General features: G+C 67.4%; 54 protein-coding genes and 1 pseudogene (1 of these 55 running past the window's edge). 23 read left to right on the top strand and 32 right to left on the bottom strand.

Features of this window, described 5'->3' with window-relative positions:
• On the bottom strand, nucleotides 1–259 hold the 5' portion of the coding sequence (locus AC1DKV_RS25435) for a hypothetical protein (RefSeq protein ID WP_477138276.1). The gene continues 224 nt to the left of window position 1, outside the view; the window shows 259 of its 483 coding nt (coding positions 1–259); the start codon lies at nucleotides 257–259; its stop codon lies beyond the left edge, outside the window.
• A 102-nt stretch (nucleotides 260–361) separates the two neighbouring features.
• The gene (locus tag AC1DKV_RS25430; protein WP_477138281.1) at nucleotides 362–1237 is read right to left on the bottom strand and encodes a class I SAM-dependent methyltransferase; all 876 of its coding nucleotides are present in this window, start codon (nucleotides 1235–1237) and stop codon (nucleotides 362–364) included.
• A gap of 91 nt (nucleotides 1238–1328) precedes the next feature.
• Between AC1DKV_RS25430 and AC1DKV_RS25425 the strand changes: the two genes are divergently transcribed.
• Nucleotides 1329–1802 (top strand): helix-turn-helix domain-containing protein, encoded by a 474-nt coding sequence (locus AC1DKV_RS25425; protein ID WP_477138275.1) that lies wholly within the window; start codon nucleotides 1329–1331, stop codon nucleotides 1800–1802.
• Here AC1DKV_RS25425 and AC1DKV_RS25420 read toward each other — a convergent pair.
• Complete coding sequence (locus AC1DKV_RS25420; RefSeq protein WP_477138274.1) at nucleotides 1780–2679, bottom strand: LysR substrate-binding domain-containing protein; 900 nt, start codon at nucleotides 2677–2679, stop codon at nucleotides 1780–1782. The two genes, AC1DKV_RS25425 and AC1DKV_RS25420, sit on opposite strands and share 23 nt — an antisense overlap.
• A 118-nt stretch (nucleotides 2680–2797) precedes the next feature.
• Between AC1DKV_RS25420 and AC1DKV_RS25415 the strand changes: the two genes are divergently transcribed.
• Nucleotides 2798–4087, top strand: coding sequence for an MFS transporter (locus tag AC1DKV_RS25415; protein ID WP_477138273.1), 1290 nt, complete (start codon nucleotides 2798–2800; stop codon nucleotides 4085–4087).
• Nucleotides 4088–4093: 6 nt separating this feature from the next.
• Here the strand turns inward: AC1DKV_RS25415 and AC1DKV_RS25410 are convergent, their stop codons facing one another.
• Nucleotides 4094–4519, bottom strand: coding sequence for a GNAT family N-acetyltransferase (locus tag AC1DKV_RS25410; RefSeq protein ID WP_441615531.1), 426 nt, complete (start codon nucleotides 4517–4519; stop codon nucleotides 4094–4096).
• 224 nt (nucleotides 4520–4743) lie between these two features.
• On the opposite strand from AC1DKV_RS25410, the gene AC1DKV_RS25405 reads away from it, so the two are divergent.
• The 7 genes from AC1DKV_RS25405 to denD all read left to right on the top strand — a co-directional run bounded on the left by AC1DKV_RS25405 (nucleotide 4744) and on the right by denD (nucleotide 11896).
• Nucleotides 4744–5496 carry a FadR/GntR family transcriptional regulator gene (locus AC1DKV_RS25405; RefSeq protein ID WP_477138272.1) on the top strand — a complete coding sequence of 251 codons (753 nt, stop codon included), beginning with the start codon at nucleotides 4744–4746 and terminating at the stop codon, nucleotides 5494–5496.
• On the top strand, nucleotides 5480–6421 hold the full coding sequence (gene ltnD, locus AC1DKV_RS25400; RefSeq protein ID WP_441615527.1) for an L-threonate dehydrogenase: 942 nt from the start codon (nucleotides 5480–5482) through the stop codon (nucleotides 6419–6421). Before AC1DKV_RS25405 ends, ltnD begins: the two co-directional genes overlap by 17 nt.
• 119 nt (nucleotides 6422–6540) lie before the next feature.
• Nucleotides 6541–7842 (top strand): 3-oxo-tetronate kinase, encoded by a 1302-nt coding sequence (otnK, locus tag AC1DKV_RS25395; RefSeq protein WP_477138271.1) that lies wholly within the window; start codon nucleotides 6541–6543, stop codon nucleotides 7840–7842.
• Entirely contained in the window at nucleotides 7839–8477 is a 639-nt protein-coding gene (otnC, locus tag AC1DKV_RS25390) for a 3-oxo-tetronate 4-phosphate decarboxylase (RefSeq protein ID WP_441615523.1), read from the top strand. Before otnK ends, otnC begins: the two co-directional genes overlap by 4 nt.
• 195 nt (nucleotides 8478–8672) lie before the next feature.
• Nucleotides 8673–9992 (top strand): MFS transporter, encoded by a 1320-nt coding sequence (locus AC1DKV_RS25385; protein WP_477138280.1) that lies wholly within the window; start codon nucleotides 8673–8675, stop codon nucleotides 9990–9992.
• Nucleotides 9993–10050: 58 nt separating this feature from the next.
• Nucleotides 10051–10833, top strand: coding sequence for a 2-oxo-tetronate isomerase (gene otnI, locus AC1DKV_RS25380; RefSeq protein WP_441615519.1), 783 nt, complete (start codon nucleotides 10051–10053; stop codon nucleotides 10831–10833).
• 76 nt (nucleotides 10834–10909) lie between these two features.
• The gene (gene denD, locus AC1DKV_RS25375) at nucleotides 10910–11896 is read left to right on the top strand and encodes a D-erythronate dehydrogenase (protein ID WP_477138270.1); all 987 of its coding nucleotides are present in this window, start codon (nucleotides 10910–10912) and stop codon (nucleotides 11894–11896) included.
• A gap of 99 nt (nucleotides 11897–11995) precedes the next feature.
• Here denD and AC1DKV_RS25370 read toward each other — a convergent pair whose 3' ends face one another.
• The 3 genes from AC1DKV_RS25370 to AC1DKV_RS25360 form a co-directional block, all read right to left on the bottom strand.
• Nucleotides 11996–12433: a YbgC/FadM family acyl-CoA thioesterase gene (locus AC1DKV_RS25370; RefSeq protein WP_477138269.1), complete on the bottom strand. Its 438-nt coding sequence runs from the start codon at nucleotides 12431–12433 to the stop codon at nucleotides 11996–11998.
• Between the two features lie 125 nt (nucleotides 12434–12558).
• On the bottom strand, nucleotides 12559–13545 hold the full coding sequence (locus AC1DKV_RS25365; RefSeq protein WP_441615513.1) for a tripartite tricarboxylate transporter substrate binding protein: 987 nt from the start codon (nucleotides 13543–13545) through the stop codon (nucleotides 12559–12561).
• 183 nt (nucleotides 13546–13728) lie between these two features.
• On the bottom strand, nucleotides 13729–14757 hold the full coding sequence (locus tag AC1DKV_RS25360) for an alpha/beta hydrolase (RefSeq protein WP_441615511.1): 1029 nt from the start codon (nucleotides 14755–14757) through the stop codon (nucleotides 13729–13731).
• Nucleotides 14758–14989: 232 nt separating this feature from the next.
• Here AC1DKV_RS25360 and AC1DKV_RS25355 point away from each other — a divergent pair, with 232 nt between their 5' ends.
• Together AC1DKV_RS25355 and AC1DKV_RS25350 are read left to right on the top strand one after the other, a co-directional pair.
• Nucleotides 14990–16138 carry an iron-containing alcohol dehydrogenase gene (locus AC1DKV_RS25355; RefSeq protein WP_477138268.1) on the top strand — a complete coding sequence of 383 codons (1149 nt, stop codon included), beginning with the start codon at nucleotides 14990–14992 and terminating at the stop codon, nucleotides 16136–16138.
• A 100-nt stretch (nucleotides 16139–16238) separates the two neighbouring features.
• Nucleotides 16239–16760 (top strand): O-acetyl-ADP-ribose deacetylase, encoded by a 522-nt coding sequence (locus AC1DKV_RS25350; RefSeq protein ID WP_441615508.1) that lies wholly within the window; start codon nucleotides 16239–16241, stop codon nucleotides 16758–16760.
• A gap of 41 nt (nucleotides 16761–16801) precedes the next feature.
• Here AC1DKV_RS25350 and AC1DKV_RS25345 read toward each other — a convergent pair whose 3' ends face one another.
• From AC1DKV_RS25345 to AC1DKV_RS25275, 15 genes are all read right to left on the bottom strand, one after another.
• Nucleotides 16802–17509, bottom strand: a complete 708-nt coding sequence (locus AC1DKV_RS25345) for an aspartate/glutamate racemase family protein (RefSeq protein WP_441615506.1) — start codon at nucleotides 17507–17509, stop codon at nucleotides 16802–16804.
• Nucleotides 17510–17640: 131 nt separating this feature from the next.
• Nucleotides 17641–18561 carry an alpha/beta fold hydrolase gene (locus tag AC1DKV_RS25340; RefSeq protein WP_441615504.1) on the bottom strand — a complete coding sequence of 307 codons (921 nt, stop codon included), beginning with the start codon at nucleotides 18559–18561 and terminating at the stop codon, nucleotides 17641–17643.
• 106 nt (nucleotides 18562–18667) lie between these two features.
• The gene (locus AC1DKV_RS25335; protein WP_477138267.1) at nucleotides 18668–19570 is read right to left on the bottom strand and encodes an SDR family oxidoreductase; all 903 of its coding nucleotides are present in this window, start codon (nucleotides 19568–19570) and stop codon (nucleotides 18668–18670) included.
• 70 nt (nucleotides 19571–19640) lie between these two features.
• Entirely contained in the window at nucleotides 19641–20582 is a 942-nt protein-coding gene (locus AC1DKV_RS25330; RefSeq protein WP_477138266.1) for a glutathione S-transferase family protein, read from the bottom strand.
• A gap of 79 nt (nucleotides 20583–20661) precedes the next feature.
• A complete protein-coding gene (locus AC1DKV_RS25325) occupies nucleotides 20662–21483 on the bottom strand; it encodes an SDR family oxidoreductase (RefSeq protein ID WP_477138265.1) in 822 nt (273 codons plus the stop codon).
• A gap of 4 nt (nucleotides 21484–21487) precedes the next feature.
• Nucleotides 21488–22342, bottom strand: coding sequence for a class II aldolase/adducin family protein (locus AC1DKV_RS25320; RefSeq protein ID WP_441615498.1), 855 nt, complete (start codon nucleotides 22340–22342; stop codon nucleotides 21488–21490).
• A 71-nt stretch (nucleotides 22343–22413) separates the two neighbouring features.
• A complete protein-coding gene (locus AC1DKV_RS25315) occupies nucleotides 22414–23424 on the bottom strand; it encodes an NADP-dependent oxidoreductase (protein ID WP_477138264.1) in 1011 nt (336 codons plus the stop codon).
• 90 nt (nucleotides 23425–23514) lie between these two features.
• Nucleotides 23515–24822 (bottom strand): serine hydrolase domain-containing protein, encoded by a 1308-nt coding sequence (locus AC1DKV_RS25310; protein WP_477138279.1) that lies wholly within the window; start codon nucleotides 24820–24822, stop codon nucleotides 23515–23517.
• Between the two features lie 188 nt (nucleotides 24823–25010).
• A complete protein-coding gene (locus AC1DKV_RS25305; protein WP_441615494.1) occupies nucleotides 25011–25454 on the bottom strand; it encodes a PaaI family thioesterase in 444 nt (147 codons plus the stop codon).
• A 93-nt stretch (nucleotides 25455–25547) separates the two neighbouring features.
• On the bottom strand, nucleotides 25548–26330 hold the full coding sequence (locus AC1DKV_RS25300) for an SDR family oxidoreductase (protein ID WP_441615492.1): 783 nt from the start codon (nucleotides 26328–26330) through the stop codon (nucleotides 25548–25550).
• A 73-nt stretch (nucleotides 26331–26403) separates the two neighbouring features.
• The gene (locus AC1DKV_RS25295; protein ID WP_477138263.1) at nucleotides 26404–28254 is read right to left on the bottom strand and encodes an acyl-CoA dehydrogenase; all 1851 of its coding nucleotides are present in this window, start codon (nucleotides 28252–28254) and stop codon (nucleotides 26404–26406) included.
• Nucleotides 28255–28471: 217 nt separating this feature from the next.
• On the bottom strand, nucleotides 28472–28900 hold the full coding sequence (locus tag AC1DKV_RS25290) for a PaaI family thioesterase (RefSeq protein WP_441615489.1): 429 nt from the start codon (nucleotides 28898–28900) through the stop codon (nucleotides 28472–28474).
• A 16-nt stretch (nucleotides 28901–28916) separates the two neighbouring features.
• Nucleotides 28917–30095, bottom strand: a complete 1179-nt coding sequence (locus AC1DKV_RS25285) for an acetyl-CoA C-acyltransferase (protein WP_477138262.1) — start codon at nucleotides 30093–30095, stop codon at nucleotides 28917–28919.
• Nucleotides 30096–30155: 60 nt separating this feature from the next.
• Nucleotides 30156–30809: a bifunctional nicotinamidase/pyrazinamidase gene (gene pncA, locus AC1DKV_RS25280; RefSeq protein ID WP_477138261.1), complete on the bottom strand. Its 654-nt coding sequence runs from the start codon at nucleotides 30807–30809 to the stop codon at nucleotides 30156–30158.
• A 36-nt stretch (nucleotides 30810–30845) separates the two neighbouring features.
• Complete coding sequence (locus AC1DKV_RS25275) at nucleotides 30846–32927, bottom strand: 3-hydroxyacyl-CoA dehydrogenase NAD-binding domain-containing protein (RefSeq protein WP_477138260.1); 2082 nt, start codon at nucleotides 32925–32927, stop codon at nucleotides 30846–30848.
• Between the two features lie 487 nt (nucleotides 32928–33414).
• Here AC1DKV_RS25275 and AC1DKV_RS25270 point away from each other — a divergent pair, with 487 nt between their 5' ends.
• The 3 genes from AC1DKV_RS25270 (at nucleotide 33415) to AC1DKV_RS25260 (ending at nucleotide 37458) form a co-directional block, all read left to right on the top strand.
• Complete coding sequence (locus tag AC1DKV_RS25270; protein WP_477138259.1) at nucleotides 33415–34920, top strand: amino acid permease; 1506 nt, start codon at nucleotides 33415–33417, stop codon at nucleotides 34918–34920.
• A 180-nt stretch (nucleotides 34921–35100) separates the two neighbouring features.
• Complete coding sequence (locus AC1DKV_RS25265) at nucleotides 35101–36474, top strand: esterase-like activity of phytase family protein (protein ID WP_477138258.1); 1374 nt, start codon at nucleotides 35101–35103, stop codon at nucleotides 36472–36474.
• Between the two features lie 414 nt (nucleotides 36475–36888).
• Entirely contained in the window at nucleotides 36889–37458 is a 570-nt protein-coding gene (locus AC1DKV_RS25260) for a hypothetical protein (protein ID WP_477138257.1), read from the top strand.
• Between the two features lie 13 nt (nucleotides 37459–37471).
• On the opposite strand, the pseudogene AC1DKV_RS25255 reads toward AC1DKV_RS25260, so the two are convergent.
• From AC1DKV_RS25255 to AC1DKV_RS25225, 7 genes and pseudogenes are all read right to left on the bottom strand, one after another.
• Nucleotides 37472–37945, bottom strand: a pseudogene (locus AC1DKV_RS25255) (POTRA domain-containing protein); the annotation flags it as partial.
• Between the two features lie 308 nt (nucleotides 37946–38253).
• Complete coding sequence (locus AC1DKV_RS25250) at nucleotides 38254–38967, bottom strand: ABC transporter ATP-binding protein (protein WP_441615475.1); 714 nt, start codon at nucleotides 38965–38967, stop codon at nucleotides 38254–38256.
• Nucleotides 38967–39740, bottom strand: a complete 774-nt coding sequence (locus AC1DKV_RS25245) for an ABC transporter ATP-binding protein (protein ID WP_477138256.1) — start codon at nucleotides 39738–39740, stop codon at nucleotides 38967–38969. Before AC1DKV_RS25245 ends, AC1DKV_RS25250 begins: the two co-directional genes overlap by 1 nt.
• A complete protein-coding gene (locus AC1DKV_RS25240) occupies nucleotides 39737–41056 on the bottom strand; it encodes a branched-chain amino acid ABC transporter permease (RefSeq protein ID WP_477138255.1) in 1320 nt (439 codons plus the stop codon). Before AC1DKV_RS25240 ends, AC1DKV_RS25245 begins: the two co-directional genes overlap by 4 nt.
• A gap of 4 nt (nucleotides 41057–41060) precedes the next feature.
• A complete protein-coding gene (locus AC1DKV_RS25235) occupies nucleotides 41061–42008 on the bottom strand; it encodes a branched-chain amino acid ABC transporter permease (protein ID WP_441615469.1) in 948 nt (315 codons plus the stop codon).
• A gap of 179 nt (nucleotides 42009–42187) precedes the next feature.
• The gene (locus AC1DKV_RS25230; RefSeq protein ID WP_477138254.1) at nucleotides 42188–43426 is read right to left on the bottom strand and encodes a branched-chain amino acid ABC transporter substrate-binding protein; all 1239 of its coding nucleotides are present in this window, start codon (nucleotides 43424–43426) and stop codon (nucleotides 42188–42190) included.
• 148 nt (nucleotides 43427–43574) lie between these two features.
• Nucleotides 43575–45200 (bottom strand): 3-(methylthio)propionyl-CoA ligase, encoded by a 1626-nt coding sequence (locus tag AC1DKV_RS25225; RefSeq protein ID WP_477138253.1) that lies wholly within the window; start codon nucleotides 45198–45200, stop codon nucleotides 43575–43577.
• A 408-nt stretch (nucleotides 45201–45608) separates the two neighbouring features.
• Between AC1DKV_RS25225 and AC1DKV_RS25220 the strand changes: the two genes are divergently transcribed.
• The 5 genes from AC1DKV_RS25220 (at nucleotide 45609) to AC1DKV_RS25200 (ending at nucleotide 49620) form a co-directional block, all read left to right on the top strand.
• Nucleotides 45609–47165, top strand: coding sequence for a protein adenylyltransferase SelO (locus tag AC1DKV_RS25220; RefSeq protein WP_477138252.1), 1557 nt, complete (start codon nucleotides 45609–45611; stop codon nucleotides 47163–47165).
• 166 nt (nucleotides 47166–47331) lie between these two features.
• Complete coding sequence (msrB, locus tag AC1DKV_RS25215; RefSeq protein ID WP_477138251.1) at nucleotides 47332–47778, top strand: peptide-methionine (R)-S-oxide reductase MsrB; 447 nt, start codon at nucleotides 47332–47334, stop codon at nucleotides 47776–47778.
• A 70-nt stretch (nucleotides 47779–47848) separates the two neighbouring features.
• Nucleotides 47849–48388 carry a septation protein A gene (locus AC1DKV_RS25210; protein ID WP_477138250.1) on the top strand — a complete coding sequence of 180 codons (540 nt, stop codon included), beginning with the start codon at nucleotides 47849–47851 and terminating at the stop codon, nucleotides 48386–48388.
• Nucleotides 48389–48506: 118 nt separating this feature from the next.
• On the top strand, nucleotides 48507–48821 hold the full coding sequence (locus tag AC1DKV_RS25205; RefSeq protein WP_441615459.1) for a BolA family protein: 315 nt from the start codon (nucleotides 48507–48509) through the stop codon (nucleotides 48819–48821).
• Nucleotides 48822–48825: 4 nt separating this feature from the next.
• Nucleotides 48826–49620, top strand: a complete 795-nt coding sequence (locus AC1DKV_RS25200; protein WP_477138249.1) for a peptidylprolyl isomerase — start codon at nucleotides 48826–48828, stop codon at nucleotides 49618–49620.
• 146 nt (nucleotides 49621–49766) lie between these two features.
• Here AC1DKV_RS25200 and AC1DKV_RS25195 read toward each other — a convergent pair whose 3' ends face one another.
• The gene (locus AC1DKV_RS25195) at nucleotides 49767–50450 is read right to left on the bottom strand and encodes a TetR/AcrR family transcriptional regulator (RefSeq protein WP_441615455.1); all 684 of its coding nucleotides are present in this window, start codon (nucleotides 50448–50450) and stop codon (nucleotides 49767–49769) included.
• A 117-nt stretch (nucleotides 50451–50567) separates the two neighbouring features.
• On the opposite strand from AC1DKV_RS25195, the gene AC1DKV_RS25190 reads away from it, so the two are divergent.
• Complete coding sequence (locus AC1DKV_RS25190) at nucleotides 50568–52208, top strand: acyl-CoA dehydrogenase family protein (protein ID WP_477138248.1); 1641 nt, start codon at nucleotides 50568–50570, stop codon at nucleotides 52206–52208.
• Nucleotides 52209–52245: 37 nt separating this feature from the next.
• Here the strand turns inward: AC1DKV_RS25190 and AC1DKV_RS25185 are convergent, their stop codons facing one another.
• Nucleotides 52246–53469, bottom strand: a complete 1224-nt coding sequence (locus AC1DKV_RS25185; protein WP_441615452.1) for a cyclic di-GMP phosphodiesterase — start codon at nucleotides 53467–53469, stop codon at nucleotides 52246–52248.
• Nucleotides 53470–53816: 347 nt separating this feature from the next.
• Between AC1DKV_RS25185 and AC1DKV_RS25180 the strand changes: the two genes are divergently transcribed.
• Nucleotides 53817–54110 carry a putative quinol monooxygenase gene (locus AC1DKV_RS25180; RefSeq protein ID WP_477138247.1) on the top strand — a complete coding sequence of 98 codons (294 nt, stop codon included), beginning with the start codon at nucleotides 53817–53819 and terminating at the stop codon, nucleotides 54108–54110.
• A gap of 30 nt (nucleotides 54111–54140) precedes the next feature.
• On the opposite strand, the gene prpR is transcribed toward AC1DKV_RS25180, so the two are convergent.
• Entirely contained in the window at nucleotides 54141–56153 is a 2013-nt protein-coding gene (prpR, locus tag AC1DKV_RS25175) for a propionate catabolism operon regulatory protein PrpR (protein ID WP_477138246.1), read from the bottom strand.
• 296 nt (nucleotides 56154–56449) lie between these two features.
• On the opposite strand from prpR, the gene prpB reads away from it, so the two are divergent.
• Together prpB and AC1DKV_RS25165 are read left to right on the top strand one after the other, a co-directional pair.
• Nucleotides 56450–57358, top strand: coding sequence for a methylisocitrate lyase (prpB, locus tag AC1DKV_RS25170; protein ID WP_477138245.1), 909 nt, complete (start codon nucleotides 56450–56452; stop codon nucleotides 57356–57358).
• Between the two features lie 86 nt (nucleotides 57359–57444).
• A partial coding sequence (locus AC1DKV_RS25165; protein WP_441615444.1) for a citrate/2-methylcitrate synthase occupies nucleotides 57445–57671 on the top strand: 227 nt, incomplete at its 3' end.

Here is a 57671-nt window from a genome sequence, read left to right as displayed (position 1 = left end):
CGTCGTAGAGATCGTCGACATCGATGGCGCGCACGCCGGCAGCGCGCAGCACCGCGAGCGCGGCCACGACCTGGGCGCCATGCGTGCTGAACTCGCGCCAGTCCACCTGCGCCAGGCAATGTCCCGCCAGCCAGGGATGGAGCCAGGCTGACAACAGGGCCTCGCCGGCCGGCGGATCGCCGACTGGCGCCGCGGCGGATTCGAGGGCGGGAATGRCATCGGCGAGGGCCTGGAGCAGGCGGGAACGGTTCTCTGGCATGGCGTGGACGGAAGCGGGCGCCACCGCAAGGCGGGCGGCAAGAAATCAAAGACCGCGATGATACCGCCCCGCGCGCCGCCGCTTCGTAGCTGGTACCAGGTACTAGGCGCCAGCAACGGCCGCTGGCGCGGACGGCGCGCGGGCACCGACCATCCAGCAGGCAGCGGTAAAGCGGACTTCGGCGCCATGCACATAAGGCGCGAAGGCGGCGCGGACGGTTTCGATGACCTGCGTGCGGGTGCGTTGGTCCGCCTCTTGCAGGATCAGGCCAACGGGACCGAGCCGGGTCAGGTAGCCGACCAGCTCGTTCTCGGGCAGGGTGCAGGCCACATCGATCGGACGGACATCGATCCCGGCCCAGCCGCTCTGCGCCAGGATGGCGCAGATCCGGTGCTGGTCGGCGAAGGCGAACTGTCCCGGCGCGCCCGGCCGGCGGGCGGGAAGGTTCGGCAAAAGCGGTGCCGCGGCGCGCTCGGCCGTCGTCATGAACGGATTCTCCGCGGCGCTCCGCCAGGCGACGAACCGCAGCCCGGCGTCGTCCCGCGCGGCTCGCCGCAGGTTGGCAAAGGCCCGGACCGCGTCATCGAAGAACATGACGCCGAAGCGCGAAATGATCATGTCGAAGCTTGCCGGCTCGAAGGCGTGGACCTGCGCGTTGGCGCAGATGAAGCTTGCCGGCATGCCTTCCCGTGCGGCGCGGGCCCGCGCGGCGGCGATCATCGGCTGCGAAATGTCGATGCCGGTGCAGCGGGCCGTTGCGCCGCGCAGCCGCGCAACGGCGAGCGTCGTGCTGCCCGTGCCGCAGCCCACGTCGAGCACCCGGCCTGCGGTTCCGGCCGAGGCGGCTTCTTCGACGAGCAGGTCTTCKAACGGCCTGAACATAGCGTCCAGCGATGCCTGCGCCTCGACCCAGGCGCGCCCGGCGTGACCGTTCCAGAGCCTTCCCTGCTCATCATCAGCCTGCTGCATGACTTCCATGATCATCMCCCCTTTGCTTGCCTTCAAGTAGCGGAGGTTGCACTATACAAATTCAAGTCGACTTGAGGTCAAGAGGGTGAAAGATCCGGACATGAACCTGGACATAGCCGAGGTGGCGCAGCGATCCGGCGTGCCGGCCTCGACGCTGCGGTTCTATGAGGAGAAGGGGCTGATCGCCTCGATCGGCAGGCGCGGCCTGCGCCGCCTGTTCGGTCCCGGCGTGCTGGAGCGGCTGGCGCTGATCGCGCTGGGGCGCGCCGCCGGCTTTTCGCTGGACGAGATCGCGCTCATGTTCGCGCCGGACGGGCGCCCGCGCATCKACCGGCAGATGCTCGCGGCCAAGGCGGAGGAACTGGACAAGACGATCCGCAACCTGAGCGCCCTGCGCGACGGCCTGCGGCACGCCGCCGCCTGCCCCGAGCCGAGTCACCTGGAATGCCCTACCTTCCGCCGCATCCTGCGGGCTGCCGCGTCCGGCGCCATCGGAGCCCGGAGAAAGACGACCCCGCGGGCCGGTTCACCGGGCGGTCCGGTACGCCAGGCTAAGCGGCTTGGGCCAGCCTGACCGGCAGCGCCTCGCGCACCGCCTCGGCGACGATGCCCGCCAGCCGTGCGGCCGGCGCATCCAGTTCGTCATCCTTGCGGTAGAGCGCCAGCGCCAGCGCAGGCAGCCGCGGCAGCCCGCCCTCGCCCGCATCCCAGGCCCGGACCGATGACGGCAGGCCCATCGCCGTGCGGATCGTCAGGCCCAGCCCCGCGGCCGTGCCGGCCCACAGGCCGCCCAGGCCCGGGCTGGTGAAGGCCACGCGCCAGGCAATGCCGGCGCGATCGAGCGCGGCGGTGCCGGCCGAGCGAAAACGGCATGGCGGCTCGAACGCGACCAGCGGCAGCGGTTCGCCCTCGTGCCACGGCACGTGCGCGGCGGCGGGGCCAATCCAGCACATCGGCAACTCCGCCACGCGCTCCATATGCGGCATGCGCACGCCATCGTCCCACGCCAGCGCCATGTCCAGCCGGCCGGCGGCAACGCCGTCCAGCAGCTCGGCATTGCGCGCCACGCGCGCTTCGATGCGCACCTTCGGATGCGCGCGTGCAAAGCGGCCCAGCACCTCCGGCAGCAGCATCTCGCCGAAATCCTGCTGCAAGCCGAAGCGCACCCAGCCTTCGAGCGCCACGCCATGCACCGCGGAGGCGGCTTCGTCATTGAGCTCCAGCAGCCTGCGCGCATAGGCCAGCATGGTTTCGCCGGCCTCGGTCAGGGCCAGGCCGCGCCCGGCCTTGCGGAAGATCGCCGTGCCTGCCTGCTMCTCCAGCTTCTTGAGCTGCGCACTGACCGCCGAGGTGGAGCGGCCGAGCCGGTCGGCGGCCCGCGCGAAGCTGCCAAGTTCCATCCCCGCCACGAAGCTGCGCAGCACGTCGAGGTCGAAATTCACCGAAGCCATGTAAATCGTCCTGATATTTGGGATGTTCAGTAAAAAATTATCTGATATTCGGGATTATTTTCGACTGAGAGAATCGGGGCGTCAAGGCCATTCGTGCCGCTTCTTCCCAGGGGATTCCATGTCGCGCGCTTCATCTCCAGCCACTTTGCCCGCCGCCGCCCGGCCTGCGAGCCTGCCAGGTTCCCCACGCCACCAGCCCGGCCACCGCTGGAAAGTGCTGGCCACCGGCGTGGCGGCCAATGCCAGCTTTGCCGCCGCGTTTGCCGGCATCCCGACCACGGCCGTGCTGATGCGCAGCGGCTACCGGCTGGACGACGGCGAACTGGGCTTCTGCCTCGGCATGATGGGACTCGGCATCGCCCTGAGCGAGGTGCCTTGGGGCCTGCTGACCGACCGCTGGGGCGACCGGCGCGTGCTGCTGACCGGCCTGCTGGCCACCGCGCTGTGGCTGGGGCTGATGGCAGCGTCGATGGCGCCGGCGGCAAGCCATGTGCCGGGCCACGCGCTGCTGGCGCTGGGCTTGCTGGTGCTCGGCCTGCTGGGCGGCAGCGTCAACGGCTCCAGCGGCCGCGCGGTGATGGCATGGTTCCGCGAAGGCGAACGCGGCCTGGCCATGAGCATCCGCCAGACCGCGGTGCCGGCCGGCGGCGGCCTGGGCGCGCTGGCCTTGCCGTTGCTGGCGCAGGCCCTGGGCTTCGCCGCGGTCTACGGTGCGCTCGCCGTGCTTTGCGCGGTGACCGCGGTGTTTGCCTGGTGCTGGGTCCACGAGCCGCCGTCCGCGCAGCCGGCCAGCGGCCCGTCGCTTGTTGCCGGCCCGGGACGCGGCCCGCTGCGCGATGCGCGGGTCTGGCGGCTGGTGGGCGGCATGGGGCTGATGTGCGCGCCGCAGGTGGCCGTGCTGACGTTCGCCACGGTGTTCCTGCACGACTTCGGCCGCATCGGCGTCGCCGCCGCCGGCATGACGGTGGCCGCGGTGCAGACCGGCGCCGCCGTGATGCGTGTGTGGAGCGGCCGCTGGACCGACCGCCGCGGCAATCGGCGCGGCTATATGCGCGGTTGCAGCCTGGTGACCCTGTTCGTCTTTGCCGCGCTGGCCGCCCYGACCTGGCTCAGTGCCGCCGCGCCGGGCTGGCGCGCCCTGCTGCTGCCGGCGCTGATGGCCTGCCTGGTGCTGGGCGGCATCTGCGCCTCGGCCTGGCACGGCGTGGCCTTTACCGAGCTGGCCACCATCGCAGGCGCGGCGCGCGCCGGCACCGCGCTCGGACTGGGCAATACCTTTGCCTTTTCCGGTTTCTTCCTGGTACCGCTGGCGATCCCGGGGATGGCCGCCGGCTTTGGCTGGCCTGGTGTCTGGCTGGCGGCGAGCGCCTGCGCGCTGCTCGCCCGGCCGCTCTTCCCGCGCGCGTAACGCCGCTCAGCGCAGCGACTTGCGCATCTCCACGTGGGGAATGCCGACTTCGTCGAACGGCTCCCCGACCTGCTCGAAGCCCACGCGCGCATAGAACGGCGCCGCGTGGCTCTGGGCGCTGAGCACCAGTTCGGGATAGCCAAGCTCGACAGCCTTGGCCATCAGCGCCTCCAGCACCTTGGCGCCAACGCCGGTGCCGCGCGCCGCCTTGAGCACGGCCATGCGCCCGATATGGCCATCGGGCAGCAGCCGGCCGGTGGCCAGGGCACTGCCGTCCCCGGCCAGCGCCAGCGCATGCCAGCTCACGTCGTCCCATTCATCCCACTCGAGTTCCACCGGCACGCCCTGCTCTTCGACGAACACGGCGTAACGGATGGCGCGCGCGGTTTCGCGCACTTCGGACCAGGGAGCGAGGCGGATGGAAGTGGTCATGGTGTATCTGCTGCAGCAAAGGTGAGAGGCCGGCGGCAGGCAGGCCTGCCCGGGCGGCCGTCATGATACTACCCACGCGCGCAGACGGCTGGCGCGGCCGCCGCGCGGCCATTTCGGCGCACCCGGCGCGCCCGTCACGCAGCCGCGCTAGGGGTAATTCCCGATCGGCATTTCCGCGTCTAAATTTGTATGATGACCATATTACCTAATCACTTGAGACCGCCGTGTTCCAGAAAGTCCCGGCCCGCGCCCTGACCGATACCGTTGCCGAGCAGTTGCTCGAGAAGATCAATGGCGGTGCGTTCGCGCGCGGCGACAAGCTGCCTACCGAGGCCGTGTTGTCCGAGGAATTCGGCGTCAGCCGCACCGTGATCCGCGAGGCCATTGCCCGGCTGCGCCACGAAGGCGTGGTGGAATCGCGCCAGGGCAGCGGCGTATTCGTCACCGAGCAGGCGGGCATCCAGCCCCTGCGCATCGACTACACCGACATCGACACGCTGGAATCCGTGCTGCAGATCGTCGAGCTGCGGCGCGCGATCGAGGCCGAGGTAGCGGCGCAGGCCGCGCGCGGCCGCACCGATGCCAGCATGATGTCCATCGACGCCGCGCTGGCACGCATCGATGCCGAGGAAGCCGCCGGCGGCGACGGCGTGGCTGCGGACGTGGCCTTCCACCGCGCCATTGCCGAGGCCACCGGCAACCCTTATTTCCTCAAGACGCTGGCCTTCCTCAGCCAGTACCTGGAAACCGCCACGCGCGTGACCCGGACCAACGAAGCACGCCGCGCGGACTTCTCGCGGCAGGTGCGCGAGGAGCACCAGTCCATCGTCGCGGCAATCCGCGCCGGCGACGCGCTGGCCGCCCGCAACGCGGCCCAGACCCATATGTACAACGCGGCCCGGCGCCTGTCGCAAGGCAGCCAGYCGGACACCGGGGCCGACCTCGGTGGTGCCGCCCCGCGTGGTCCGTCCAACTGACCGCCGCCCTTTTCGCAGGAGTTCCCTCATGAGTAAATCGATTGGCGTCATCGGCCTTGGCGCGATGGGCAATGGCGTGGCGCATAGCCTGCTGCGCGCCGGCTTCAAGGTGCACGCCTGCGACCTGCGGCCCGAAGTGCTGCAGCGCTTTGCCGACGCCGGTGGCACGCCCTGCGCGAGCCCGCTTGAGCTCGGCCGCCAGTGCGATGTGGTGGTGACGCTGGTGGTCAACGCCGCGCAGACCGAAGCCGTGCTGTTCGGCGAGAACGGCGCGGCGGGCGCGATGCGCCCCGGCACGCTGGTGATCGCCAGCGCCACCGTGCCGCCGAGCTTTGCCGAAGCACTGGGCAAGCGCCTGGGCGAGGCCGGCATCCTGCTGCTGGACGCGCCGGTCTCCGGCGGCGCCGCCCGTGCCGCCAGCGGCGAGATGACCATGATGACCTCCGGCCCCGCCGAAGCCTACGCGCTCGCCGAAGACGTGCTGGCCGCCATGGCCGGCAAGGTCTACCGCCTGGGCAACGCGCACGGCGCGGGGTCCAAGGTCAAGATCATCAACCAGTTGCTGGCCGGCGTGCATATCGCCGCGGCCGCCGAGGCCATGGCGCTGGGCCTGCGCGAAGGCGTGGACGCCGACGCCCTGTACGAAGTCATCACCAACAGCGCGGGCAACTCGTGGATGTTCGAGAACCGCGTGCCGCACATCCTGGCCGGCGACTACACGCCGCTGTCGGCGGTAGACATCTTCGTCAAGGATCTCGGCCTCGTGCTCGACACCGCGCGCGCCAGCAAATTCCCGCTGCCGCTGTCGGCCGCGGCGCACCAGATGTTCATGATGGCCTCCAGTGCCGGGCATGGCGGCGAAGACGATTCCGCCGTGATCAAGGTGTTCCCCGGCATCGAGCTGCCGCCGGCCAAAGCCAGCTGAGGCCAGCTGAGGCCAACTGAGGCCAGCTGAGGCCATCTAAGGCCAGGCCAGACAGGTCCGCGCGCGGCCAGACGAAAGCCCGCGCGAGACGCCATGCAAGAGCGAACGAGACAAACGAGATGACCACGCCCAATCCGCCGCGCGCCCTGCTCKGCTGCATCGCCGACGATTTCACCGGCGCCACCGACCTCGCCAACACGCTGGTGCGCAATGGCATGCGTACCGTGCAGACCATCGGCGTGCCCGCCGGCGGCGCCACGCTGCCCGGCGTGGAACAGGCCGACGCGCTGGTGGTGGCACTGAAGTCGCGCACCATTCCCGCCGCCGACGCCGTCGCGCAATCGCTGGACGCGCTGCGCTGGCTGCAGGCCCAGGGCTGCCGCCAGTTCKTCTTCAAGTACTGCTCCACCTTCGACTCCACCGACGCSGGCAAYATCGGCCCSGTGGCGSAGGCGCTGCTSGMCGCGCTGGGCAGCGATTTCACCATCGCCTGCCCGGCCTTCCCGGAAAACGGCCGMACCATCTTCCGCGGCCACCTGTTCGTGGGCGACGCGCTGCTCAATGAATCCGGCATGGAAAACCACCCGCTCACGCCGATGCACGACGCCAGCCTGGTGCGCGTGCTGCAGCGCCAGAGCGAGGGCAAGGTGGGCCTGCTGCGCTACGACACCGTGGCGCGCGGCAGCRACGCCACCGGGCAAGCCATCGCCGCGCTGCGCGGCGATGGCGTGCGCATGGCCATCGCCGATGCGCTCAGCGATGCCGACCTGCATACGCTTGGCGAGGCCTGTGCCGGGCTGCCGCTGCTCACCGGCGGCTCCGGCCTGGCGCTCGGGCTGCCGGCCAACTTCCGCCGCGCCGGCCTGTTGCCCGAACGCGCCGACGCCKACCAGGTCGCGCCGGTCGACGGCCCGGCCCTGGTGCTGGCCGGCAGCGCGTCGAAGGCGACCAACGGCCAGGTGGCGCAGTGGCTGGCGCAGAACCGCCCCGCCCTGCGCCTCGATCCGCTGGCGCTGGCCGAAGGCGCGCCGCTGGTCGACGAGGCGCTGGCACTGATCGCCGCCCACCGCGAGCCGGTACTGGTCTACGCCACMACCACGCCCGAACAGGTCAAGGCCGCGCAGGCGGCGCTGGGCGTGGAACGTGCCGGACACCTGGTCGAGCAGGCCCTGGCCGCCATCGCCGCGCAGGCGAAGGCGCGCGGCACGCGCCGCTTCGTGGTGGCGGGAGGCGAGACCTCCGGCGCCGTGGTGCAGGCACTCGGCGTGCAGGCGTTGCGCATCGGCGCGCAGATCGCGCCGGGCGTGCCGGCCACCGTCACGCTCGAAGCGCAGCCGCTGGCGCTGGCGCTCAAGTCCGGCAACTTCGGCGGCGTGGATTTCTTCGACGAAGCGCTGCGCCAGCTGGGAGGCCAGGCATGAGCAAGGAAGCCGGCCTGCGCGAGGAGATCTGCCGCATCGGCGCAAGCCTCTACCAGCGCGGCTACACGGTGGGCAGCGCCGGCAATATCAGCGCCCGGCTCGACGACGGCTGGCTGATCACGCCGACCGACGCCTGCCTCGGCATGCTGGACCCGGCCGCCATCGCCAAGGTGGACAGCGCCGGGGCCTGGGTGGCGGGCGACAAGCCCTCCAAGACGCTGACCCTGCACCGTGCCATCTACGACAACAACCCGCAGGCCAACGGCGTGGTCCACACGCATTCCACCCACCTGGTGGCGCTGAGCCTGGCGGGCGCCTGGCAGCCGGACGACGTGCTGCCGCCGATCACGCCTTACTACGTGATGAAAGTCGGGCATATCCCGCTGATTCCGTATCACCGCCCGGGCGATCCGGCCGTCGCCGCGCGCGTCGCCGCGCTGGCCGCGGAAGTGCGCGGCGTGCTGCTGGCCCGGCTGGGGCCGGTGGTGTGGGAAACCACGGTTTCGCGCGCGGCTTTCGCGCTGGAGGAACTCGAAGAAACCGCCAGGCTCTGGCTGATGCTCAAGGACAAGCCCGATCCGCTCGACGAGCACGCCCTGGCCGAGCTGCGCGACACCTTCAAGGCGCGCTGGTAGCGCCAGGCCCGCACGGCGCGCGGCCAGGCCGGGCGCCGGCAGGAACCGATCACAAACCAAGCAGGACCGCTGCACCGCACGCCCGCCGCTGACGCCCGGGCCGCGGCAAGGACAGCGTTCGCCCGCGAGCCGCGCAACGGCCCGCGCAACCAGGAGACGACAATGACCACATCCACCGAGGCCTCCCGGGCAGCCATGCCCGGCGCCCCCAAGGGCGCCGCCAGCGCGCTMGACCACGACATCGAGAAGCGCGCCTACAGCAAGGTGTTCTGGCACATCATGCCCTTCCTCATGCTGTGCTACGTGATCGCGTATCTCGACCGCGTCAACGTAGGCTTCGCCAAGCTGCAGATGGCGCAGGACCTGGCCTTCTCGGAGACCGTGTTCGGCCTCGGCGCCGGCCTGTTCTTCATCGGCTATTTTCTCTTCGAGGTGCCCAGCAACCTGCTGATGCACAAGCTCGGCGCGCGCATCTGGATCGCGCGGATCATGATCACCTGGGGCCTGATCTCGGCGCTGTTCGTGTTCGTCAAGACGCCCACCACCTTCTACATCATGCGCTTCCTGCTCGGCCTGGCCGAAGCGGGCTTCTACMCGGGCGTGATCCTCTACCTGACCTACTGGTATCCCGCGCACAGGCGCGCCAAGATGATCGCGCTGTTCATGTCGGGCATTCCGGTGGCCGGCATGTTCGGCAATCCGCTGTCGGGCTTCATCATGGACGCCTTCCACGACTACGGCGGCATGCGCGGCTGGCAATGGATGTTCCTGCTGGAGGCCCTGCCCGCGCTGCTGATCGGCGTGGTCACGGTGTTCGTGCTCAAGAACGGCATCGACCAGGCGCCGTGGCTGGACGCCGACGAAAGACGCGTGCTCAAGCGCAATATCGAGGAAGACGCGCGCCAGGCCGATGCCTCGGGCACGGGCCACTCGCTGCGCGCCGTGTTCTCCGACCGCCGCGTGTGGTGGATGTGCCTGATCTACTTCTGCTTCGTCACCGGGCAATATGCACTGACCTTCTGGATGCCCACGCTGGTCAAGACCAGCGGCGTGCAGGGCAACCTCAATATCGGCCTGCTCAGCGCGATTCCGTTCCTCTGCGCCATCGTGGTGATGAACGTCCTCGGCCACAGCGCCGACGCCCGCCGCGAGCGCCGCTGGCACCTGATCGTGCCCTCGCTGATGGGCGCCGTCGGCTTTGCGATCGCGGCCTCGTTTACCCACAATACGGTGGTGGCCATCGCCGCGCTGTCCCTGGCCGCCGCCGGCGTGCTGACCTGCGCCCCGTTGTTCTGGTCGCTGCCCACCGCCTTCCTGTCCGGCGTGGCCGCCGCTTCCGGCATCGCGGTGGTCAATTCGGTGGGCAACCTGGCGGGCTTTGTGGCACCTTACATGGTGGGCTTCCTGACCGACCTCACGCACAGCACGCAGTCGAGCATGTATGTGCTGTCGGCCATGCTGGTGATCGGCGCCACGCTGGTCTGGCTGACGCCGGCGAAGCTGGTGAACCGCTGAGGCTCGCCACCAAGACAAGCACGACGAGACAACAACGCAATCTCTCCTGGAGTACCGCATGCCGCGCTTTGCCGCCAACCTCTCGATGATGTACACCGAGCACGCCTTCCTGGACCGCTTCGCCGCCGCCGCGGCGGACGGCTTCAAGGCCGTGGAGTACCTGTTCCCGTACGAGCACGCCGCCGCCGAGATCCGCGCKCGCCTGGATGCCAACGGGCTGGCGCAGGCGCTGTTCAACGCGCCGCCGGGCGACTGGAACGCCGGCGAGCGCGGCATGGCCGCCCTGCCCGGGCGCGAGGCCGAGTTCCGCGAGACCGTGGCCCGCGCGCTGCAATACGCTGCCGTGATCGGCAATGACAAGATCCACGTGATGGCCGGGCTGGTGCCCGCCGGCGCGGACCTCGCGCGCCATCGCGCCTGCTACCTGGAGAACCTGGCGTATGCCGCGCGCGCCGCCGCCGCGCAGGGCGTGACCGTGCTGATCGAGCCGATCAACGGGCGCGACATGCCTGGCTATTTCCTCAGCCGCCAGGACGACGGCCAGGCCATCTGCCGCGAAGTCGGCGCGGCCAACCTGAAGGTGCAGTTCGACTGCTATCACTGCCAGATCGTGGAAGGCGACCTCGCCGTCAAGCTCAAGCGCGACTTCGCCGGCATCGGCCATATCCAGATCGCCGGCGTGCCCGAGCGGCACGAACCGGACCTKGGCGAGCTGAACTATCCCTACCTGTTCGAGGTGATCGACAGCCTGGGCTACGACGGCTGGATCGGCTGCGAATACCGCCCGCGCGCCGGCACCTCGGCCGGGCTGGGCTGGCTCAAGCCCTACCTCAAGGGCTGAACGCTTCAAGGCGTCAAGCAAATCAAGCAAATCAAGCAACGCATGCCGCCCCCGGCGGCATAACCGGAAGACAAAGATGCACGTACTGATCACCGGCGGCGCGGGCTTTCTCGGCCTGCAGCTCGCCCGCCTGCTGCTCAAGCGCGGCTCCCTGGACATCGGCGGCAAGCCCGTCGCCATCGAAGGCCTGACGCTGCTCGACGTGGTCGCGCCGCCTCCGCTCGACGACGCGCGCGTGCGCGTGGTCACCGGCGACCTGTCGGACTCCGCCGTGCTGGCGCAGGCCATCGACGCCCGCACCGGCGCCGTGTTCCACCTCGCGGCCGTGGTCAGCGGCCAGGCCGAGGCGGATTTCGAACTCGGCATGCGCGTCAACCTGGATGCCGCCCGCGCGCTGCTGGAAACCTGCCGCGCGCTGCACCAGCAGCACGGCCACCGCCCGCGCGTGGTGTTCACCAGCTCGGTCGCGGTGTACGGCGGCACCCTGCCCGCCGTGGTACAGGACGATACCGCCCTCAACCCGCAATCGTCCTACGGCGCGCAGAAGGCCATCGGCGAACTGCTGCTGTCCGACTACAGCCGGCGCGGCTTTGTCGACGGCCGCGTGCTGCGCCTGCCCACCATCAGCGTGCGTCCGGGCAAGCCCAACGCCGCGGCCTCGTCGTTCGCCAGCGGCATCATCCGCGAGCCGCTCGCCGGCKAAGCCGCCAACTGCCCCGTCGCGCCGGATACGCCGCTGTGGCTGCTGTCCCCGCGCGGCGCCATCGCGGCGCTCGTGCGCGGCATGGAACTCGACGGCGAGGCCTTCRGCGAACGCCGTACCGTCAACCTGCCCGGACTGTCGGTCACGCCCAGGCAGATGGTGGCGGCGCTGCGGGAAGTGGCCGGCGATTTCGTCGCCGACCGCGTGACCTGGGAGCGCGATGCGCGCATCGAGAACATCGTCGGCACCTGGCCGGCGGCCTGGAATACGGCGCGGGCGCTGGCGCTTGGCTTTGTCGGCGACGACAGGTTCGAGTCGGTGATCCGCGGCTATATGGAGGATGCCGGGATCGCGGCGTGACCCCGTGAAACAGTCGGCTTCGCGGCATCAGCTTTGCGGCATCAGGTGCGCCGCGAAGCTGCCTTGCCGCCTTGCCACGGAAGCCGCGCCGGGCGCTGCTCAGCCCTCCGGCGTCACCACCTCGTAGCTCAGGATCTTCTCCCGCACCGCGCCCGGGACGGGTGTCGACTTGCGGCTCTCGGGATCGGCGCACACATAGACGATCTCGCCGGTGATCAGGTGCTCGTCGCCCCTGTACATCTCCACCCGGAACAGCATGCTCGAGCGCCCCATGCGGGCAATCCGGCCGCGGATGTCCAGCACATCGTCGAAGCGCGCCGAAGCGTGGTACTCCAGCGTCGACTTGACCACGAAGATATCCACGCCATGCGCGTGCAGCACGTCCTCGGGATAACGGATGCMCACGTCGCGCCAATACTCGGTCACGCAGATATCGCAGTAAGTCAGGTAGTGGGCATTGAAGACGATCGATTGCGGATCGACCTCGGCCCAGCGCACGCGCAGCGGCATGCTGTGGCGGAATTGTTCCTTGGCCATGCGGCTTGTCTCCTGGCGGCCGCGCAGCGGCCTGGGCCAAAGCGGGGCCTGGATGGTAAAGCGGCGCCGGCCCATGACGGGCCGGCGCCGTGAGGCTGCGGGCGCGGCAGCGCCCCAGTCGTCGATTATTGCGGCTTGTTCAGGCCCAGCTTGTCGATGATGGCCTTTTCCTTCTTCACCGTCTCKGCGGCGAAGCGGGCGTACTGCTCGCTGTTCATGTAGTACGGCTCCATGTCGAACTTGGCCAGCGACTCGCGGTAGTTCGGCATCTCCATGGCCTTCTTGAAGGCGTCATGCAGCTTCTTGACGATAGCCGGGTCGGTGCCCTTGGGCGCCACGATGCCGAACGGCGAAGTCTGCACGATGCCGATGCCCAGTTCCTTGAGCGTCGGTACGTTGGGGAAGCGCGCCGAGCGCTTCTCGCCCCAGGTCGACAGCAGGCGCAGCTTGCCGGACTCCACATACGGCGCCCAGGCCGGGGTATCGGCCACCGACATCACGTGGCCGCCCAGCAGGGCCTGCATCGATTCCGAGTTGCCCTTGTACGGGATATGCGAGAACTGCACGTTCTGCTTCATGGCGAGTTCTTCCATGGTCAGGTGCAGCGTGGTCATCGAGCCCGGCGAGCCGTAGGTGAGCTTGCCCGGATTGGCGCGCGCGTAAGCGATGTATTCCTGCATCGTCTTGATCGGCGAATCCACCGGTACCACCAGGCCGAACGAATAGCCGGCCAGGTTGATCACGTAGCTCAGGTCCTTGACMGGATCCCAGTTGATCTTGGTGGTGTACGGCAGGCGGTAGACGGGCATGGCGACCTGCGCCAGCGTGTAGCCGTCCGGCTGGGTCGATTGCATCAGCTGGGCCGGCAGCACGCCACCCGCGCCAGGCTTGTTCTCGATGATCACCGGCTGGCCGAGGATCTTGGAAGCGTTTTCCGCCAGCACGCGGAACGGCAGGTCGGTCGAGCCGCCGGCGGTATAGCCGATGATCAGGCGCACCGGCCGTTGCGGGAATTTGTCCGCCTGTGCCTGGGCGGGCGCGCTGGCCAGGCCCAGGGATGCCGCGGTGGCGGCGAGCACGCCCGCATGGGCGAGGAATTGGCGGCGTTGCATGAGTCTCTGTCTCCTATTGCTACGGTTGCTACTGTTGCTGTTGCTATTGCTATTGCTTCTTCTGCTTCTGCTTCTGCTTCTGCATCTACTTCTGATTCAAGCGATACGCCTGGGGCCCTGCGGGTGAAGCCGGGCCATCGGGTTTTGCGGCCGCGTCCTGATGGCTGCCAGCGGCAGCCCTGCTCAAGCGTGGCCGAAAGCGGTACGCAAGGCAGCGACGGCATCCGCGTGGGCGCCCGCCACCGCCGGGACGAAACGTCCCAGCTTGAAGAAATCATGGATCATGCCCGGGTAGTCGGCCAGTACCGCCGGCACGCCCGCGGCACGCAGCTTGGCCGCGTAGGCCACGCCTTCATCGTGCAGCGGGTCATAGCCGGCCACGGCGATCCAGGCCGGGCAGCAGCCTTGCACATCGGCGCCGCAGCCGCCGCCATCGAGCGGGGCGAAGCGCCAGTCGTCGCGGCTGGCCTCGTTATCGAGGTACTGCGAGAAAAACCACTGGATCATCGGACCGGTCAGCAAGTAACCCTCGGCCAGCGCACGGTGCGAAGGCGTGTCCTGACGCGCACTGGTGCCGGGGTAGACCAGCATCTGCAGCACGGGCGCCAGGCCAAGGTCGCGCGCGTGCACGGCGCAGGCCGCGGCAAGCGTGCCGCCTGCGCTGTCGCCGCCCAATGCGATGCGGGCGGGGTCGGCGCCAAGGCGGGCGGCTTCGTGGAAAACCCACTGCATGACGTCGAACGCGTCGTTGGCCGCATAGGGAAACTTCCACACCGGACCGAGCCGGTAGTCCACCGACAGCACCATGCAGTCGCCGTGCGCGCAAAGCAGGCGGCACAGCGGGTCGTGCGAATTGACGCTGCCAACCGTAAAGCCACCGCCGTGGAAGTACAGCAGCAGCGGCAGCGGCTCGGCCCAGCTGGCCGCGCGCGGCGCGTACAGGCGCGCGGGGATCTCATAGCCATCGCGCGCCGGCACCGTCAGGTTTTCCACGCTGTGCACCGGCAGCGGCGCGATATCCATGATGGGCGCGCTCTTCTCGTACGCGGTCTTGGCGTCGATCGGGTCCAGCTCATGGATGCTGGGCCGCTTGACTCGCCCGATCAGCTCCAGCAGCGCCGCCACCTGCGGATCGAGCGCAGCCGAAGGCATGCCGGGCATGGCAGGCGCAAGCTGGGCGGACCCGGTTGGCGAGGCAGGAGCAGCGGTCATAGGCGGTCAGTCCAGGGTTGGCAGACTTCCGGCGCGAGCCGGAGGTCGGAATCCGGGCGATGCGACCCGCCCGGGTTCGAATTGTGAACGATCGTTCGATTTTAGTATGATTCCAGATGTTTCGGCAGCAAAGCAATGGAAATTTCCCCGGGGCTGGTCAGCCCGGCACGTTTTGCGCGATCATCGACCATCGTCAAACAATAAGACATCCTCACCGACGGAGACAGCATAGATGGCCTTCATTTATTACCTGACCCACATCCACMTGGACTTCGGCACCATCGGCCAGCTCAAGGCAGAGTKCGAGCGCATCGGCATCCGCCGCCCGCTGCTGGTGACCGACAAGGGCGTGGTTKCCGCCGGCGTGGCGCAACAGGCCATCGATGCGCTGGGCGGCCTGCCCCATGCCGTGTTCGACGAAACGCCTTCCAACCCGACCGAAGCCATGGTCAAGAAGGCCGCGGCCCTTTACCGCGAAGGCGGCTGCGACGGCCTGGTGGCGGTGGGCGGCGGCTCGTCCATCGACCTGGCCAAGGGCATCGCCATCCTGGCCACTCACCCCGGCGAGCTGACCACCTACGCCACCATCGAAGGCGGCAGCGCGAAGATCACCGAGAAGGCCGCGCCGCTGATCGCCGTGCCCACCACCTCCGGCACCGGCAGCGAAGTGGCGCGTGGCGCCATCATCATCCTGGAAGACGGGCGCAAGCTCGGCTTCCACTCCTGGCACCTGTTGCCGAAATCCGCCATCTGCGACCCCGGCCTCACGCTGGGCCTGCCCGCGGGCCTGACCGCGGCCACCGGCATGGACGCCATCGCGCATTGCGTGGAGACCTTCCTCGCCCCCGCCTTCAACCCACCCGCCGACGGCATCGCGCTGGATGGCCTGGAACGCGGCTGGAAGCATATCGAGCGCGCCACGCGCGACGGCCAGGACCGCGACGCGCGCCTGAACATGATGAGCGCCTCGATGCAGGGCGCGATGGCCTTCCAGAAGGGACTGGGCTGCGTGCATTCGCTGTCGCATCCGCTCGGCGGCCTCAAGATCGACGGCAGGACCGGCCTGCACCACGGCACGCTCAACGCCGTGGTGATGCCCGCGGTGCTGCGCTTCAACGCCGACGCGCCCGGCGTGGTGCGCGACAATCGCTACGCCCGCCTGCGCCACGCCATGGGCCTGCCCGAGGGCGCCGACCTGGCCCGGGCCGTGCACGACATGACCGCCCGCCTCGGCCTGCCCACCGGGCTGCGCCAGATGGGCGTCACCGAGGACATGTTCGACAAGGTGATCTCCGGCGCGCTGCTGGATCATTGCCACAAGACCAACCCGAAAGAGGCCAGCGCGGCGGACTACCGGCGTATGCTGGAGGAATCCATGTAAGTAKGGCGGCGGGCCGGCCAGCCAGGCGTGCAGGACCGCCGTGAAGATCCAGTTTCATCCAGGTTCATTCAGCTTCATCCCACCAGCACGGAGAGAAGTTATGACAGGGGAACACCTGCAGGTCTTGCACGGAGACATCACCCGCATGGAGGTTGACGCCATCGTCAACGCCGCCAACAGTGGCCTGCTCGGCGGGGGAGGCGTCGATGGCGCCATCCATGGCGCCGGCGGGCCAGCCATCATGGCTGCCTGCCGCGGCATCCGGGAAACCAAGGGCGGCTGTCCCACCGGACAGGCGGTCATCACCACCGGCGGCCTGTTGCCCGCGCCCTATGTGATCCACGCGGTCGGCCCGGTCTGGGAAGGTGGCGACAACAACGAGGATGCCCTCCTCGCCAGTGCCTACCAGTCCAGCGTGGCGCTGGCCGCCCAGCACAAGCTGCGCACCATCGCCTTTCCCAATATCAGCACCGGCATCTACGGCTTCCCGCGCGAGCGCGCCGTCGACATCGCCATCGACGCGGTGCGCAAGGCGCTGGCCTCTGCGCCCAGCATCGAGCAAGTCAGTTTTGTCTGCTTCGATGATGAGAACTACAGGCTCTACCGGCAGCGCCTGAGCTGAAGCCGGCCGCCCTGCGCGCGCGGCCATGCGCGCGCAGGCGGCTATGCAGCCACCACTCCCTCCAACGCCCGGCTCACCGCCGCCTGCGCATGCAGCGCGGTGGTGTCGAACACCGGCAGCGGCACGTCGTCCTGGCCGATCAGCAGCGCGATCTCGGTACAGCCGAGGATCACGCCGCCAGCGCCCTGCGCGCGCAGGCCGTCGATGACGCGCTTGTACGCCTCGCGCGAGGCTTCGCGCACCACGCCGTGGCAGAGCTCGTCGTAGATGATGCCGTGCACCAGCGCGCGCTCCTCCCGGCCGGGTACCACCGCCTCGATGCCGTGCTTCTCCAGCATGCGGCCGCGGTAGAAGTCCTGTTCCATGGTGAAGGCGGTGCCGAGCAGGCCCACACGCATGATGCCGGCATCGCGCAGCGCTTGCGCGGTGGGGTCGACGATGTGGAGAAAGGGAATGTCGAGGGCCGCTTCGATGGCGGGTGCAACGCGGTGCATGGTGTTGGTGCAGAGCACCACGAAATCCGCGCCGGCGGCCTGTACCTGCAGCGCAGCTTCCTGCATGCCCTCGGCAAGCTCGTCCCAGCGTTCGGCATGCTGGAGCGCCTTGACCTGCTCGAAACTGACCGTGACCATGACGCTGCGCGCGTTGTGGTGGCCGCCGAGGCGCCGTTTCATGTCCTGGTTGATCAGCCGGTAGTACTCGGCCGAGGACTCCCAGCTCATGCCGCCGATCAGTCCGATGGTTTTCATCTTGCCCTTCCCTGCGCACCCGGCGCTGTCCGAATCGGGCCACTGTAGCAGGCGGCGGCGCCCCGCCCCATGCACAGTGGCCGGCATTGCGGCCGGGCCAGCGCTGCCAGGCCGGCCCGGCCGCCCGGCGCTCAGGGCAAGGCGCTGCGGATCAGCAGGTTGATGCGCTCTGGCTGCTCGTGCACCACCCAGTGGGTGCCGTCGGGGATACGTTCGAGCCGCATGTCCGGCACGAACTGCTCGAGCCCGTCCAGCAGGCTCTTGGGCAGCGCGGTATCGCGCTCGCCCCAGATCACCATCGTGGGCACCCGCACCGTGAAGGCGGCCGGATCCAGCTTGGAGATATCGGGCGGCGTTTCGCCAGGGCCCGGCGGATGCATGGGCGAGGCGCGATAGTAGTTGACGCCGCCGGTCAGCGAGTGCGATCCGGCCGCGCCCGGCTGCGACCAGGCCGCGTGGTATTTTTCGCGGGTTTCGCCGCTGAACCAGGGCGCCGGCTGCTTGCCCTGCCCGTGCAGGAAGCTCTCCAGCCTGGCGAAGCCGTCCGCGGCCAGCGCCTCTTCCGAGCCCGGCTGGCGCAGCCAGTTCATATAGGCCGATGCGGCCTGCTGCTCCGGATTGCCGACCAGCGCCTTGGCGAACAGATAGGGATGCGGCGAATTGATGATGACCAGCCGCTCGACCAGTTGCGGGAACTGGATGGCCAGGTTCCAGCAGATCGCCCCGCCCCAGTCATGCGCCACCACCACGCAACGCGAATAGCCCAGCGCGTTGACCAGTTGCACCAGGTCCTCGACGATGTGGCGTGGCCGGTAAGCCTCCACCTCGGCCGGCTTGCTGGACAGGTTGAAGCCGCGCAGGTCCGGCGCCACCGCGAAATGGGTCTTGCCGAATTCGGCGAGCTGGGCTTCCCACTCGAACCAGAATTCCGGGAAGCCGTGCACGAACAGCACCAGCGGCTTGCCCCGCTCGCCCGCGCTGGCGTAATGCAGGCGCGTGCCGTTGGGCAGGGTGGCGAACTGCAGGTGACGAATGACTGCAGGTTTGGTCATGGATTCCTCCCTTGCCGCGATGGACGATTGTCTGTGACTGCCGCGCCGGAAGCGGATGCCCGCCGCCGGCGCTCCAAAGGATAGCCTCGCTGCGTTGCCGCCCCGGTTACCCGCGCAGCGCCGCCACMAGCCCCGCGCGCACCTCTKGCTTGTCGCTGAACGGGTCGCTGGGGTTGCGCTGGTTGATGATATCTTCGAAACGCTGCTGCACGGGAGCCAGTTGCTGCGGATGCGAGTAGATATAGAAGCCATTGTCGCGGATCGCGTCGAAGGTGATCTGCGCCACTTCCGCAGCCGTCACCTTGCCCGAGCTGACCGCCTTGTCCGACATGGCCTGCGAGACCAGCTGCGAGCGCGTGAGCGGGCCCTCGTTGGCCAGGTCCGCCGGGCKGTTGCGGCCCGACTTGGTGATGCCGGTCGGCACGAAATACGGGCACAGCACCGAGCAATGGACCTGCTCGCTGACCAGGCTCAGGTCCTGGTACAGCGATTCCGACAACGAGACGACCGCGTGCTTGGACACGTTGTACACGCCCATCGCCGGCGGGCTGAGCAGCCCGGCCATCGAGGCGGTATTGACGATATGGCCTTCGAACGAAGGATCCTTCTCTGCCGCGGCCAGCATCAGCGGCGTGAAGATGCGCACGCCGTGGATGACGCCATAGAGATTGACGCCCAGCACCCACTCCCAGTCGCGCTCGGAGTTTTCCCACATCAGGCCGCCCGCGCCCACGCCCGCGTTGTTGAACAGCAGGTTGACCTGTCCGAAGGCGGTCATCGCGGCATCGGCCAGCGCCTGCACCTGTTCGGCCTTCGACACATCCACGCGCACGCCGATCACCTGCACGCCCTGGGCCTTGAACTCGGCGACCGTGGCGTCCAGCACGTCCTCCTGCACATCGGCCAGCACCAGCTTCATGCCGAGCCCGGCACCGATCCTGGCGAACTCCTTGCCGAAACCGGATGCGCCGCCAGTGATMACTGCCACTTTGCCCTGGAATTGCTTCATGTTGTCTGCCTCTCGTTGATACGTTGTCGTATTGGCATTGCTGCGATGCCTTCCCTGTGCGCCGCCGGCCTTAGCCGGCCCGCCTGACTTCGTAACCCTGCCGCGGGAAATGCACGTTGACCGCGCCGGCGCGCGGGTCCTGGCGCCGCAGCACGGCACGCTGCGCGTCCAGCGCCACCAGCACGCCCGCCACGGGATCGCGCGCGTAGTCGGTCGGTGTCACGGTGACCGCTTCGCCGGCCTCGAAGCCTGAGCCCGCGGACACGCTGCCGGGCTGCGCCACGGGATCGGCATGCTGCGCCACGTCCAGCGCCGCGCCGCTGTCGATCACGCGCACCTTGCCGTGGCCGAAGGCCTGCATGCGGGCATACCAGGCCTGCACGGCCGGATACGCGTCGAGCAGCCTGGCCAGCTCGCTGGCGCGGCGGATAAACCAGACGTTGTGGTAGAGCGAGAAGTCCGCCACCGACAGCGCCGGCCCCGCCACGTGGGCCACGCCTGCCTTGAACTGCTGCTCGAGGCGGCCGAAGGTCTCGTGCAGCAGCGCGATGGCCTCGGACAGCGGCATGCGCAGGCCGTTGCCGTCGCCGCGCATGGCCTTGCGGTCCGCCGTGAATGCCTGGATCTGCGCGGGCGTGAGATGGCCAAGCATGCTTTGCGCGCCGGCCGGCTGGAACAGGTAGGTGACGGCGACGGTAAACAGCGCCGTGTCGAGCCAGTGCGCGGCGATGCGCGCCGCGGCCGCCTGCCCGGCGGGATAGAGCGCCGGCGCCGGCGCCGGCGCCGCGGCGTCGATCACCTCGCAGATMAGCGCGGAGTCGCAATAGATGTCGGCGCCGACCTGCAGGATCGGCGTGCGGCGGTAACCGCCGGTGAGCGCCACCACATCGGGCTTGGGCAGGATCGGCGGGATTTCCACCGCMTGCCAGTCCAGGCCCTTGGCACCCATCAGCAGGCGTACTTTTTCGGAGAACGGCGAGGTTGCGTACTGGTGGAGGATGAAGTCTGCCATGTTGTCGGTGATCGCCCCGTGTTTGTCTTGCCGTGGTTGCCTGTGATTGCCTGCGCGCAAGGGCGCCGGCGGTTGCCCGTCAGCGCCCTGCCTGCTTCAGCGCCTTGAGCGCCATGTTTTCCACCAGCGCCGGCGCGAGCAGGCGCAGCCAGAGGCCGAAGCGGCCCTTGGCGGTCATCACCAGTTCGCGCTTGCGCGCGGCCATGGCGCGCAGCATCTGGTGCGCGCACTCCTGCGCGCTCATGGCGCCGTCCTCGCGCAGGCGGCTTTCGCCGAGCGCGCGCCCATCGGGGCCGAAGCCGTTGATGCGCGTGTCGGTCGCCACCACGCCGGGGAAGACCACGCATACGTCCACGCCGGTGCCGCGCAGTTCCGCGCGCAGCGCCTCGCAGAAGCCGGCCAGCGCGAACTTGCTGGCCGAATACGCGGTGCGGCCCGGCACGCCGATCTTGCCGGCGAGACTGGACACCGCCACCATCAAGCCACCGCGCGCGCGCAGGTKCGGCAGCGCCTCGCGCGTGCACCACATGGCACCGAAGTAGTTCACGCGCATGACCTGCTMGTAGTACCCGAAATCCGACACCTGCTCGAAATACCCATGGGCGGACACGCCGGCATTGTTGACCAGCACGTCCAGCCCGCCGAAATGCCCGACCACGTCGGCCACCAGGTGCCGGCAGGCCGCTTCGTCCGACACATCGACGCGCCAGACCGCCGCCTCGGCGGCCGGGCACTGGCGGCGGATGCGCTCGGCCAGGGCGTCGAGCATGTCCACGCGGCGTGCCGCCAGGGCCAGCCGCGCGCCCTGCCGCGCCAGCAGCATGGCCAGCTCCGCGCCGATGCCGTCCGAGGCGCCGGTAATCAGCACCACCTTTCCCGTGAAGGATGCGAGGGCGGCCATGGTCTCAGTCCAGCAGGTCGGGCTGTTCCTTCACGATGCGGGCGTACAGCGGCTGGAACTGGAACCAGCCAGCCTGCGCCGTGCCGACGATCGAATACGCCTGGCGCGCCGCGGCGTCCGAGATCATCTTCAGCGGCGCATTGGTGCGCGCGGCGGCGGCTTCGGCCAGCAACTGCACCTGGCACGAGCGTTCCATGGTGATGAACCACCACGCGGCCTCGTCCACCGTCTTGCCCACGGTCAGCAGGCCGTGGTTCTGCAGGATGGCCGCCTTGTTGGCGCCGAGCGCATTGGCGATGCGCTGGCCTTCGTCCAGCTCCACCACCACGCCGCCGAATTCGTCGTAGACCGCGTGGTCGCCATAGAAGGCGCACACGTCCTGGGTCAGCGGATCGAGCGGGCGCCCCAGCGTGGACCAGGCGCGGCCGTGCGTGCTGTGCGAATGCGCGGCGGCCACGGCGTCCTCGCGGGTCTGGTGCACGCGCGAATGGATGGCGAAGGCCGCGGCATTGACCGGGTAGTCGCCCTCCACCACATTGCCGTGGTGATCGCAGCGGATCAGGTTGGACACCTTGACCTGGCTGAAATGCACGCCGAAGGGATTGACCCAGAAGGTGTCGGTGAACTCGGGGTCGCGCGCGGTGATATGGCCCGCGACGCCTTCGTCGAAGCCGAACTTCGAGAACAGGCGGAATGCCGCCGCCAGCCGCTGCTTGCGGTGCAGGCGTTCCTCGGCCGGGGTGTCGAACTTCGGCGGGCGCGGGAGCACACGGTACTTGGCCTTGACCTCTTCGGACAGGCCGGCGGCCATGTCGTCCGGGTTGTCTTGCGGCATGGTGTTTTCTGCCGGGGCATTCATGGGGAGTCTCCTTTTTTTGTTTGGCGGCCGGACCGGGCCATGCCCGGGACGGCCGAAGGCACCTTGCCGGCTTACACCAGCTTGACCAGCTGCTTGCCGAAATTCTTGCCCTTGAGCAGGCCCATGAAGGCCTCGGGCGCGCTGGCCAGCCCCTGCGCCACGCTTTCACGGAACTTGAGCTTGCCCTGCGCCACGGCGGCGCCCAGTTCCTGCAATGCCTGCGGCCACACGTCCATGTGCTCGGACACGATAAAGCCTTCCACGGTCAGGCGCGATACCAGGATCAGCTGCGGGTTCTTCAGCGGCATCGGCTGGCCGTCGTAGCCGGCGATCATGCCGCAGACCGCGATGCGGCCGAAGGCGTTCATGCGGGCCAGCACGGTGTCGAGGATCTCGCCGCCCACGTTCTCGAAGTAGCCGTCMACGCCATCCGGCGTGGCTTCCTTGAACATGGTGTACAGCTCCTTGCTGTCCTTGGCGGCTTTGTAGTCGATGCAGGCRTCGAAGCCCAGYTCMTTCACCACGYAGTCGCACTTGKCCTKGCCGCCGGCGAWGCCSACCACGCGGCAGCCCTTGAKCTTGGCGAGCTGGCCCACCACGCTGCCGACCGCGCCGGACGCGGCGCTGACCGCCACGGTCTSGCCAGCCTTGGGCGCGATGATMTTGTTCAGGCCATACCAGGCCGTCACGCCCGGCATGCCGACCGAACCCAGGTAGGCCGACAGCGGGATATGGGTGGTATCGACCTTCTGGATGCCGGTGCCGTCGCTCACGCCGAGTTCCTGCCAGCCGAGCATGCCGACCACCTTGTCGCCCACGGCGTACCTGGCGTTCTTCGACGCCACGATCTCGCCCACGGTGCCGCCGATCATGACTTCGCCCAGCGGCTGCGGCGTGGCGTAGKACTTGCTGTCGTTCATGCGCCCGCGCATATACGGATCGAGCGACAGGTAGTGGTTGCGCACCAGGACCTGGCCTTCGGCCAGTTCGGGCACCGGCGCTTCTTCCAGCCGGAAATTGTCGGGCGTGACCGCGCCGGTGGGGCGCGAGGCCAGGACGATACGCTTGAAGGTGTTCGACATTTTGGCTTCCTTACGGTGAAATGGACAAGGACACGCGTCCTTTGTCGTTCGTTGTTCTGGTGGACCGTCGCTACGCAGTTGCCGGACGGCTTACTTCATCAATGCCAGCGCCAGGGCCCGGTACGCGCGATGCGTGACAGGATCGTTGGCGCCGTTGGCGGCAATCGGGTGCGAGGCGTAGCGCACGATGGTGAGTTMCGCCCTGGGATCGACATAGATGCGCTGGCCGTGGATGCCGCGCGCCTCGAACACGCMGTGGTCGTCGTTCGAGACCCACCACATCGAGCGGTAGCTCCAGCCTGGCAAGGTGGCATAGCCGGCCTTGGCGAACTTGGCCGGGTCACCGCCGCCGCGGATATCGGCCACGACCTGCGCCGGGATGATCTGCTGGCCGTTGAAGCGGCCGTTGTTGCGCATGGTCTCGCCGAAGCGAGCCAGGTCGCGCAGCGTGGTGTTGAGCCCGCCGCCGCCGGATTCGCTGCCGACGCTGTCGACCATGAAGTAGGCATCGTTCTCGGCGCCCATCTTCTGCCACACCCGCTCGGACAGCAGCCTGGCCAGCGGCTGCCCGGACACGCGCTTGACGATCCACGCCAGGACTTCGGCATTGACGGTCTTGTAGGCGAAGGCCTGGTCGTGCTCGCCTTCCTTCTTCAGCGTGGCGAGGAACTCATAGAACGTCCCGGGGCCGCGATAGCCCGGCTCGCGCGGCATCATGCCGCCGGCGCGGCTGTAGTCCCAGATCTCGGCCTTGGGGTCGGCATAGTTCTCCGAGTACTTCACCCCCACGGTCATGTCCATCACCTCGCGCACGGTGGCGTCGCCGTAGGCGGTGCCCGCCATCTCCGGCAGGTAGCGCGTGACGGGCGCGGCGGGATCGAGCTTGCCGTCGGCCACCAGCATCGCCGCCAGCGTGCCGACGAAGGACTTGGTCACCGACATGGCGATGTGCGGCGTATGGTCGTCTAGCGCACCGAAATACTTCTCGTAGACGACGCGGCCCTTGTGCATCACCAGGATGCCGTCGGTGTAGGTCAGCCCCAGCATGTCGGCGAAGGTGCGCCGCGTGCCGTCGGCATCGGTGAAGGGCGTGCCGCCGATGTCGCGCTCGGCGCGCGGCAGGGCCGACGCGGGACCGCGCCCGTGCCAGACCGCCGCGGTCGGCACCAGCTCGCGAATATGCGAGAAGCTCCAGCGTGTGCGCGGGAAGCCATTGCTGGCGGGAGCGAAGCTGATGACCTTGTCCGGCACCGGCGGAAAGCCCTGCATCCAGCCCGCGGTGACGGGATCGGTGGCGGCGGCATCCGGGAACACCGGCACGGCCTGCGCCACCGGAGCGGCGACCGGCGCGCCGGCCGCGGGAACAGGGGCATTCTGGGCTTGGGCCGGCTGGTACATGGCAAGGGCTCCTGCGCCGCACGCGGCGAGTACGGTCAGTCTCAGGCGCCGCGCGGCGGCGATCCGTTCAAACAGCATCTTGTCTCCGTTTTTTTGGTTTTATAGCTGCTGCGTGCCGGCTTTTCCCACCGGTCTTGACATCCTCTGCTCACCCCTCCGAAGGTTCGGGCATCACAGGCAATGCGGACTCAGCCGTCAGCGCCGCTGTCCGATGCGCCGGCGGACGCGCGCTGCGGCGGCACGCGCTTGACGTACTTGAACGTGCCCGATCCGCGCGATACGGTCTTGCCGTCCTCGTCGACGATCTCCGCCTCGCAGAACGCCATGGTGCTGGTGCGGTGCACGCACACGCCGCGCGCGCGCAGCCTGCCCCGGCCCGGTGCCATGAAGCTGGTCTTCATCTCGATGGTCACCAGGCCACGGCCCTCGGTGTCGGCGCCGCGCCCGGCAATGGCCATCGCCACGTCGAGCAGCGTCATCAGCACGCCGCCGTGGGCCATGTCCCAGCTGTTCTGGTGCCGTTCTTCGAGCGCCAGCTCGATTTCGCTGCCTTCCTTGTCCATGCGGTTGCACAGCACGCCGAGCGAGGCGAGGAAGGGAATCTTGAGGGGAAAGCCGTTGGTGTCGGTCATGGTTCGTTAGTGATGCGTGAAACGATATCGGTCTGCGGGCGGCATGCAAACGCAAGCAGCATGCCCGCCGCTCCGACCGAATTAAAGCATGGCTCAGACCGCGCTCACGCCACCGTCCACGGCCAGTACCTGCCCCGTGATGTGCTTGCCGGCCGCGCTGGCGAACAGCAGCGCGGCGCCCTTCAGGTCTTCGTCGTCGCCCAGGCGGTGCAGCGGCACGCCGGCGCACATGGCGTCCACGCCCATGCGGTCCAGCGAACCCTGCGTCATCTTGGAGGGGAAGAAGCCCGGCGCCAGCGCGTTGACCGTGATGTTGTGCTCGCCCCACTCGGCGGCCAGCGTGCGCGTGAAGTTGATCACCGCGCCCTTGGAGGTGTTGTAGGCGATGGTTTCCATCGATCCCGGCGGGTTGCCCGCCAGCCCGGCGATGGAGGCCACGTTGATGATGCGGCCATAGCGGCGCGGGATCATCGAKAGCTTGCCGATGCGCTGCGAGAGCAGGAACACGCCGCGGATATTGAGGTTCATGACCTTGTCCCAGGCCTCTACCGGGTGATCTTCGGCAGGCGCGCCCCAGGTGGCGCCGGCGTTGTTGACAAGGATGTCCACATGGCCGAGCTTGGCCAGCGCCTCGTCGGCAAGGCGGGCGATATCCGCATCGCGCGCGCCGTCGGCGGCGATCCATTCGGCGTCGATGCCGCGCGCCTTGAGGTGGGCCTGGGCCGATTGCAGCTCGTCGGCCTTGCGCGCCGACAGGACCAGGCGCGCGCCCTGCTCGCCGAGCGCCTCGGCGATCTGCAGGCCGAGCCCGCGCGAGCCGCCGGTGATCAGCGCAGTCTTGCCCTTGAGGTCGAACAGTTGCTGGATGGTGTTCATGGTGTCTCCCGATCTGGAATTGCGCGCGCCCGGGCAGGCGCGCACTGGTGTTGTCGTGTGGGCCGCCGGATCCTCAGAACCAGGCGTCTTGCATATCGAGCGTAGTGCGGTCCAGCGAGGCCAGCAGGTCGAGCTGCGGCCCGATCTTGGGCAGCTCCCAGCGGAAGAAGTATGCCGCCGCTGCCAGCTTGCCGCGATAGAAGTCCTCGTCGTCGCCGGCCGGGGCGCCCTTGAGCGCAGCCTGCGCCAGCAGCGCCTGTTCCAGCCAGATCCATGCCACCACCGCGTGGCCGAAGGCTTCCAGGTAGACCGAGGCGTTGGCCAGGGTCACCTTGGCATCCCCCGCCGCCCACAGCAATTGCGTGACTTCCGCCACGCGCTTGACGGCAGCACCGAGCGCGCGGGCGTGGCTGCCGAGCGCGGCGTCGCCGCTGGCCAGCGCCCGGCCGATGGTGGCCTGGATTTCCTCGCCGAGCGCCTTKAATGCCGCGCCGTCCTTCATCACCACCTTGCGGCCCAGCAGGTCCAGCCCCTGGATACCGTGGGTGCCTTCGTGGATCGGGTTGAGACGGTTGTCGCGGTAGAACTGCTCGACGTTGTACTCGCGCGTGTAGCCATAACCACCGTGCACCTGGATCGCCAGGTTGTTGGCTTCCAGGCACCATTGCGACGGCCAGCTCTTGGCGATCGGGGTGAGGATGTCCAGCAGCAGCGCMAGTCGTTCATGCGCGGCGCCCTCGGCGGCACGCTCCTGGTCCACCAGCTGCGCGCAATACAGGTTGAGCGCCAGCCCGCCTTCCACATAGCTCTTCTGCGCCAGCAGCATGCGGCGGATGTCGGCATGCTCCACCAGCCGCACCTGCGGGCTGGCCGGATCCTTGCCGCCGGGACCGATGGGCCGGCCCTGCGGGCGGTTGCGCGCATAGTCCACCGCGTGCAGGTAGCCGGTATAGCCCAGCATCACCGCGCCGAGGCCCACGCCGATGCGCGCCTCGTTCATCATGTGGAACATGCAGGCCAGGCCCTTGTGSGGCTCGCCCACCAGGTAGCCGATGGCGCCGGCCTTGCCGCCCGGCTGGTACTTCATGCCCTCGCCGAAGTTCAGCAGGCAGTTGGTGGTGCCGCGGTAGCCCATCTTGTGGTTCAGGCCGGCCAGCACCACGTCGTTGTGCTCGCCCAGGCTGCCGTCGGCGTTGACCAGGTACTTCGGCACGATGAACAGCGAAATGCCCTTCACGCCCGGGATCAGCTTGCCGTCCGGGCCGGGGATCTTGGCMAGCACGAGGTGCACGATATTCTCGGAGAGCTCGTGCTCGCCGGCCGAGATMCACATCTTGTTGCCGCGCAGGCGGTATTGCTGGCCCAGCGGCGATTCGCCTTCATGGTCGGCGCGCGTCGTGATGTCCGACAGCGACGAGCCGGCCTGCGGCTCGGACAGGCACATGGTGCCGAAGAAGCGCCCTTCCATCTCCGGCTTGACGAAGGTTTCCACCTGCGCCGGCGTGCCGTGCGTGAGCAGCAGGTTGGCGTTGCCGATGGTCAGGAACGGGTACGAGCTGGTGCCGACGTTGGCGCCCTTGAAGTAGGCAAAGCCCGCCTTCTCGACCACCACCGGCAGCTGCATGCCGCCGATCTCGTAGTCCTGCCCGGCAGCCATCAGCCCGGCCTCGCAGAATGCCTTCAGCGCGGTCTTGACCTCGGGGATGATGGTGACGGTCTCGCCATCGAAATGCGGCTCGTGCTGGTCGTTCTTCTTGTTGTGCGGCGCGAACAGGTCGGTGGCGATCTTCTCGCAGGTATCGAGCGCGGCGTCGAAGGTCTCGCGGGAATGGTCGGCGTAGCGCGGGATGCGGGCCAGCTCCTCGACCTTGAGCCACTCGTACAGCATGAAATTCAGGTCACGGCGGGAAAGGATCAGCGACATGGCAGGAAATGGCTCCCAGACTGAAAGGGAAAATCAGGAATGCGCGATCCGGCCACTGCGCACCGCATGTTCCGGCGGCCTGGCGGCTGGGATCGTCGCTGTCTCCACGGCGGCACGCTGCATGGCGCGCCGCGAATTCGGTTTCTGTTCTGTCTATGTTGACGGCACGGCGAATGAAAAAGGCGCTCGCGCGCCCTTTCCTGCCCGGCCCTTGCTGCTAGCTACCGTCGCCCAGGCGTGCGATGGTGCCCTGCGCGACCGCGCAGAGCTTCTCCTCGCCGTCCTTGCGCACGAACACATCGCAGCGCACCACCGCTTGCTGGCGGCCGCGGCTGACGCATTCGGCACGGGCGATCAGCAGGTCGCCGATCGCCGGACGCAGGTAGTTGATCTTGTACTCCGAGGTCACGACCGGCACCGCCATGGCCGCGCCGCCCGCATAGGTCAGGGCGTTGTCGGCCAGGTAGCTGACCACGCCGCCGTGCAGGAAGCCATGCTGTTGCTGCAGGTCCTGCCGGATCGGCAGGCGCAGCTCGGCACGCTCCGCGCTCAGCACGGCCAGCTCCGCGCCAACCAGCACCGAGAACGGCTGGCTGGCCAGCACCGCGCGGCCATGCGCGAGCAACGGATCGGCGTGATCGTTCACGGTGCCGTGCCGCCGCTCAGAGGACTTCGAACAGGCCGGCCGCGCCCTGGCCGCCGCCGATGCACATGGTCACCACCACGTACTTGACGCCGCGGCGCTTGCCTTCGATCAGCGCATGGCCGACCAGGCGCGCGCCCGACACGCCGTACGGGTGGCCGACCGCGATGGCGCCACCGTTGACGTTGAGRCGGTCCATCGGGATGCCCAGCGTATCGGCACAGTACAGCACCTGCACGGCGAAGGCTTCGTTCAGTTCCCACAGGCCGATGTCGTCGACCTTCAGGCCGGCCTTCTTGAGCAGCTTGGGCACCGCGAACACCGGGCCGATGCCCATTTCGTCAGGCTCGCAGCCGGCCACGGCGAAGCCGCGGAACACGCCCAGCGGCTGCAGGCCCCTGGCCGCCGCCACCTTCGCATTCATCACCACGGCAGCCGAGGCGCCGTCGGAGAACTGCGACGCGTTGCCTGCCGAGACCACGCCGCCGGGCATGGCGGTGCGGATCTTGGCCACGGCTTCGAGCGTGGTGTCGCCGCGGATGCCTTCGTCGGCCRAGACCGTGACTTCCTTGGTCATCAGCTGGCCGGTGGCCTTGTCGGCCACGCCTGCCAGCACCGTGATCGGCACGATCTCGTCGTTGAACTTGCCGGCTTCCAGCGCGGCGAAGGCGCGTTGCTGGCTGCGCACGCCGTACTCGTCCTGGCGCTCGCGCGAGATGTTGTAGCGCTTGGCCACGTTCTCGGCGGTCTGCAGCATGTTCCAGTAGATTTCCGGCTTGTTCTTGGTCAGCCAGCTTTCCTGGATCATGTGGCGGTTCATTTCCTGCTGCACGCAGGAGATGGACTCCACGCCGCCGGCCACGAAGATGTCGCCTTCATCGGCGATCACGCGCTGCGCGGCCATGGCGATGGTCTGCAGGCCGGACGAGCAGAAACGGTTGACGGTGGCGCCGGGCACGGTGACCGGGCAGCCTGCGCGCAGCGCGATCTGGCGCGCGATATTGGCGCCGGTGGCGCCTTCCGGGTTGGCACAGCCCATCAGCACGTCTTCCACTTCGCCGGCTTCGATCTTGGCGCGGGCGATGGCGTGCTGGACCGCGTGGCCGCCCAGGGTGGCGCCGTGGGTCATGTTGAAAGCACCCTTCCAGCTCTTGGCCAGGCCGGTCCGTGCGGTGGATACGATGACTGCCTCGTTCATTTGTTGCTCCTCGGAATCTTGGTGTCTGCGCAAGGTGTTCTTGCGAGTTGTTCGGTTTGTCTAGCGTGAGGGCGGTGAGGGCACGGCGKCAAGCACGTCGGCCGACTGCAGGCGCTGCACGCCGGCGGCGGACAGGTCCTGCCAGGCGCGTTCGAGCGAACCGTCGAGGTCGATGGCGCGACATGCGTCCTCGACCACGGCCGCTTCGAAGCCGGCGGCGCGCGCATCGAGCGCGCTCCAGGCCACGCAGTAGTCGGTCGCCAGGCCCACGCAGAACACGCGGCGCACGCCCTGCTCGCGCAGGTAGCCCGCCAGCCCGGTGCGCGTGGCACGGTCCGCCTMCATGAAGGCGGAGTAGCTGTCCACGTCGCGGTGATGGCCCTTGCGGACCACCAGCCGGGCATGCGGCACGTGCAGCCCCGCATGCAGCGCGGCGCCTGGCGTGTCCTGCACGCAGTGCACGGGCCACAGCACCTGCTGGCCATACGGCAGCGCGATGCTCTGGAACGGCTGCGTGCCGGCATGGCTGGCGGCGAACGACGCGTGTCCGGCTGGATGCCAGTCCTGCGTMACCACCACATGCGCGAACGCCTGCGCCAGCCGGTTGACCACGGGCACGATCTCGTCGCCGCGCGGCACGGCAAGCGCGCCGCCCGGCATGAAATCGTTCTGCACGTCGATCACCAGCAGGCAGTCCTGCGCGCCGTAGCTCATGGTTGCTTTCGCCCTTGCGTCGCCCTCACCTGCGGCTTAGTCGTTGAAGCCCTTGCCTTCGGCCGCCAGCTTCTCCAGCAGCGCGGCCGGCTTCCAGGCTTCGCCGTGATAGCCCTTCGCATAGCGGTTCATCGCCTGCGCCACGTTGAACAGCCCGACCTGGTCCGCGTACAGCATCGGGCCGCCGCGGAACAGCGGGAAGCCGTAGCCGGTCAGGTAGACCATGTCGATATCCGAGGCCTTGGAAGCAATGCCTTCCTCCAGGATCTTGGCGCCTTCGTTGACCAGCGCGAACACCAGGCGCTCGACGATTTCCTCGTCGGAGATCTTGCGGCGCGTGATGCCGAGGTCCTTGGAGTGCTGCACGATCATGTCGTTGACCTGCTGGTTCGGGTACGGCTTGCGGTCGCCCGCCTTGTAGTCGTACMAGCCCGCGCCGGTCTTCTGGCCGTAGCGGCCTTGCTCGCACAGCAGGTCGGCGGTCTTCGAGTACTGGATGTCCGGCTTGTCCACCGCGCGGCGCTTGCGGATGGCCCAGCCGATGTCATTGCCGGCCAGGTCGCCCATGCGGAACGGACCCATGGCGAAGCCGAACTTCTCGATGGCCTTGTCGACCTGCTCCGGCAGCGCGCCTTCGTCCAGCAGGTAGCCTGCCTGGCGGCTGTACTGCTCGATCATGCGGTTGCCGATGAAGCCGTCGCACACGCCCGACACCACGGCGGTCTTCTTGATCTTCTTGGCGATCTGCATGACCGTGGCCAGCACGTCCTTGCCGGTCTTCTCGCCGCGCACCACTTCGAGCAGCTTCATCACGTTGGCCGGGCTGAAGAAATGCATGCCGACCACGTCCTGCGKACGCTTGGTGAACGAGGCGATCTTGTTGACGTCCAGCGTGGAGGTGTTGGAAGCCAKGATCGCGCCCTGCTTCATCACTTCGTCCAGCTTCTTGAAGACGATTTCCTTGACGCCCATTTCCTCGAACACGGCTTCGATCACCATGTCCGCGTCCTTGATCTCGTCATAGGACAGCGTGGTGGTCAGCAGGGCCATGCGCTGCTCGACCTTCTCTTGCGTGAGCTTGCCCTTCTTGGCGCTGTTCTCGTAGTTCTTGCGGATCGTGGCCACGCCGCGGTCCAGCGCTTCCTGCTTGGTTTCCAGCATGATCACCGGCACGCCGGCGTTCAGGAAGTTCATGGTGATGCCGCCACCCATGGTGCCGGCGCCGATCACGGCAACCCGCTCGATCTTGCGCACCGGGGTGTCGCCGGACACGTCGGGGATCTTGCTGGCCGCGCGCTCGCCGAAGAAGGCATGGCGCAGGGCGCGCGATTCCGGCGTGGTCACCAGGGCCATGAAGCCTTCGCGCTCGGCCTTCAGGCCGGCCTCGAACGGCTTGAGCGATGCCGCCACGGCATCCACGCACTTCAGCGGCGCCGGGAAGTTCTTGGCCACGGCGGCCACGGTGTTGCGGGCGAAGGCCAGGAAGCCTTCCGCGTTCTMGTGCTTGACCTTCAGGTCGCGCACCTTCGGGTACGGGCCGGGCGCTGCCGCCACGTTCCTGGCGAAGGTCACGGCCGCGGGCAGCACGTCGCMGTCGACGATCTCGTCGAACAGCTTGGTGCCGGCGAACTTCTCGCTCGGAATGGCGGTGCCCGACACGATCATGTTCAGGGCGGCCTCCAGGCCGATCACGCGCGGCAGGCGCTGCGTGCCGCCGGCGCCGGGCAGCAGGCCCAGCTTGACTTCCGGCAGCGCGATCTGCGCGCCCTTGGCCGCCACGCGGTAGTTACAGCCCAGCGCCAGTTCCAGGCCGCCKCCCATGGCCACGGAGTGGATGGCCGCCACGACCGGCTTGGACGATGCTTCGATCGCACGGATCACCGAATGCAGGGTCGGTTCCTGGGTAGCCTTGGGGGTGTTGAATTCGCGGATGTCGGCGCCGCCCGAGAAAGCCTTGCCGGCGCCGGTGACGACGACGGCCTTGACGGCCGCATCGTCCAGCGCACGGGTCAAGCCTTCGACGATGCCAAGCCGGGTGCTATAGCCCAGGCCATTCACGGGGGGATTGTCGAGCGTGATGACGGCGACGCCGTCCTGAACCTGATACTGCGCTGTCATGCTGGTTCCTTTGTACTAGAAGTTGTCTCGGGATTCGAATTCTCGAATTATGTTTTTCTGCATTGGCCGGACCATGCGCGGCGAACCCATTGTCCGCCTTGCCGCCGCCTCCGGCTACCGGGAAAACCGCCTGCCGGCGCCCTTGCGCCGGTGCCCGCCCTGGTGCGAGCGGATCAAGCATACACAAAATAGCACGGTCGTTCAATTTCAATTTGGCGGTCCGGCAGGCGTGTCATGCGCCGCCTTTATGGCCGGCCTCGCCGGCGTGCATGCCAGTCCCGCCAAGCCGCATGCGAATGTCCCCGCAGGGCAGGCGCAGCGCCCTATGCGGCACTTCCCGCCCGATATGACGATGTCCTCTAATCACAGTCGGCGCGTTCTGTGCCACGCCCCTCGGATTTACCCTGAGAAGCCGGTAAACTCCCGCCCTTTGCCGCGCGCGGCCGCCCCACGAGGGCGCCGCCCTGCCGACACGCCAGCGACCCTGATGTCCTCCCTACCGTCTTCTTTCGCCCAGCCGCACCATCCCGTCATCGAGCACGACGCGCTCCAGCGCAAGCTCAAGGCCCGCCACCTCACCATGATCGCCATCGGCGGCGCCATCGGCACCGGCCTGTTCGTCGCCTCTGGCGCCTCCATCGCCCAGGCCGGCCCTGGCGGCGCGCTGCTGATGTACGGGCTCATCGGCCTGATGGTGTACTGCCTGATGACCAGCCTCGGCGAGATGGCCGTGCACATGCCGGTCGCCGGGTCCTTCGTCACCTACAGCGCGCTCTATGTGGAGGAAGGCTTCGGCTTCGCGCTCGGCTGKAGCTATTGGTTCAACCTTGCGGTGACCATCGCGGTGGAACTGGTGGCGGCGCAGCTGGTGATGCAGTACTGGTTCCCGGGCGTGCCCGGCGTGGCGTGGAGCGCGGCGTTCCTGCTGCTGATGTTCGGCCTCAACGCGATCTCGGTGCGCGGCTTCGGCGAGGCGGAATACTGGTTCGCGCTCATCAAGGTGGTCACCGTGCTGGTATTCCTCGGCGCCGGCCTGCTGATGATCTTCGGCATCCTGCACGGCGGCCCGCAGGCCGGCTGGCACAACTTCACCGTCGGCGACGCGCCCTTCGTGGGCGGCGTCCCCGCGATGTTCGGCGTGGCCATGATCGCCGGGTTCTCGTTCCAGGGCACGGAGACCGTGGGCGTGGCGGCCGGCGAAGCGGCCGACCCGGCGCGCACGATTCCGCGCGCGATCCGCCAGACGTTCTGGCGCATCCTGCTGTTCTACGTGCTGGCCATCCTCATCATCGGCGTGCTGATTCCCTACACCGACCCCAGCCTGCTGCGCAACGACGTGACCGACATCGGCGTGAGCCCGTTCGCGCTGGTGTTCCGCCGCGCCGGCCTGGCCTTCGCCGCCGGGCTGATGAACGCCGTGGTGCTCACCGCCCTGCTCTCGTCGGGCACCTCCAGCATGTACGCCTCTACCCGCATCCTCTATGGACTGGCCGTCAGCGGCCGGGCCCCGCGCGCGCTGGCGCGGCTGTCGGCCGGCGGCGTGCCCTACCTGGCCCTGGCGGCGACAGCCGCGGTGGGCGCGCTGTGCTTCCTGACGTCGCTGTTCGGCGACAAGGCCGTCTATATGTGGCTGCTCAACACCTCCGGCATGACCGGCTTCATCGCGTGGCTGGGCATCGCGGTGAGCCACTACCGCTTCCGCCGCGGCCTGGTTCGCCAGGGCTACAGCGCCGCGGACCTGGCCTACCGCTCGCCGCTCTACCCGTTCGGGCCGATCTTCRCCACCGTGCTGTGCGTGATCATCGTGCTGGGGCAGAACTACCAGGCCTTMGGCGACGTGCGCGGGCGGTGGGTGGAAATCCTCGGGACCTATATCGGGGTGCCGGTGTTCCTGCTGCTGTGGCTGGGGTACCGCCTGGCCAGAAAGACGCGCGTCGTCCGCTACGAGGACATGCCGTTCGACATCCCTGCGCGCCGCGCGCAGGCAGACTGAGAGGCCGGAGGGCGGACAAGCGAGAGGCCAGATCTTCCGACTTGTTGCCCGCCATGTTGCGCGCGAGATACATCACGCACCCTCGCCCGTCGTGGCGTTTGTGACTGCCTTCGAACTGTCATGCGCCCGTCACGATGGCCGTGCATCGTAGTGGTCTTTCGAACAGATCACCCCGCCTACATGCGCCTGCTTCCGTCCGCGACCGTCACCGCAGTCATCGCCATCACCGCTGCCGCCTGGTCCCTGCCCGCCGTCTCGCAGACGGCCGCCGCGCCCGCCTATCCGGCCACGCTCGCCGGCCACGCGGTCATGCCCGCGCAGAGCTTCATCGACGCGCCCAAGGATGCGCCGCAGGACCTGAAGACGAGCGGCAAGTTCACCACGGCCGGGCGCGCGKAGAAGATCGGCAGCGTGGAAGGCAAGTCGAACKGGCGCCCGACCGGTGTCTCCGTGCCATTCAGGGGACAACCGCTGCAAGGCCACTCCGGCATCAAGCACATGGCCGACGGCAGCTTCTGGGTACTGACCGACAACGGCGCCGGCAGCAAGGCCAATTCGCCGGACTTCATGCTCTACCTGAACCACTACAAGGTGGACTTCAAGAGCGGCAAGCTGCAGCGCCTGGGCACCGTGTTCCTGCACGATCCCGACAAGAAGGTGCCGTTCCGCATCGTCCACGAAGGCACKAAGCAACGCTACCTGACCGGCTCCGATTTCGACACCGAAAGCTTCCAGTTCGCCGGCGGCGCGCTGTGGATCGGCGAAGAGTTCGGGCCGTTCCTGATCAAGGCCGACCTGCAAGGCAAGGTGCTGGCCGTGTACGACACGCTGGTAGACGGCAAGCCCGTGCGCTCGCCCGACCACCCGGCCGTGACGACACCCGGCGTGCCCGGTGGCGCGGTCGACTTCCAGATCAAGCGCTCCAAGGGCTTCGAGGGCATGGCCGCGTCGCCCGATGGCAGCAAGCTCTACGCGCTGCTCGAAGGCCCGGTCTGGAACGCCCAGGCAAAGGACTACGAGCGCATCGACGGCAAGGAAGCGCTGCGCGTGCTCGAGTTCGACACGCTCGCCGGCAAATGGACCGGGCGATCGTGGAAGTACCCGCTCGAGGCCAACGGCAACGCCATCGGCGACTTCAACATGATCGACGCCACCACCGGCCTCATCATCGAGCGCGACAACGGCGAAGGCACAGCCGACAAGGCCTGCCCCGAAGGCCAGAAGCGCGACGACTGCTTCGCCGATATCGCCAAATTCAAGCGCATCTACAAGGTCGAACTGACCGAGGCCAACGCCGGCGGCGCCGTGCGCAAGATCGGCTACATCGACCTGCTCAATATCGCCGACCCCKACAAGCTGGCGCGCAAGCCGCTCAACGACGGCGTGCTCAAGTTCCCGTTCTTCACCATCGAGAACGTCGACGTGGTCGATCCCACTCACATCGTGGTGGGCAACGACAACAACCTGCCCTTCTCGAGCAGCCGCGAGCCGAACAAGGCGGACGACAACGAACTGGTGCTGCTGGAGGTGGGGGAGTTCCTGAAAGCGAAGTAGGACGGCAGGTTCGCAGGAAATGACAAGGCGCTTCGGTCCCTGCGCGGGACGAAGCGCCTTTTTCGTGCCCCGCCGGATGGCAGGTCAGTCGGTCAGTCGCGGCAACTGAACGAGGCAATCCCCTGGTAAGCGGCGCCATTGGCGAGCGTGACCCTGTACGGTACGATCACCAGCACGCCATCGGCGGGGCCGCCGCTGCCGATCACAAGATCAGGCCAACAAGGTGTTTGTGGAGGGCCATAAGGGACCCCCATGAAGCCGCGTATGAGAATTGGACAGTGCAGTGCGAGGTATTCCGAGGAATACCTCAGAGTATCAACAGGCTCTGAGCTCAGCACTGGAAAAAATTAAGACAGAAATAGCTACACCGGGCACGAACTTGAATAACCTGGTGACCAAGAAATGAGGGACGAGATGAATTTCTATAAGATCGGCCTTGATTTCAATTTCCCAGATCAGTGGCATCTGGAGCAGCCTGTTGATAATACCGGGCAAGAGGTGGTTGCGGGCGGATTTGGCCTTGGTAAGCCATGGGACACGAAAATCCCGCTCCGAAGCAGAATTTACCATCCAGGGCATGCGGTGTCCTTTTCGCTCAGTGGGCTCGGCGACTATTTTGTCAAAAAGACATTGATGGATACGCTATTGGCAGCCCTGCCTGAGGGTACTGTGCAAGCGGTGCCTGTGGAGATAGAAGGCGTCGGCGAGCCATACGAAATCCTCAACGTGCTGGACATTGTTGATTGCGTGGACGAGACGAGGACGGGTTTTTCCATGTTTCMGCGTTGGACCGAGGATGATGGGCGCCCGGACAAGATTGGCGACTATCGCATCGACATTTTGCGGATMGATCCTGCAAGGGCTGCAGGGCACGGGCTCTTCCGAACCAAAGGCTGGTTGGTTGGGCTCGTATGCTCAGAGCGAATTCGGGACCTTTTKATGGCGCAGGGCGCAACGGGGATTCGCTTTACGCTTGTTAGCTAAAACGCTGGTGCGTCAGCGTGCCCGACGCCATGTCCTGCTCGGGCACCAGCACGCGCGTAGTGACGTACCCCTTCGACAGGATCGTCTGGGAAAGACCCTTCACCAGCGTCTCGACACCCTGCTTGCCGATGCATTCGTCCTGGTAGTGGTCGAGCCACCGTTGTGCGAAGGCAAAGGGATCCATCGGCAGGGCCGACGCACCGCGTGCCTGCAACGCGGCCGGCAAGTCCCTGGGAACACCCAGGACGAAGCGGCTGATACGGAAGCATGGGTCTTCCTTCGGCAGGGCCGGAAACTCGGCGTGGGCGACAACTTCGGCGCGAACGGCGGGAGCATTGACAATGCCGGCGCGCTCGCGGGCCTCCTGCTGCTGGCGGGTTCGCTGTTCCTGTTCAGTGGCGGTGGTCAAGGCCGGGCCCGGTATTGCTTGTGCGAATGTTGCACGACATGCCAGCAAGAGACTGGCAGCAAACGGCCACAGACTTATGGCTGAAATATGTAGGTGTGAGACAGAAATAAGTCAGCTAATAGAAAGAAACAGCAAGAACGAGGGCTGCTACTGCCGGCATTCGATATAGCCTATCTATCCGTAAACGGATGTAAAGAATCCGCCGACAAGTTGTCTAAATTCCTCGCTTGCTGCGCCTCCTCCGATATCTATCCCGACATGGAATAATGTGTGACACCGAAAGAATCGGCAACTGCGAGCGCGCCTCACCAAATGCAAATCCCCCCAACAAAGTGGGGGGACCCGGTACCAACGTCTACGCCATCAGAAAGTGCGGCAGTGCTTTCCTACACCTCCAGCCACTCCTTCCGGATGGCCGCGTTCGCCTTCAGGTCCAGCGGCGTGCCCTCGAACACGATGTGCCCGTGCCCCATCACGTAGACCCGCTGSGAGATGTCCAGCGCRATGGCCAGYTTCTGCTCGATCAGCAGCACKGACACGCCGCGCTCCTTGAGCGTCTTGAGGTAATCGCCGACCAGCGTGACGATCATCGGCGCCAGGCCTTCGGTGGGCTCGTCGATCAGCACGAGATCGGGGTCGCCCATCAGGGTGCGGCACAGCGTGAGCATCTGCTGCTCGCCCCCGGAGAGCACGCCGGCGGCGGTGTTCTCGCGCTCCTTCAGGCGCGGGAACATGTTGTACATGTCCTGCACCGTCCAGCGCGGCTTGGCCTGGCGCGGATTGCGCTTTTCGCCGAGCAGCAGGTTCTGGCGCACCGTGAGCGTGGGGAAGATGTCGCGGTTCTCGGGCACGTAGCCCACGCCCAGGTGGGCGATCTCGAAGGTGCGGCGGCCGAGGATCTCTTCGTCGCGAAAGCGCACCGAGCCTTCGGCCTTGACCATGCCGAGGATGGCCTTGGCCATGGTGGAGCGCCCCACGCCGTTGCGCCCGAGCAGCGCGACGATCTCGCCTTCGTCGATATGGGCGTCCACGCCGTGGAGGATGTGGCTCTTGCCGTAGTAGGCGTGCAGGCCTTGCACGTCCAGCATGCGCTTGCCCATCAGTGCGCTCCTTCGGTGGCGGGTTCGTCGAGGGTGGTGCCGAGGTAGGCTTCCTTGACCTTGCGGTTGGCGCGGATAGCCTCCGGCGTGTCGGTGGCGATCACCTCGCCGTAGACCAGCACGGAGATCCGGTCSGCCAGGCCKAASACCACGCTCATGTCGTGCTCGACCATCACCAGGGTCTTGCCCACCGTGACGCGACGGATCAGTTCGACTGCATGGTCGGACTCGGAGCGGCTCATGCCGGCGGTGGGCTCGTCGAGCAGGATGACTTCGGCGCCGCCGGCAATGGTGATGCCGATCTCCAGCGCGCGCTGCTCGGCATATGTGAGCAGGCTGGCCTGGGTATTGCGGCGATGGTGCAGGCCGATCAGTTCCAGTACTTCCTCGGCGCGCTCGCGCGCGTCGCGCAGCTCGGACAGGCGGTGCCAGAACGAGTACTTGTAGCCGAGCGACCACAACACGGCGCAGCGCAGGTTCTCGAATACCGAGAGCCGGTGAAAGATATTGGTGATCTGGAAGCTGCGCGACAGCCCCATGCGGTTGATCACGAAGGGCTGCAGGCCGCCGATCTCCTGCCCGTTGAGCTTGACCGTGCCCGAGCTGGGCGCGAAGCGGCCGGAGATCAGGTTGAAGGTGGTCGACTTGCCGGCGCCGTTGGGGCCGATCAGTGCGTGGCGCTCGCCCTTGGGGATGGTCAGGTTGACGCCYCKGATGATTTCGGTCTGGCCGAATTTCTTGCGTACATCGTTCAGTTCCAGTGCCGCGCTCATGCCTTGCCTCCTGCTGCTGCCATTTCGGCCTGTACCTTGTCCCAGGTGGCGCGCACGCGTGCGCGCGCCGCACGGCAGGCCAGCAGCCCGCCCACCCACAGCGCGGCCGCCACCAGCCAGGGCACCGCGGTGCCGGCGTCGAAACMGATGCCGAACAGCGACATGGCGGTGCCGTTGGCACTGTCCACCTGCACCTTGTAGACCAGCTCCACGGTGAGGATCACCGCGGCCAGCAGCACCAGCCCGGCACCCGCGGCGCGGCCGTAGTCGGGCAGCATGGCGCGCAGCTTGCCGCGCGCCAGCAGCGGCACCTGCATMATCAGCAGGCTGGCGATGCCGCCCGGCACGAACATGACCATCAGCACGAAGAACAGGCCCAGGTACAGCAGCCACGCCTTGGTCAGGTCCGACAGCGCCACCGCGAACAGGATGAACACCACGGCGCCGATCACCGGGCCGAAGAACACGCCGGCGCCGCCGATGAAGGCCGCCAGCAGCACGCCGCCGGAGCGCACCGCGCTGACGTTCTCGGCCGAGACGATCTCGAAGTTGATGGCGGACAGCGCACCGGAGATGCCTGCGAAGAAGGCCGACAGGATCAGCACCAGGTAGCGCACGCGCTGGGTGTTGTAGCCGATGAATTCCACGCGCTCCGGATTGTCGCGCACGGCGTTGGCGATGCGGCCCAGCGGCGTCTGCGTCCACGCGTACATGGCCGCCATCGACAGCAGGCACCACACCGCGATCAGGTAATACACCTGCMGGCCCGCGCCGAAGGTGATGCCGAGCACCGATTCGCCCACCACGCGGTTGGTGGAAATGCCGCCMTCGCCGCCGAAGAAATCCGGGAACATGAGCGAGCTGGCGAACACCATCTCGCCGATGCCCATGGTGATCATGGCGAAGGTSGTGCCGGAYTTCTTGGTSGTSACGTAGCCGAACAGCACGCCGAAGAASGCGCCGGCCAGSCCGCCCACCASCGGCAGCAGCGACACSGGCAGCCACACCTTGCCCGCGCCCACCATATTGAGCACGTGGATGGCGATGAACGCGCCCAGGCCCGCATAGACCGCGTGGCCGAACGACAGCATGCCCGTCTGGCCAAGCAGCATGTTGTAGGACAGCGCGAAAATGATCATGATGCCCATCTGCGACATCAGCGTGATGGCGAACCCGCCCGTGAAGAACAGCGGCAGCACCAGCATCAGGAGCGCGGTGCTGCCCCAGATCAGCCAGCGCGCCAGGTTCAGCGGGCGGTAGCGCATGGTGCGGCCGGTCACGACCGCCTCGCGGCGTTGTTGCATTGTCGTCTCCATGCTGTCAGCCCTCCCGGGTACCCATCAGACCACGCGGGCGGAAGATCAGCATCACCACCAGCAGCAAATATGGCAGCACCGGGGCGACCTGCGCCACCGTGAGCTTCCACAACGAGGACAGCGGCGTGCTGTCGGTCACCTGCAATCCGATCGTGCCCAGCAGGCCAGCCACCGAGGCATCCAGCGTGACGGCGAAGGTCTGCAGCACGCCGATCAGCAGCGAGGCGATAAACGCGCCCACCAGTGATCCCATGCCGCCCACCACCGCCACCACGAACACGATCGACCCCACCGCGGCCGCCATCGATGGCTCGGTGACGAAGGCATTGCCGCCGATCACGCCGGCCAGCCCGGCCAGCGCGGCGCCGCCGCCGAACACCATCATGAACACGCGCGGCACGTTGTGGCCGAGCGCCTCGACCATCTCCGGATGCGTGAGCGCGGCCTGGATCACCAGCCCGATGCGCGTGCGGGTGAGCACCAGGTAGATCGCCACCAGCATGGCCAGCGACACCAGCATCATGAATGCACGGTATTTGGGGAAGGACGAGGTGAAGACCGTGAACAGCGGGCCATCGAGCTCGGCCGGGATGCGGTAAGGCACGGCGGCCAGGCCCCACACCAGCTTGACGCCTTCCTCGATCAGGTAGGCCAGGCCGAAGGTAAACAGCAGTTCCGCCACGTGGCCGTACTTGTGCACGGTGCGCAGGCCGAAACGCTCGACCAGCGCGCCGGCACCTGCCACCAGCAGCGGCGCGAAGATCAGCGCCGGCCAGAAGCCGATCTTGCTGGCGATGGTATAGGCAAAATACGCGCCCAGCATGTAGAAACTGGCATGCGCGAAGTTCAGCACACCCATCATGCTGAAGATCAGCGTAAGCCCGGAAGAGAGCATGAAGAGCAACAGCCCGTAGCTGATGCCGTTCAGGAGGGAAATGACGAAGAATTCCACAACAAGTCCTTCATTCTGACGCCGGCCAGCCGGGCGGCCGCCGGCGGTCGGCCGGTCACAAAAGACTGCTCCAGGGGTGAACACAGCCCGCCCGGCGCGACCGCTGCCACCCGGGCCGGCCGGCGTATGCAGGATCGGATGGCGCGCCGGGATCCGCCGCGCCTCCGCCGGACGCAGGCTTAGCTCGGGCGCTTCATCTGGCAGGAAGTCGGCTGCGCCGCCACGTACTCGTCCATCAGCGCATTGGTCTTCCAGCCATAGCCGGTGTTTTCCTGGTCGTACTTGACTTCCTTGCCGTCGACCTTGGTCCAGGTGGCCACCACCAGCGACTGCTGGACCTGGTGGTCGGAGCCACGCATTTCCACGATGCCGTTCATGCTGTCGACCTTCATGCCCTCGAGCACCTTGGCCACCTTGACCGGATCGGTCGACTTGGCTTCCTTGAACGCCTTGCCCAGCATGGCGACGCCGGTGTACGCGGCCATCACGTAGAAGTCATCGTTGTACTTCTTCTTGAAGCCTTCGATGACCTCGGAACCCTTGAAGCCCTTGTTGTTGGCGTTGTAGTAACCCACGTACTTGACATGCTCGGCGCCGGACGCGCCCATGGCGGTCGGCACGCCGGTGGTGGCACCGTAGTAGGTGTAGTAGTTGGTGGTCAGGCCGGCATCCTTGCCCGCCTTGATCAGCAGGGCCAGGTCGCTGCCCCAGTTGCCGGTGATCACGGTGTCGGCGCCGGAGGCCTTGATCTTCGCCGCGTAGGGCGCGAAGTCCTTGACCTGGGCCAGCGGGTGCAGGTCTTCGCCGACGATCTGGATGTCAGGACGCTTGCGCTTGAGGTAATCCTTGGCGGCGCGCGTCACCTGATGCCCGAACGAATAGTTCTGGTTGATCAGGTAGACCTTCTTGACGTTGGCATCCTTGGCCAGGAAGGTGGTCAGCGCCTCCATCTTCATGTCGGAGTTGGCGTCGAGCCGGAAATGCCAGTAATTGCACTTGCTGTTGGTCATGTCCGGGTCTACCGCGGCGTAGTTCAGGTAGACGATTTCCTTGCCCGGATTGCGCTCGTTGTGCTTGGCCACCGCGTCTTCCAGCGCCAGGCCAACCGAGGAGCCGTTGCCCTGCACGATATAGCGGATGCCCTGGTCCACGGCCTGCTTGAGGATGGTCAGGCTTTCCTGCGGTGACAGCTTGTTGTCGAAACCGACCACCTCGAACTTGTTGCMGCCGCCCCAGTCCTTCTGGTTGGCGATGTCGGCGACGAACTGCCAGCTCTTGAGCTGGTTCTGGCCGACCGGCGCCATCAGCCCGGACAACGGATCGATAAAGGCGATCTTTACCGTTTCAGCAGCCGCGACCCCGGAACCCATTGCCGCAAACAGTGCCGTGGCGGCCACGAGCGGACGCAATCTGATCATGCTTGTCTCCTTCGGTTTTTTTGTTGGCTTTCGTTGATCCCGGTTCGCGCAGCGCCCTCTGCCGAAACCTCGGCGCGGCGCGGACCTGTCCTGCGGGCGCCGGCCGCATGGGCCGGCAAGCATCGGCGGCTCTGTGGCCGCCTTGGAATCAGGCCGACGGCAGTCGGTAGTCCTTGAACTGCTCGCGCAACCTGAGCTTTTGCATCTTGCCGGTGGCCGTGAGCGGAATCTCGGTGACGAAGGCGACGTCGTCGGGGATCCACCATTTGGCGACCTTGCCTTCGAAGAACGCCAGCAGCTCTTCGCGCGTCACCTCGGTGCCGGGCCGCTTGACCACCACCAGCAGCGGGCGTTCGTCCCACTTCGGGTGGTAGCAGGAGATGCAGGCCGCCATATGGACCGCGGGGTGGGCCGAGGCCACGTTCTCGATGTCGATGGAGGAGATCCACTCGCCGCCGGACTTGATCACGTCCTTGCTGCGGTCGGTGATCTGCATGTAGCCATCGGCGTCGATGGTGGCCACGTCGCCGGTGGGGAACCAGCCATCGACCAGCGGCGAAGCGTCGTTGCGGTAATAGTGCTCGATCACCCACGGGCCGCGCACATGCAGGTCGCCGAAGGCCTTGCCGTCCCACGGCAGTTCGTTGCCATCGCCGTCGACGATCTTCATGTCCACGCCGTAGATCACGCGGCCCTGCTTTTCCTGGATCTTCTGCTGCTCTTCTTCGGGCAGGTCGTTGTGGCGGGCCAGCAGCTTGCACGAGGTGCCCAGCGGCGACATCTCGGTCATGCCCCAGGCGTGGATGGTTTCCACGCCCAGTGCCTTGAGCGCGCGGATCATGGCCGGCGGCGCGGCCGAGCCGCCGATCACGGTGCGGTGGAAGGTGGAGAACTTGAGCTGGTTGCCCTGCACATACTGCAGCAGGCCGAGCCACACGGTGGGCACGCCGGCGGAGAAGGTCACCTTCTCCTGCTCGAACAGCTCATATAGCGACGCGCCGTCCAGCTTGGCCCCCGGGAAGACCAGCTTGGCGCCGACCAGCGGCACCGAGTACGGCAGGCCCCAGGCATTGACGTGGAACATCGGCACGACCGGCAGGATCACATCCTGCGCGGAGCAGCCCAGCGCGTCAGGCAGCGCCGACGCGTACGAATGCAGCACGGTGGAGCGATGCGAGTACAGCGCGCCCTTGGGGTTGCCCGTGGTGCCGGAGGTGTAGCAAAGGCTCGACGCGGTGTTCTCGTCGAACTGCGGCCAGGTGTAGTTGCCGTCTTGCGCGTCGATCAGGTCTTCGTAGCACAGCAGCGGCACCTTGGGGTTGGCCGGCATGTGCGAGCGGTCGCTCATCATCACCMAGCCCTTCACACCGGGGCAATGGGCCGCCACGCCTTCCACCAGCGGCAGGAAGGTGGCGTCGAAGAACACGTACTGGTCTTCGGCGTGGTTGATGATATAGGCCACCTGCTCCGGGAACAGGCGTGGATTGACGGTATGGCATACCGCGCCCGAGCCGGACACGGCGTAGTAGATTTCGAGGTGGCGGTAGCCATTCCAGGCCAGTGTGCCGACCCGCTCGCCCTGGCGCACGCCGAGCGCGGCGATGGCCTGGGCCAGCTTGCGGGCGCGCAGCTCGCAGTCGCGGTAGGTGTAGCGGTGCAGGTCGCCTTCGGTCCGTCGCGAGACGATTTCCGTGCTGCCGTAGTGGCGTGCGGCGTGCTTGATGATGGAGGAAATGAGCAGGGGCTCGCTCATCATTTGACCCATCAATGCCATGGAATAGTCTCCTGTGGTTTTTTAGATCCGCCAAAAAACGAACAACCGTTCTATTTTTTGGCCGATTGTTCCCATCCTTTGATGAAACGTCAACGGAATTCCGTTGTGCGCCGCCGTACCCGGAACGCTGGCAAGCCGCGCTCGCGCCCTGTGTCGGTGCATGCACGGCAGGGCTGATCGAGGGACATGCGGAAATAATGCGGCGGCAACGGCAGTCACAGATGGAGATGACGGCGTGGAAGTACAATAACGCCTGCCATGTTGCACCTCAACATGTCGTTTTCCCTAGCCTGCAAGCGCACTTGCGGGAAATTCGGCCAGCCGGCGCTGCACCGCCCAGCCACTCACAACGAAGCCCCCGTGAACTCTCCCGAGCCAAACGCCGCCCCCCCCTCCCTGTCCGAAACGATGCCGGACGGAACCAGCGCCGCGCCAGCCGACGCGGCCGTCCCGCAGGTGCCATTCACGACGGCGACGGGCTTCGCGGAGCTGGGCCCGCGCTTCTTCACCCGGCTCGCGCCCACGCCGCTGCCCTCGCCTTACCTGGTAAGCGTATCGCCGTCCTCGGCGGCGCTGCTGGGCTGGGACGCGCATGCCGCAACGCAGCGTAACTTCATCGAAACTTTTGCGGGAAATCAGGTCCCGGACTGGGCCGATCCCCTCGCCAGCGTCTATTCGGGGCACCAGTTCGGGGTCTGGGCCGGCCAGCTCGGCGACGGCCGGGCGATCCGCCTGGCCGAGGCGCGCACCGCCACCGGCCCGATGGAAATCCAGCTCAAGGGCGCCGGCATGACGCCGTATTCGCGCATGGCCGACGGCCGCGCGGTGCTGCGCTCGTCCATCCGCGAATACCTGTGCTCCGAGGCCATGGCCGCGCTCGGCATTCCGACCACGCGCGCCATGTGCATCGTCGGCTCGGACGCMCCGGTACGGCGCGAAACCATGGAGACCTCAGCCGTAGTGACACGCCTGGCGCCAACCTTTGTCCGTTTTGGCCATTTCGAGCATTTCGCTGCGCGCGAGGACACCAGCGCGCTGCGCCAGCTGGCGGATTTCGTCATCGACCGATTCATGCCCGAATGCCGCGAGGACAAGCAGCCCTACCAGGCGCTGCTGCGCGAGGTGTMGCTGCGCACCGCCGAGCTGATGGCGCAATGGCAGGCGGTCGGCTTCTGCCACGGCGTGATGAATACCGACAATATGTCGATCCTCGGCCTGACCATCGACTACGGCCCCTTCGGCTTCCTCGACGCCTTCGACGCCAACCATATCTGCAACCACACGGACACGCAGGGCCGCTACGCCTACAGCCAGCAGCCGCAGGTGGCGTTCTGGAACCTGCATTGCCTGGCCCAGGCGCTGCTGCCGCTGTGGCGCGAGGGCGACGGCAAGGGCGAAGAAGGCAAGGCAGCGAGCGAGGCCGCGGTCGAAGCCGCGCGCGCCGCGCTCGATCCCTTCCGTGAGCGCTATGCCACCGCCTTCTTCCAGCGCTACCGCGACAAGCTCGGCCTGCGGCCCACGGGCGGGCGCGACGAGGAGGACGAGCCGCTGCTGAGCGAGCTGTTCCAGCTGCTGCATGCGCAACGCGTGGACTACACCTTGTTCTGGCGCAACCTCGCCCGCATATCGTCTGCGGACGGCAGCCGCGATGCACCGGTACGCGACCTGTTCCTGGACCGCGCGGCATGGGATGCCTGGGCCGGCACGTACCGCGCCCGGCTGCGCGCCGAACAGTCCGACGATGCGGCGCGCGCCGCGGGCATGCTGGCGGTGAACCCGAAGTACGTGCTGCGCAACCACCTGGCGGAAACCGCCATCCAGCGCGCGCGGGAGAAGGATTTCACCGAGGTGGACCGCCTGCTGGACGTGCTCTCGCGACCCTTTGACGAGCAGCCGGAGGCCGAAGGCTACGCCGCGCTGCCGCCGGACTGGGCCGCGGGACTGGAAGTGAGCTGTTCGTCGTGAGCCCCCCCGGCAGGCAGGTACGCGGCGCGCCGCGATCACMCCGCCCGCAGGCACGACTGTAAGGATCGCGTGCCGGAAACGACCAAGTAGACCCAATGCTCCGGGCGGCGCACGCCAGGCAATGCAGCCTCTCGCGCCACCCGGCCAACCAGAAAGGAAGCCGAGCATGACCACGCAGAAAACCGACGCCGAGTGGCGCGCGCAACTCTCCGACATCGAATACCGCGTCGCCCGCGAAGCGGCCACCGAGCGGCCCTTCACCGKCCGCTACTGGGACCACTGKGACCGCGGCACCTACCGCTGCATCGGCTGCGKCACGCCGCTGTTCGAGGCCAGCACCAAGTTCGACGCCGGCTGTGGCTGGCCCAGCTACTTCCGTCCGATCAACGGCGAGGTGATCGACGAGCACACCGACCGCTCGCATGGCATGCTGCGCGTGGAGGTCCGCTGCAAGGAATGCGGCAGCCATCTGGGCCATGTCTTCGAAGATGGCCCCGCGCCCACCGGTTTGCGCTACTGCATCAACTCGGCTGCGCTAAAATTCGACKAGCGCGACCCTGCCGATTTCGAGGCGGGTGACGCCGCGCCGACATCGCCCGACACGCCGCGCTAAGGCCGAACCGCCCGCGCGGCGGTTCGCCGCCAACCCAGCCCCGACCTTTGCGTCGATCTATCCTGTCCGCATGAAATTCCTGTTCGACCTGTTTCCGGTCATCCTGTTCTTCGTCGCCTTCAAGTTCGCGGGCATCTATACCGSCACCGGGGTGGCCATCGTCGCCACGGTGGTGCAGATCGGCTGGGTCTGGCTGCGCCACCGCAAGGTCGAGCCGATGCAATGGATCAGCCTGGCGATCATCTCGGTGTTCGGCGGCGCCACGCTGCTGCTGCACAACGAGACTTTCATCAAGTGGAAGCCCACCGTGCTGTACTGGCTCTTCGCCGCCACGCTGACGTTGTCGGCGCTGCTGTGGCGCAAGAACCTGATCCGCGCCATGCTGGGCAAGCAGGTCAGCATGCCGGACAACGCCTGGGGCAAGCTCAACGCCGCCTGGGCCGCTTTCTTCGCCGTGATGGGCGTGGTCAACCTCTATGTGGCCTACCAGTTCTCCACCGACGCCTGGGTCAACTTCAAGCTGTTMGGCAGCATGGGCCTGATGCTGGTGTTCATCCTGGCGCAAAGCGTCTGGCTGTCGCGCCACATGCAGGAAACCCCCTCCGAATAAGGCGCCGGGCTCACCGGATTCACCGACTACACCGCGGGTGCGCTGCAAGCGCAGTGCGCCCGCCGGGCTCCATCCTCCGGCCCTGCGCCGGGGCCGATCCCACCACAGAGACCCCAAGATGGCCGCCGATCCCGCACATATCGAGGCGCTGCTGCGCGCAGCCCTTTCCCCCACCAGCGTCGCCGTGCGCGACGACAGCGCGCTGCATGCCGGCCACGCCGGCGCCGCATCCGGCGGCGGTCACTACCATGTGACCATCGTCAGCTCCCGGTTTGCCGGCAGCACACGCGTAGCGCGTCACCGCATGGTGTATGATGCGCTGCGCGAACTGTTCCCCACGCAAATTCACGCGCTGGCTGTCACCGCGCTGACCGAACAAGAACTTGAATCCCGCGAATCGTCCCGCGATTCCTCGAGCAACTCTCAGACCTGATTCCATGAAGACCACCGTCCTCTCGTTCAGCCTGGCGGCTGTGCTTGCCGCTGGCAGCTTGCCCGCCCTGGCCCAGAACGCCGCCGTCGTGAATGGCAAGGCGATCCCCTCGGCGAAGCTGGACAAGCTCATCGCCGGCACCRGCCAGCCGCCCAATGCCGAGTTGCGCGACCGCGCCCGCAACATGCTGATCGACCGTGAGCTGCTGCTGCAGGAAGCCAACAAGCGCGGCCTGACCCAGCGCGACKACCTGCAGGAACAACTGGAGCAGGCCAAGCTGAACGTGCTGGCCGGCGCGGTGTTCGAGGACTACGTCAAGACCCACGGCGCCAGCGACGAAGAGCTGCGCAAGCAGTACGACAAGATCAAGTCCCAGTTCGGCAGCGGCAAGGAATACCACGCCCGCCACATCCTGGTGGAAAAGGAAGCCGACGCGCGCGCCATCATCGCCAAGATCAAGGCCGGCGCCAAGTTCGAAGACCTGGCCAAGGCCTCGTCCAAGGACCCGGGCTCCGCGGCCAATGGCGGCGATCTCGACTGGGCCAACAGCAGCAGCTACGTGCCGGAATTCTCGGCCGCGATGACCGCGCTGAAGAAGGGCCAGATGACCGACACCCCGGTCAAGACCCAGTTTGGCTGGCACATCATCCAGCTCGACGACGTGCGCGACGCCAAGGTCCCCACGTTCGAGGAAGTCAAGCCGCAGCTCACGCAGATGCTGATGGGCGACCAGAACTGGCAGCGCRAGCAGTTCCAGGCCATGATGAAGGCGCTGAAGGAAAAGGCGAAGATCCAGTAAGCGGATCCGGCCTCGATGCAGCAGGGAAACCGGTGCMGATGGCACCGGTTTTCATTTAGGCGACGGGTTGCCGTTGGACCTGCCGTGGCCGGCTTCCCTCTCCCGTGCGCGGAAGGGGCGCGGCGCGAAGGGCGTGACAGCCGCCGTCATTGCGAATGGCCTCGGCGCACCGGGCCGGCTTCGTCCGGTTCGAACGGCGCCTCGCCCAAGGTAGCCAGGTACCCCTGCGCCGCGCCGCGCAGGCGCCGCGTCAGCCGCGGGAAATCGATTTCCTCCCCTTCCTCGATGCATGCATGCGCGATAAGGCCGTAGACGATGGCCTGCAGCGTCACCGAGGCTTCCTCGACCACCGCCGCCGGCGGCGCGTCGGCCGCGCCCAGCAGCGCCCTGCTCCACAGCGCAACGAAGCGCCGGTACATCTTCCGGTACGCCGCGCGCCCCGAATGATGCCGCTCCAGCAGGTAGATCGGCCCCCAGCGCTCGGGCGTCTCGCGGTGATGCGCCACGTTGACGGCAATCAGCGCATCCACCAGGGCTGCCATCGGTTCGCCGCGGCGCTGCGCCAGGCAGGCGTCCATGGCCAGCACGATGCGCTTGGCGCGCAGGTGCAGGCAGACCTGCGCCAGTTCCTCCTTGCTGCCGAAGTATTCGTAGAACGTGCCCAGGCCCACGCCAGCCAGGTCGACGATGGCGCGGATGGTCACCTGCGCGTAGTCGTGCGCCGCCAAAAGCCGAACAAAGGCTTCCTGGATGGCCAGCGAGGTCTGCCATGAGCGTGACTGCACCGGCCTGCGGCGGGGCTTCGCCGGGTCTTTGCGCTGCGGGTTCATGCTGCTCCGAAAGCCGAACATGCTGGCTGGGCATTGTATCTAGAATGGCCTTTCCAACGTAGCCYGGCGCGCCGGCATGCCTGGCCGCGCAACGCGAGACAGCAAGGAGACGCCACGATGAACTGGACCACCCACACCATCACCAACCAGGTGCCGGAGCTCAAGGACTACAACCTGTACACCAGCGACGCCKGCATCCGCCGCGCCGTGGAACGCGCCGGCGCCGGCTGGAGCGGCGCCGAGCTTGCGCGCCAGGGCGCGCTGCTCGGCGCGCAGGAAACCCTGCGCCATGCCGAGGACGCCAACCGCCACCATCCCGAGCTGCACACGCATTCGCGCGCCGGCGAGCGGATCGACCAGGTGCGTTTCCACCCCGCGTGGCACGCCATGATGGCCATCGCGCGCGCCAGCGGCCTGGCCAACCTGCCCTTCGCCGACGCGCGTCCGTCGGCATGGACGTCGTATGGCGCGGCGCTCTACATGCACAGCCAGATCGAATCSGGCTCGCTCTGCCCCACCAACATGACACAGGCCTGCATCCCCGTGCTGCGCAAGGAGCCGGGCCTGTTCGCCGAGCTCGGGGACAAGCTGCTGACCCAGGCCTACGACCCGCGCGACGTGCCGATCGCGCACAAGCCATCGATCAACGTGGGCATGGGAATGACCGAGAAGCAAGGCGGCTCCGACGTGCGTGCCAACACCACGCGCGCGATCGCGGTGCGCGGCGAGGGCCGCGGCGCCGAATACCGCATCACCGGCCACAAGTGGTTTTTCTCGTCGCCGATGTCGGATGCGCACCTGGTGCTGGCCAACACCGAGGCCGGCTMGTCGTGCTTCTTCGTGCCGCGCTGGCTTCCGGACGGCAGCAAGAACGCCATCGAGATCCAGCGTCTCAAGGACAAGGTCGGCAACCGCTCCAATTCGAGCAGCGAGGTGGAGTTCCGCGACGCCTGGGGCGTGATGGTGGGCGACGAAGGCCGCGGCATCCCGACCATCCTGGAGATGGCCACCTACAGCCGGCTGAACTGCGCGCTGTCGAGCGCGGGCTTCCTGCGCCAGGCGCTGGTGCAGTCGCTGCACTACGCGCGGCACCGCAGCGCGTTMGGCAAGCCGCTGGTGCGCCAGCCGCTGATGGCGCGCGTGCTGGCCGACATGGCGCTCGAAGCCGAAGCCGCGATGCTGCTCGCAATGGACCTGGCCACCGCGTTCGAGGCCACCGACKACGCCGACCGGCTGGCCTGGCGCCGCATCCTCACGCCCGCCGCCAAGTTCTGGATCTGCAAGCGCGCGGTGGAGGTTACCGGCGAAGCGATGGAGGTCTTCGGCGGCAACGGCTACGTGGAGGACGGCCCGATGGGCCGGCTGTTCCGCGACGCGCCGGTCAATTCGATCTGGGAAGGCTCGGGCAACGTGATGTGCCTTGACGTCCTGCGCGCCATCGGCCGCAATCCCGACGACTATCTGCGCGTGCTGGCGCGCCTGGAGGCCGTGGGTGCCGGCGAGCCCCGCATCCTGGCCTGCGTGGCCGGCCTGCGCGAGGCACTGCGCCTGCCGGAGCAGGCGCAGCAGGCGGAGGCGCGGCGCACCACCACGCGCCTGGTGCTGGCCGCGCAGGCCTGCCTGATGCTCGAGCACGCCGACGCGGCCTGCGCGCGCGCCTTCCTCGACAGCCGCTTCGATCCCGAATGGGGCGCGGTGATGGGCATCAGCGCGGGCGGCGATGCCGCGCGGATCCTGGAGATGGCCTGGGCGGGCTGACGGCCCGCGGCCATGGCGGCGCCGCTCGGACCGCTGCTCAGGCCGCCGCGCAGAGCTCCAGCAGCTGCTCGTCGCGCAGGCCCCACCGGGCAGGGTCCTCGAAGCCGACGATGGCGTCCTCCGTCTCGCGCAGGTCCAGCGTCTGCGGCGCGAGGTGCGCGGCGTCGGTGACCGAGTAGAAGACCTTCACGCGCGGGCGCAGCGGCTCGTTGTCGTGCTGCGCGAACACCACCGCCAGCCGCCCGGAGCGCAGGCGCAGCACGGTGCCCAGCGGGTAGATGCCGATCGAGCGCGTGAAAGCCTGGAACACGGTGCGGTCGAACAAGGTGTCCACCCGCACTGCCATGTACTCCAGCGCCCGCGCCGGTGACCACGCCTCGTGGCCGGGCCGGTCCGAGGTCAGCGAGTCATAGGTGTCGCATACCCCGGCGATCTTGGCATGCACGCTGATCTCGCTGGCGCGCAGGCCGAAGGGATAGCCGCGCCCGTCGATCCGCTCGTGATGGTGGATGCAGACGTCGAGCGGGATATTGCTGTAGAGCCTGGCCTCGTTGAGGATGCGATAGCCGACGGAGGGATGGCGCTGCACCACCTCCATCTCGGCCGCGCTCAGCGGGCCGTTCCGGTGCAGGACCTTGGCCGGAATCGCGACCTTGCCGATATCGTGCACCAGCCCCGCCAGGCCGAGTTGCTGCACGGTGCCGTTGTCCAGCCCGAGCGTGCGCCCGAGCGCGATCATCAGGACGCAGACCGCGAAGGAATGCAGGTAGGTGTAGTCGTCGCGCACCTTCAGGCGTGCCAGTGCGATCAGCGCCTGCGAATGGCGGGTCAGCGAGTTGGAGACCGAGTCGACCAGCAGCAAGGCACCTTCGACCTCCAGCGCGCGGCCCATGCGCGCGTCGGTAAACATCGACCCGACCACCGCCTTGCCGTTGCGCATCACGTCACGCGCCAGCCCCAGCTCCACCTCCAGCGGCACGCCCGAATGGGGCACCGCGCCCTGCGGCTCGTCGGCCACGGGATTCACGGTCAGCGAACCGGTCGCCGCCTGCGGCACCGGCGGCGCCGGCGGCGCGATGCCCTTGCCCTTGAGCAGGTCGATCCACACCTCCTCGACCGTCGAGGCGACCATCTGGTCGATCTGTTCCTGGCTGGTCACCGGGAAGCGCGAACGCCAGAACGGGTGCTCGATCCATGGCCCGCCCACCCTGGCCACGAACATGCCGACTTGAAGCTGTTTGGTCTTGATGCGTTTCAGCATGCCAGCTCTCCGGGTGCAGAGTGAATGGGGCGTGGCAGCTTAACGGCGGAACGCGGGAGAACTTTAGGGCGGTTCAGGGCGGTTCAGGGCGGAATATGCCGCTCGGGACGCGTGGCCTCGCCGCTCGGGCGACCGTGGCTTCACCGCCCCGGAACCGTGTGCCTCCGAAGGCCCGTCTCCATTCCAGGTTCGCGCGCAGAGCGGGCGCGCGGTTGCCGGATCGCCAGAACCACAACCGCACCCTCTGTCAACCACCGGGGAAATATCCGGCCCCGCCCCTCAGGCTTTCCGTCCGGGMAGCACGCGCAAAGCTACAATACGCCGCTACCCGCTTCGCCCGTCACACCATGCCCAGAACGTACACGCTCGTCGGTATCGCTCGCGCCAAGTCCCAGCACCGTGAGGTCCTGGGCGCCAAGCTCGACGCACTGCGCACGCGCGGTGCCATGGAGCCGGGATGCCTGCGATACCACGTGGGCGAGGACGCCGAGGACACCGAAGTGTTCGTGCTCTATATGKAGTGGAATTCCCGGCACGCGCTGGAATCCCACCTCAACAGCGAATATGTTCGTGACTTCCACGCCACACGACAGGATTTCCTCGAAGGCGACATCCAGCTTCGCTGGCTGAACGCCGCCTAGCCGCGGCGCGCCCCTCAAGCGGCCACCGGCCTACTTTCCGTCGTCCTTCAGGCGCCGCCACAAAGTGGTGGCGCTGATCCCCAGGGCATGGCACGCCGCGGCACGGTTGCCGCCGCACTGCGCCAGCACGCGCCGGATATGCTCGGCCTGGCTGGCGCGCGCCACGCCCGCCAGGGACTGGCCATTCTCCCCATCTTTGGCGCTACCCCAGGCCACCGGCGCGCTTTCGCMCTGCGGCGGCGGCCCGGCCTCGGGCGCCGCACCGAACAATTCCGGCGCGGCGGCCTGCAATTCGGCCAGCAAGTCGCGTGGCGCCAGCCTGCGGCCCACCACCAGCACCGCAATGCGCTCGGTCACGTTCTCCAGCTCGCGGATATTGCCCGGCCAGCCGTAGCCCGACAGCCTTTCCCGTACCGCCTGTGGCAGAGGCTGGGGCTGCGCATGGCCCAGACGCTCCTGGGCGCGCCGGTACAGCAGTTCGGCCAGCTCCGGCAGGTCGCCGGCGCGCTMGCGCAGCGGTGGCATCTCGATGCGAAGGATATTGAGGCGGTAGTACAGGTCCTGGCGGAAGCTGCCTTGCCGCACCAGCGCGCCCAGGTCGCGGTGCGTCGCGGCGATGACCCGCACATTGACCGGCACCGAGTCGAGCCCGCCGATCGGCAACACCTGCTTTTCCTGCAGTACGCGCAGCAGCCGGGTCTGCAGTGCCGGCGGCATGTCGCCGACCTCATCGAGGAACAGCKTGCCATTGTGGGCAGACTCGAACAGGCCGGCCTTGCCGCCGCGGCGCGCGCCGGTGAAGGCACCTTCCTCGTAGCCGAACAGTTCACTTTMMAGCAGGGCTTCCGGAAATGCCGCGCAATTGACGGCCACGAAAGGAAAGACCCGGCGCGGGCTGGCGTCGTGCATGCCCTGCGCCAGCACTTCCTTGCCGGTGCCGCTTTCGCCACCCACCAGGACGGTGGAATCCACTGCCGCGTAGCGCCGCGCCAGTTCCCGCAGGTGATGCATGGCAGGCGAAGCGCCGGCGAGGTCGTCGAGGCTGTAGCGCACGCCCGCCGGCCGGGCGCGGCTGCGCGAACGCAGGTTGCGGTCGACCCGGTGGATKGCATTGGCATCCTGCAGCGTCAGAACCGCGCCGGCGGTGCCGGCGTCGGTGACGATGGGTATGCGGTTGACCACCACCATCTTGTCGCCGAGCTTGTGKATCGCCTCGAGTTCCTTGTTGCCGCTCTGCATGACATTGTCCAGCGACAGCGCGGGCGCCAGCGTCTGCAGCTTGCGGCCCAGCGCGGCCGGCGGGGCAATGCCGAGAAAGCGCTCCATGGCCGGGTTGTAGGTCTGGATGCGCCCTTCCGCATCGACCGCCGCCACGCCCTCGTTGAGGTGCGCCAGGATGGTGTTGACGTAGTCGCGCCGGCTGGACTCGATGCGCCGCAGCCGGGCTGCCTCGATGGCATCCTCCAGCGCGCCGCGCACCGAGACGCCGGAATAGAGGAACACGCCGATCAGGCCGATGCGGTCGGCCAGGTCGGTCACCATCCCGGGCCCCACCACCACCTGCACCCCTTCCTGCTTGAGCGCCTTCACGCGGGCCGCGGCGTCGTCCTCGGTCAGGTAGGTGTAGGCCGGGATCGACAGCGAGAAGGTCCGCACGAACTCGTCCACCTCGGGATAGGTCGCGGCGTGGGTCACCAGCGCCACACGGGGGGAAATGCGGCGCGCGGTCGAGAGCGCGCTCATCACGTCGAACCCCGTCACCTTGACCAGCACCACCGGCACGTCCACGTGCTGGCGCAGGTAGGCGCCGTTCGAGCCAGCCGCCACCACGGCATCGAGCCGCCCCTCGCGCGCCTCCCGCGCAATCGCGCTGGCAGCCGCGGCGTAGCCCTTGCCGAGGATGCGGAATTCMGCCTGGGCGGCGTAGCCCGGGATCAGGTCGGCAAAGGCGCGCGACAGGCGGCTGATGCCGATCGCCCAGATGCGCGGGCGTCCGGTGCCGGCGGCAGGCAGGTTGACGGGAGTGGTMAGGGCGTTACTCATATCGGCGCGATTGAGGGAAACTTGGGCGAGGATGGGTCAGGCGGACTAATCTTTGAATTGTGCGCGCCGACGGATTGCATTTCAATATTGAAATGCAATCTTTCATTTCAGAAATAGAAATGACATGCCGATAGCGCCTCAATCCTTGGGCGCGAAATGCCATGGACGGCGCCATCCCAGGCGAATCAAGGGCTTGCCGGCGCCAGCCGAGGCCGCCCGGCGGCTTGCGCGGGACCGCCGGGCCCGCTGGCACACCCCTTGCGCTATACAGCCCGTCCACCTCACAAGCCAAGATCATGACCTTCTCGACATCCGACCTCGCCCGCTCMGCCGGCGCCCGTTTCCGCCAGGCCCTGGCCGATGAGCATMCCCTGCAGGTCATTGGCACCATCAACGCCAACCATGCGCTGCTGGCCAAGCGMGCCGGCTACCGCGCGATCTACCTGTCGGGCGGCGGCGTGGCCGCGGGCTCGCTGGGCCTGCCCGATCTGGGCATCTCCAACCTGGATGATGTCCTGACCGATGTCCGCCGCATCACCGACGTGTGTGACGTGCCGCTGCTGGTGGACGTGGACACCGGCTTCGGCGCCTCGGCCTTCAATGTGGCGCGCACCACCAAGTCGCTGATCAAGTTCGGCGCCGKCGCGATGCATATCGAAGACCAGGTCGGCGCCAAGCGCTGCGGCCACCGCCCAGGCAAGGAAATCGTCTCGCAGGACGAGATGGCCGACCGCATCAAGGCGGCCGTGGATGCGCGCACCGACGAGAACTTCGTCATCATGGCGCGCACCGACGCGCTCGCCGTGGAAGGCCTGGACAAGGCCATCGAACGCGCCGTGGCCTGCGTGGAAGCCGGCGCCGACGCGATCTTCCCGGAAGCCATGACCGACMTCGACATGTACCGCAAGTTCGTCGACGCGGTGAAGGTGCCGGTGCTGGCCAACATCACTGAATTCGGCGCCACGCCGCTCTTCACCACCGACGAACTGGGCAGCGCCGGCGTGTCGATGGTGTTGTACCCGCTGTCGGCCTTCCGCGCCATGAACAAGGCCGCCGAGAACGTCTACACGTCGATCCGCCGCGACGGCACGCAGAAGAACGTGGTCGATACCATGCAGACACGCGCCGAACTGTATGAGAGCATCGGCTACCACGCCTTCGAGCAGAAGCTCGACGCCCTGTTCGCCCAGGGCAAGTCCAAGTAAGGACGCGGCAGCCACGCGGCTGCCGCCGCCATCACAAGCCAAGTCAATACAAGTCAGACAGCACAGCATTCCAAAGGAGACCCCACATGTCCGAAGCGCAACCGCTCGCCACCCCGAAGCCGAAGAAATCCGTCGCCCTGTCGGGCGTTGCCGCCGGCAATACCGCGCTCTGCACGGTCGGCCGCACCGGCAACGACCTGCACTACCGCGGCTACGACATCCTCGACATCGCCGAGACCTGCGAATTCGAGGAGATCGCCCACCTGCTGGTGCACGGCAAGCTCCCCACCCGCGCCGAACTCAAGGCCTACAA

This window comes from Cupriavidus sp. 05T41, assembly GCF_056396525.1.
This window is presented reverse-complemented; position numbering and strand designations above follow the sequence as displayed.

Bases quoted from the DNA above. Each gene is read 5' to 3' on its own strand.
- AC1DKV_RS25305 (WP_441615494.1), bottom strand. From the start codon at position 25,454: ATGACCGACACCAACGGCTTTCCCCTCAAGATTCCCTTCCTCGCCTCG.
- AC1DKV_RS25340 (WP_441615504.1), bottom strand. From the start codon at position 18,561: ATGACCAAACCTGCAGTCATTCGTCACCTGCAGTTCGCCACCCTGCCC.
- AC1DKV_RS25350 (WP_441615508.1), top strand. From the start codon at position 16,239: ATGACAGGGGAACACCTGCAGGTCTTGCACGGAGACATCACCCGCATG.
- AC1DKV_RS25185 (WP_441615452.1), bottom strand. From the start codon at position 53,469: ATGCTGAAACGCATCAAGACCAAACAGCTTCAAGTCGGCATGTTCGTG.
- AC1DKV_RS25195 (WP_441615455.1), bottom strand. From the start codon at position 50,450: ATGAACCCGCAGCGCAAAGACCCGGCGAAGCCCCGCCGCAGGCCGGTG.
- AC1DKV_RS25205 (WP_441615459.1), top strand. From the start codon at position 48,507: ATGGCCGCCGATCCCGCACATATCGAGGCGCTGCTGCGCGCAGCCCTT.
- AC1DKV_RS25410 (WP_441615531.1), bottom strand. From the start codon at position 4,519: ATGACCACTTCCATCCGCCTCGCTCCCTGGTCCGAAGTGCGCGAAACC.
- AC1DKV_RS25360 (WP_441615511.1), bottom strand. From the start codon at position 14,757: ATGACCGCTGCTCCTGCCTCGCCAACCGGGTCCGCCCAGCTTGCGCCT.
- AC1DKV_RS25320 (WP_441615498.1), bottom strand. From the start codon at position 22,342: ATGAATGCCCCGGCAGAAAACACCATGCCGCAAGACAACCCGGACGAC.
- AC1DKV_RS25345 (WP_441615506.1), bottom strand. From the start codon at position 17,509: ATGAAAACCATCGGACTGATCGGCGGCATGAGCTGGGAGTCCTCGGCC.
- otnC (WP_441615523.1), top strand. From the start codon at position 7,839: ATGAGCAAGGAAGCCGGCCTGCGCGAGGAGATCTGCCGCATCGGCGCA.